The 42102-nt window shown below is 70.6% G+C and carries 41 protein-coding genes and 1 pseudogene; 19 read left to right on the top strand and 23 right to left on the bottom strand.

The annotated features are described in order from the left end of the window. The 3 genes and pseudogenes from JHN63_RS11260 to JHN63_RS11250 form a co-directional block, all read right to left on the bottom strand. Positions 1-183 (bottom strand): annotated as a pseudogene (locus JHN63_RS11260) (D-alanyl-D-alanine carboxypeptidase); the annotation flags it as partial. Positions 184-357: 174 nt separating this feature from the next. Then, positions 358-1497, bottom strand: a complete 1140-nt coding sequence (rho, locus tag JHN63_RS11255; protein WP_200679292.1) for a transcription termination factor Rho — start codon at positions 1495-1497, stop codon at positions 358-360. A gap of 290 nt (positions 1498-1787) precedes the next feature. Continuing rightward, entirely contained in the window at positions 1788-2615 is an 828-nt protein-coding gene (locus JHN63_RS11250) for a bifunctional 2-polyprenyl-6-hydroxyphenol methylase/3-demethylubiquinol 3-O-methyltransferase UbiG (protein WP_200679290.1), read from the bottom strand. Positions 2616-2782: 167 nt separating this feature from the next. On the opposite strand from JHN63_RS11250, the gene JHN63_RS11245 reads away from it, so the two are divergent. The 6 genes from JHN63_RS11245 (at position 2783) to JHN63_RS11220 (ending at position 7898) form a co-directional block, all read left to right on the top strand. Beyond that, the gene (locus JHN63_RS11245) at positions 2783-3553 is read left to right on the top strand and encodes an SDR family NAD(P)-dependent oxidoreductase (RefSeq protein ID WP_200679288.1); all 771 of its coding nucleotides are present in this window, start codon (positions 2783-2785) and stop codon (positions 3551-3553) included. A 3-nt stretch (positions 3554-3556) separates the two neighbouring features. Further along, positions 3557-3970 (top strand): VOC family protein, encoded by a 414-nt coding sequence (locus tag JHN63_RS11240; RefSeq protein WP_200679286.1) that lies wholly within the window; start codon positions 3557-3559, stop codon positions 3968-3970. Positions 3971-3981: 11 nt separating this feature from the next. Next, the gene (locus tag JHN63_RS11235) at positions 3982-5514 is read left to right on the top strand and encodes an MFS transporter (RefSeq protein WP_200679284.1); all 1533 of its coding nucleotides are present in this window, start codon (positions 3982-3984) and stop codon (positions 5512-5514) included. A 154-nt stretch (positions 5515-5668) separates the two neighbouring features. Beyond that, on the top strand, positions 5669-6307 hold the full coding sequence (locus JHN63_RS11230) for a YciI family protein (protein ID WP_200679283.1): 639 nt from the start codon (positions 5669-5671) through the stop codon (positions 6305-6307). 2 nt (positions 6308-6309) lie between these two features. Beyond that, positions 6310-6651, top strand: a complete 342-nt coding sequence (locus JHN63_RS11225; protein WP_200679281.1) for a YciI family protein — start codon at positions 6310-6312, stop codon at positions 6649-6651. Further along, positions 6648-7898: an RNA polymerase sigma factor gene (locus JHN63_RS11220; RefSeq protein ID WP_200679279.1), complete on the top strand. Its 1251-nt coding sequence runs from the start codon at positions 6648-6650 to the stop codon at positions 7896-7898. Before JHN63_RS11225 ends, JHN63_RS11220 begins: the two co-directional genes overlap by 4 nt. Here the strand turns inward: JHN63_RS11220 and JHN63_RS11215 are convergent. Beyond that, complete coding sequence (locus JHN63_RS11215) at positions 7895-8377, bottom strand: MarR family winged helix-turn-helix transcriptional regulator (protein ID WP_200679278.1); 483 nt, start codon at positions 8375-8377, stop codon at positions 7895-7897. The two genes, JHN63_RS11220 and JHN63_RS11215, sit on opposite strands and share 4 nt — an antisense overlap. Before the next feature lie 100 nt (positions 8378-8477). Here JHN63_RS11215 and JHN63_RS11210 point away from each other — a divergent pair, with 100 nt between their 5' ends. Continuing rightward, on the top strand, positions 8478-9443 hold the full coding sequence (locus tag JHN63_RS11210) for a zinc-binding alcohol dehydrogenase family protein (RefSeq protein WP_200679276.1): 966 nt from the start codon (positions 8478-8480) through the stop codon (positions 9441-9443). Positions 9444-9526: 83 nt separating this feature from the next. Then, on the top strand, positions 9527-11326 hold the full coding sequence (locus tag JHN63_RS11205; RefSeq protein WP_200679274.1) for an FAD-dependent oxidoreductase: 1800 nt from the start codon (positions 9527-9529) through the stop codon (positions 11324-11326). Positions 11327-11375: 49 nt separating this feature from the next. Here the strand turns inward: JHN63_RS11205 and JHN63_RS11200 are convergent, their stop codons facing one another. The 8 genes from JHN63_RS11200 to JHN63_RS11165 all read right to left on the bottom strand — a co-directional run bounded on the left by JHN63_RS11200 (position 11376) and on the right by JHN63_RS11165 (position 19115). Continuing rightward, on the bottom strand, positions 11376-12146 hold the full coding sequence (locus tag JHN63_RS11200) for an SDR family NAD(P)-dependent oxidoreductase (protein WP_200679272.1): 771 nt from the start codon (positions 12144-12146) through the stop codon (positions 11376-11378). A 37-nt stretch (positions 12147-12183) separates the two neighbouring features. Then, a complete protein-coding gene (locus tag JHN63_RS11195; RefSeq protein ID WP_200679270.1) occupies positions 12184-13176 on the bottom strand; it encodes a LysR family transcriptional regulator in 993 nt (330 codons plus the stop codon). Between the two features lie 157 nt (positions 13177-13333). Beyond that, positions 13334-14290, bottom strand: a complete 957-nt coding sequence (locus JHN63_RS11190; protein ID WP_200679268.1) for a fumarylacetoacetate hydrolase family protein — start codon at positions 14288-14290, stop codon at positions 13334-13336. A 3-nt stretch (positions 14291-14293) separates the two neighbouring features. After that, on the bottom strand, positions 14294-15664 hold the full coding sequence (locus tag JHN63_RS11185) for an FAD-binding oxidoreductase (RefSeq protein ID WP_200679266.1): 1371 nt from the start codon (positions 15662-15664) through the stop codon (positions 14294-14296). Between the two features lie 8 nt (positions 15665-15672). Next, complete coding sequence (locus JHN63_RS11180) at positions 15673-16650, bottom strand: cyclase family protein (RefSeq protein WP_200679263.1); 978 nt, start codon at positions 16648-16650, stop codon at positions 15673-15675. Beyond that, positions 16647-17654, bottom strand: coding sequence for an amidohydrolase family protein (locus JHN63_RS11175; protein WP_200679261.1), 1008 nt, complete (start codon positions 17652-17654; stop codon positions 16647-16649). The genes JHN63_RS11180 and JHN63_RS11175 overlap by 4 nt, the downstream gene beginning before the upstream one ends. Beyond that, positions 17651-18775, bottom strand: coding sequence for an FAD-dependent monooxygenase (locus JHN63_RS11170; RefSeq protein ID WP_200679259.1), 1125 nt, complete (start codon positions 18773-18775; stop codon positions 17651-17653). The genes JHN63_RS11175 and JHN63_RS11170 overlap by 4 nt, the downstream gene beginning before the upstream one ends. 34 nt (positions 18776-18809) lie before the next feature. Then, a complete protein-coding gene (locus JHN63_RS11165) occupies positions 18810-19115 on the bottom strand; it encodes an antibiotic biosynthesis monooxygenase (RefSeq protein WP_200679258.1) in 306 nt (101 codons plus the stop codon). A gap of 264 nt (positions 19116-19379) precedes the next feature. On the opposite strand from JHN63_RS11165, the gene JHN63_RS11160 reads away from it, so the two are divergent. From JHN63_RS11160 to JHN63_RS11140, 5 genes are all read left to right on the top strand, one after another. Further along, positions 19380-20345 (top strand): fumarylacetoacetate hydrolase family protein, encoded by a 966-nt coding sequence (locus JHN63_RS11160; RefSeq protein WP_200679257.1) that lies wholly within the window; start codon positions 19380-19382, stop codon positions 20343-20345. Continuing rightward, a complete protein-coding gene (locus JHN63_RS11155; protein ID WP_200679256.1) occupies positions 20342-21277 on the top strand; it encodes a VOC family protein in 936 nt (311 codons plus the stop codon). Before JHN63_RS11160 ends, JHN63_RS11155 begins: the two co-directional genes overlap by 4 nt. A 48-nt stretch (positions 21278-21325) precedes the next feature. After that, positions 21326-22627, top strand: coding sequence for a histidinol dehydrogenase (gene hisD / locus JHN63_RS11150; RefSeq protein WP_200679255.1), 1302 nt, complete (start codon positions 21326-21328; stop codon positions 22625-22627). Further along, the gene (locus JHN63_RS11145) at positions 22624-23448 is read left to right on the top strand and encodes an SDR family NAD(P)-dependent oxidoreductase (protein ID WP_200679254.1); all 825 of its coding nucleotides are present in this window, start codon (positions 22624-22626) and stop codon (positions 23446-23448) included. Before hisD ends, JHN63_RS11145 begins: the two co-directional genes overlap by 4 nt. A 296-nt stretch (positions 23449-23744) precedes the next feature. After that, on the top strand, positions 23745-25655 hold the full coding sequence (locus JHN63_RS11140; RefSeq protein WP_200679253.1) for a hypothetical protein: 1911 nt from the start codon (positions 23745-23747) through the stop codon (positions 25653-25655). Positions 25656-25750: 95 nt separating this feature from the next. On the opposite strand, the gene JHN63_RS11135 is transcribed toward JHN63_RS11140, so the two are convergent. Continuing rightward, positions 25751-26149: a nuclear transport factor 2 family protein gene (locus JHN63_RS11135; RefSeq protein ID WP_200679252.1), complete on the bottom strand. Its 399-nt coding sequence runs from the start codon at positions 26147-26149 to the stop codon at positions 25751-25753. A gap of 70 nt (positions 26150-26219) precedes the next feature. On the opposite strand from JHN63_RS11135, the gene JHN63_RS11130 reads away from it, so the two are divergent. Next, a complete protein-coding gene (locus JHN63_RS11130; protein ID WP_200679249.1) occupies positions 26220-26783 on the top strand; it encodes a PadR family transcriptional regulator in 564 nt (187 codons plus the stop codon). A gap of 5 nt (positions 26784-26788) precedes the next feature. Then, a complete protein-coding gene (locus tag JHN63_RS11125; RefSeq protein ID WP_200679247.1) occupies positions 26789-27514 on the top strand; it encodes a class I SAM-dependent methyltransferase in 726 nt (241 codons plus the stop codon). Positions 27515-27529: 15 nt separating this feature from the next. Here the strand turns inward: JHN63_RS11125 and JHN63_RS11120 are convergent, their stop codons facing one another. Continuing rightward, positions 27530-28342: an alpha/beta fold hydrolase gene (locus JHN63_RS11120; protein ID WP_234476439.1), complete on the bottom strand. Its 813-nt coding sequence runs from the start codon at positions 28340-28342 to the stop codon at positions 27530-27532. Between the two features lie 47 nt (positions 28343-28389). After that, positions 28390-29223, bottom strand: coding sequence for an alpha/beta hydrolase (locus JHN63_RS11115; RefSeq protein WP_200679245.1), 834 nt, complete (start codon positions 29221-29223; stop codon positions 28390-28392). A gap of 143 nt (positions 29224-29366) precedes the next feature. On the opposite strand from JHN63_RS11115, the gene cynS reads away from it, so the two are divergent. Then, complete coding sequence (gene cynS, locus JHN63_RS11110; RefSeq protein ID WP_200679243.1) at positions 29367-29813, top strand: cyanase; 447 nt, start codon at positions 29367-29369, stop codon at positions 29811-29813. Here the strand turns inward: cynS and JHN63_RS11105 are convergent. From JHN63_RS11105 to JHN63_RS11090, 4 genes are all read right to left on the bottom strand, one after another. Next, positions 29773-30144, bottom strand: a complete 372-nt coding sequence (locus tag JHN63_RS11105) for a helix-turn-helix domain-containing protein (RefSeq protein ID WP_234476438.1) — start codon at positions 30142-30144, stop codon at positions 29773-29775. The genes cynS and JHN63_RS11105 overlap by 41 nt on opposite strands. A 30-nt stretch (positions 30145-30174) precedes the next feature. Next, positions 30175-31704 carry an MFS transporter gene (locus JHN63_RS11100; RefSeq protein ID WP_200679241.1) on the bottom strand — a complete coding sequence of 510 codons (1530 nt, stop codon included), beginning with the start codon at positions 31702-31704 and terminating at the stop codon, positions 30175-30177. A gap of 288 nt (positions 31705-31992) precedes the next feature. Beyond that, positions 31993-33138 carry an RNA polymerase sigma factor gene (locus tag JHN63_RS11095; RefSeq protein ID WP_200679240.1) on the bottom strand — a complete coding sequence of 382 codons (1146 nt, stop codon included), beginning with the start codon at positions 33136-33138 and terminating at the stop codon, positions 31993-31995. Next, positions 33135-33554 carry a YciI family protein gene (locus tag JHN63_RS11090; RefSeq protein WP_200679237.1) on the bottom strand — a complete coding sequence of 140 codons (420 nt, stop codon included), beginning with the start codon at positions 33552-33554 and terminating at the stop codon, positions 33135-33137. The genes JHN63_RS11095 and JHN63_RS11090 overlap by 4 nt, the downstream gene beginning before the upstream one ends. A 260-nt stretch (positions 33555-33814) precedes the next feature. On the opposite strand from JHN63_RS11090, the gene JHN63_RS11085 reads away from it, so the two are divergent. Both JHN63_RS11085 and helR read left to right on the top strand, forming a co-directional pair. Continuing rightward, the gene (locus JHN63_RS11085; RefSeq protein ID WP_200679235.1) at positions 33815-35050 is read left to right on the top strand and encodes a glycosyltransferase; all 1236 of its coding nucleotides are present in this window, start codon (positions 33815-33817) and stop codon (positions 35048-35050) included. A gap of 95 nt (positions 35051-35145) precedes the next feature. Continuing rightward, entirely contained in the window at positions 35146-37320 is a 2175-nt protein-coding gene (helR, locus tag JHN63_RS11080; RefSeq protein ID WP_200679232.1) for an RNA polymerase recycling motor ATPase HelR, read from the top strand. A gap of 53 nt (positions 37321-37373) precedes the next feature. Here the strand turns inward: helR and JHN63_RS11075 are convergent, their stop codons facing one another. From JHN63_RS11075 to JHN63_RS11060, 4 genes are all read right to left on the bottom strand, one after another. Next, positions 37374-38114, bottom strand: a complete 741-nt coding sequence (locus JHN63_RS11075) for a GntR family transcriptional regulator (protein WP_200679230.1) — start codon at positions 38112-38114, stop codon at positions 37374-37376. A gap of 154 nt (positions 38115-38268) precedes the next feature. Continuing rightward, a complete protein-coding gene (locus tag JHN63_RS11070) occupies positions 38269-39435 on the bottom strand; it encodes a serine hydrolase (RefSeq protein ID WP_200679228.1) in 1167 nt (388 codons plus the stop codon). Between the two features lie 98 nt (positions 39436-39533). Continuing rightward, on the bottom strand, positions 39534-39938 hold the full coding sequence (locus tag JHN63_RS11065) for a nuclear transport factor 2 family protein (protein ID WP_200679294.1): 405 nt from the start codon (positions 39936-39938) through the stop codon (positions 39534-39536). A 17-nt stretch (positions 39939-39955) separates the two neighbouring features. Continuing rightward, on the bottom strand, positions 39956-40924 hold the full coding sequence (locus JHN63_RS11060) for an acetylxylan esterase (protein WP_200679226.1): 969 nt from the start codon (positions 40922-40924) through the stop codon (positions 39956-39958). Between the two features lie 103 nt (positions 40925-41027). Here JHN63_RS11060 and JHN63_RS11055 point away from each other — a divergent pair. Then, positions 41028-42102, top strand: a 1075-nt coding sequence (locus tag JHN63_RS11055; RefSeq protein WP_200679224.1) for an amidohydrolase family protein, incomplete at its 3' end; no start/stop codon positions are given.

Genomic DNA, 42102 nt, shown 5'->3' with positions numbered 1-42102 from the left:
CGCGACGAGCCAGGAGAGGGCGGAGAGGTCCGGGAGTCGGGGGGCGCCGGGGTGGGGGTGGACCTGGGTGCTGGGATCCGACCCGGTGTCGGCTGCCGCCGCGACGGGGGTGAAGGCGAGGACGCCTGTCAGGCAGAGGGCGCAGGCCGACATGGCGATCCGGGGTGAGAATCCGATAGTCATATCGGCAAACGTAGGAACGGAGTCGTTGTCCGGGGCGATGGCGGGGCCGAGCGGGGTGAGTGTGCACCCGGATGCGCTAGTGGTTCGGCCGCGGGCCCGGTGCGGGCTGGTCGCGCCACGCGGCGGAGCTGCATATCGGTACAGCGCCGCGGCCCCTGGGGCAGCAGGCTCCGGTCAGTTCGACGGCAGCGTCGGTTGGATCCGGCGTACGAACGTCGCGTTGTCCGGGGTCTCGCGCATGCGCTCCAGGAGAGTCTCCGTGGCGCTCTGGCCGTCCCTTGACTGGAGGGCCCTGCGCAGGCCTCGTACGGCGGTCAACTCTGCCGGAGTGAGCAGGAGTTCCTCGCGACGGGTGCCGGACGGGGTGATCTCCACGGCCGGGAAGACCCGGCGGGAGGCCAGCTCGCGGCTGAGGCGGAGCTCCATGTTGCCGGTGCTCTTGAGTTCCTCGAAGTAGAAGTCGTCCGCGCGGGAGCCGGTCTCGACCAGCGCGGTGGCGAGGATGGTGAGCGATCCGCCCTCCTCGGCGAGGCGGGCGGCGCCGAAGAACTTCTTCGGGCCGATCAGCGCGGTCGCGTCGACACCGCCGCTGAGGGTGCGGCCACCGGAGGCCGCCGCGTTGTTGTGCGCCCGGCACAGCCGGGTCAGCGAGTCGAGGAGGATCACCACGTCCTCGCCCGCCTCGACGAGCCGCTTGGCCCGCTCGATCACGAGCTCGGCCAGCGCGATGTGCTGCTTGGGGGCCTTGTCGAAGGTGGAGGCGTACACCTCGCCGCGCACGGAGCGCCGCATGTCGGTGACCTCCTCGGGGCGCTCGTCGAGCAGGACGACCATGAGGCGGGCCTCGGGGTGGTTGCCGGCGACGGCCGCCGCGATCTGCTGGAGCAGGACGGTCTTGCCGGTCTTGGGCGGGGCCACGATCAGCCCGCGCTGGCCCTTGCCGACGGGGGCGATCAGGTCGGCGACGCGTCCGGTGAGGCCGGCCGCCGGGTGTTCGAGGTGGAGCCGCTCACGCGGGTGCAGCGGCGTCAGGTCACGGAAGTGGCGTCGGCCGCGCAGTTCGCCGGGCGTGTGCCCGTTGACGAACGCGACCTCGGTCAGGGCGCGTTGGCCGCCGCGGACGCCTTCCACGAGGTCGCCCTTGCGCAGGCCGTGACGGCGGATCAGCGCGGGGGAGACCTGGAGGTCGGTGGGCGTGGGCTGGCAGTCCAGCGCCCGCAGGTACCCCTTCCCGTTGCCGTCGATGTCGAGGACACCGGTGGCGGTCCGGATACGGGGCTGTTCCTGTACGGGGGGTTCGAGTGTGGTGGTCATGATGGGTGGTCCTTTCAAGGACGGGTGCATGTGTCATGCGGAAGGAAGGGGGAGGAGCCGCAGAGGGAGGGCGCATGGGCGCTCCTCGGGGCGGCGGGAAACATCACCTCGGGTGCGGCGACAAGCCGCCGGTCACGAGATGGTGTGGAGAAAGCCGGTGTGCCGGTCGGAGATCGACGGGCTGCGCGGCGGAAGTGAAGTGGATCTGGCACCGGCGCCCAGAACGGGGCGTACACAAGTGCTGACCGCACCGTAGCACACCCGGTGCGGCTCTGGGTGTGAGGTGCGCCTCAGCAGGTCGCCAGGAGGCCGTACAGGAGGGGGATCCGCGGCTCTGGCAGGCGCCACCAGCCGGTCGGGGTCCGGACCATCTGCGGCCAGCGCGGCCACGGCAGTTCGTCGCTCTCGCGAAGGCGCCGGATGTTCAGTCCTGCTGTCGTCAACGCGTTGATGACCTCGTCTATTCCGTGCATCCACTCGTAACTGTCGGTCGCGTCCGCCACGGCCGGACCGTCGGTGTACGTGAACGTCGCGTCCCGGTGCACCGGACCACCGCCGCCCAGGTAGTCGTGGCGCAGCAGCAGTTCGGGTCCCTCACCCGGACTCGGCTTCGGGCCGAGGGAGTTGAGCAGGGGGTGGAACTCGACGATGTACGACAGGCCGCCCGGGCGCAGGAGTTGGGCGACCACATCGGCCCAGCGCGGTAGATCGGGCAGATAGCACAGGGCGCCCTTGCCGGTGTACACGATGTCGAACTGCCGTTGCCCCAGGGCCTCCACGGCGTCGTACACATTCGCCTGTACGTAGTCGACGTCCAGGCTCGCCTTCGCCGCGATGCCGGTCGCGGCCGTCACGGACGCCGCGGAGAAGTCGAGGCCCGTGGCGCGGGCCCCGCGCTGTGCGAACGCGAGGGTTTCGGTGCCCAGATGGCACTGGAGGTGCAGTACGTCCCGGCCGGCCAGGTCGCCGAGGTCGTCCCACTCGAAGGAGGCGAACCAGCGGGCCGGGTCCGGGTCGCCGTCGAGGCCGTAGAACCGGCTGGCGACGTGGACGGGGGTGCGGGCGTCCCAGTTCGCCTGGTTGGCGCGCATCAGCCGGGCCTGGTCGTCGGTGCTCATGGGGACATCCTGCCGTGAAGCCGTGCGGAGTTCCCGGCTTCCCGCCTCATACCAGCCATACGAACCCCCGATGGCCCTTCGCTGACCCATTTCTTGTTCTCGTCAATGGCCGTACCTACGCTGCCACCACCGCACCACGGCGGCACGGGACAAGGGACTTGGCAATCATGGGTCGACTGGCCGGGAAAATCGCTTTCATCAGTGGGACGGGGGCAGGAATAGGGCGGGCCGCGGCGCTGGTATTCGCGGCGGAAGGCGCCGAGGTCTTCGGCTGCGACATCGACGAGGACAGTGCGGCCGAGACCGTGGAACTCGTCGAGAAGGCCGGCGGAATCATGCGGTCACTCGCCCCAGTGGATCTGTCCACCCAGGACGGCGCCCGGGAGTGGATCGAGGCCGGGATCGCGTCCTTCGGCGGGATCGACATCCTGTACAACAACGCCTCCGCGCTGCGGAACGGCCCGTTCGAGACGATGCCCGCCGAGGACTGGTACTTCACCATCAGGAACGAGCTGGACATCCCCTACTTCTGCACCCAGGCCGCCTGGCCGCACCTGATCGCGCGGGGTGGCGGGGCCGTGCTCAACGTCGCCTCCGTGGCCGCCGTGCGCGGGGCGCCGTTCATGCCGATGGTGCCCCACGGGGCCGCCAAGGGCGGGGTGTTGGCGATGAGCCTGCACCTGTGCGCGGCGGGCGCCCCGCACCGCATCCGCGTCAACACCATCGCCCCGGGCATGACCCGCACCTCCGCCACCGCGCCCTTCCTCGACGATCCGGACGGCCCCAAGGCCCAGTTGGAGGCGCGCATCCCGGTCGGGCGGGTGGGGCGGCCCGAGGACATCGCGCGAGCCGCCGCCTTCCTCTGCTCCGACGAGGCGGCCTTCGTCAACGGCGCCAACCTCATGGTCGACGGCGGCGACAGCGCGATGGCGGGCTGAGCCGTGACCGTCCGACTCGACCACGTGGGCGTCAACGTAAGCGATCTGGCGGCCCAAGTCGCTTGGTACCAGGGCGCGTTCGGGCTCAAGACCGTCTTCGAGTTCCACCTCGAAGGGCCCGGTCTGCGAGGTGTCGTACTGGAGCATCCGCGGGGCTGGCGCATCGAGTTGCTCGCCAGGCCCGGTTCCGTCCCCGGCCCGCGCGCGCCGGACCCGATGACCGCCGTACTCACCGAGGGATACGGGCACTTCGCGGTCACCACCCCCGAACTCGACCCCGTCCACGGCGCGTTGGTCTCCCATGGAGCGGGCGAGGTCATGGCACCCGGGCCGTCCCCCGAACCCGGAGTGCGCATGGCCTGGGTCAGTGACCCCGAGGGAAATCTCATCGAACTCATAGAGAAAAACGCAGAGTGAGGGCACGCACGATGACGGATTCGACCTCCTTGAAAAGACTGGACCCCGGAACGCTCATAGCGTGCTGTCTCGCGGTCGCGGCGGCACAGTTGTGCATTACCGTTCCCTCGCCCATCAACGGAGAAATTCAGGCCGCATTCGGAGCATCGGGTTCCCAAGTCGCCTGGGTCACCTCGGCCTTCATTCTCCCCACCGCGATTCTGGAACTGAATTTCGGTGTGGTGGGCGATCTCTTCGGCCGCAAGCGGCTGTTGGTGCTCGGCGGGCTCGTGCTGGCGCTCGGTGAACTCCTCAACGCCGCCTCGCAGAACATCACCATGATGTGGACCGGGCAGGCCCTGGCCGGCATTGGCGCCGCCGCGCTGTTCCCCAGCTCCCTCGCGGTCATCGCGGCGGCCACACCCGACGGCAAGGATCGGGCGAAAGCCGTCTCCACCTGGGCGCTGTCGATCTCCCTCGCCTCCGCGCTCGGCCCGCTGTCCTCCGGGGTCCTCGCCACCGTCGCCGATTTCCGCTGGGCGTTCGTGCCGCCGGTCGTCCTCGGTCTGATCGTCGCGGTCACCTCCTGGAAGCTCGTCACCGACTCCAAAGCGCCCGAGGGCCGTGCGCTGGACTGGCCGGGACAGATCACCATCGCCATCGGCCTGACCGCCCTGCTCTGGGGCGTCATCGAGGGCGGCGACCGCGGCTGGGGCAGCGCGGCGATCGTGGGCTCGCTGACCCTGGCGGCCGTCGCACTCGTCGGGTTCGTCGTCGCGGAGACCCGCGCGGCCTCCCCGATGTTCAACCTCGGCCTGCTGAGGATCCCCTCCTTCGCGGCGGCGGCCGTCGTCGCGCTGGCCGGCATGTTCGGCTTCATCGGCACCGCCTACTGCGTCTCGATCCGCCTCGGCGCCGTGATGCACCTGAGCCCGCTGCGGGCCGGAATGCCCTTCGTGATCCTCCAGTTGATCCCGCTGCTGCTGGCACCGGTGCTCAGCCGGATGCTCACGAGGATCGACGCCCGCTGGCTCCTGATGGGCGGCCTGCTGCCCATGGCCGCCGGACAGTTCTGGATCGCCGCCCTGCCCATCACCACCACCTCCCTCGCGGCTTTCATCGGCCCGGTGCTGCTCCTCGGCGTCGGCTTCATCTGCGTGGTGTCCTCGCTGACCTCCGCCGCCGTGAACGCCGTACCGATCAACATGACCGGCATGGCCAGCGGCGCGACCAGCCTGGTCCGCGAGTTCGGGCAGGGCCTCGGACCGGCCGTCATCAGCACCATCGCGATGAGCGCGGCGTCCTCCGCCCTCGTCGGCAAGCTCAGCGGGGCCGACGCGGGCATGGAGAAGGCGGCCGGACCGCTCGCCGTCGTCAACGCGGGCAGCGCCTCGGCCAAGGCCGCCGCGCAGACCGCCCTCGGCCACGGCATGGCCCTCGGCGTGGTGATCTGCGGCTGCGCCTCGCTGCTGGGCGCGGTGGTCACCCTGCTGCTGGTGCGCAAGAACACCGAGCGCGCCACCGTGGGCGCGGGGGAGCCGTCGGTGCAGGCGGCGACCGCTTAGCGGGTACGTCGTGGAGGAGGCCGGGGCCTGGTGGCCCCGGCCTCTTCGCGTTCTCCCGAAGGAGTCCCGAAGAAGTTTTCCGACGGGGGTGTCGATCCGGCTCGGGTGCGTTCGTCGGTGGGGTGTAGGAAGCTCATGAGGACCAGGAGGATCCATGAAATACATGCTGCTCGTGTGTGGCGACGACACCGCCGACGCCTCCGGGATGGCACCCGTAGAACCCTGGGTGGAGGAACTCGGCGACCGCGACGTACGGCTGCACGGGCACCGGCTCGCGCTGCCCACGGAGGCTGTCACCGTGCGGGTGCGCGGCGGGGAGGTGCTGCGCACCGACGGGCCGTTCGCGGAGACCAAGGAGTACGTCGCCGGATTCGACATCCTGGAGTGCGACACCCTGGAGGAGGCGGTCGAGGCCGCCGCCAAGCACCCTGTGGCCACCATCGGCGCCATGGAGGTGCGCCCCTTCTGGCCGATGGACGGCGAGGAGGACAGCGAGACGGAGATCCGGGCACTCGATGCCGAGCGGCCCGGTACCGCGGACTTCCGCAAGGCCGTGGAGGAGGTCCTCGGGAGTGTGACCGGGCCCCTGACCCGCGAGGTGCTGGAGTCCCGCGTCCACGTCGACGAGTCCATCGCCTTCGGGATCGCCCTCGTCCGGCTGCACGGCACCCGCGCCGACGGCCGACCGCTGGACGACGTCCTGCGCGTGACCACCGGCTACCGCAACACCGGCCTGCGCTGGCAGGTCATCCACGAGCACGTCTCACCCGCCACCGAGAAGGCCGGGGAGTAGCCATGAAGTACGCCCTGCTCATCTGCACCCCCGTGGACGGCGAGGAACTCAGCCCCGCCGAGATCGCCGACGACCCCCGCTTCACCTCCTACATCGACGAGGTCCGCGGCCGCGACCTGATGCGCGGCGGAGCACGCCTACGGCCGTCCACGGACGCCACCACCGTCCGCGTGCAGGGCGATGAAGTCCTGCTCAGCGACGGGCCGTTCGTCGAGTCCAAGGAGTACGTCGCAGGCATCGACATCATCGAGGTCGCGGATCTGGACGAGGCGATCTCGCTCGCCTCCCGGCACCCCGCCGCGCTGGCCGGCGGTTCGGTCGAGGTGCGGCCGGTCTGGGAGTGAGCGTGCCGGACGTCGAGGCGGCGGTCGCCGCCGCCTTCCGCGAGGAGTGGGGCCAGGTCGTCGCCACCCTGATCCGGGTGACCGGCGACTGGGACCTCGCGGAGGAGTGCGCGCAGGACGCCTTCGCCCAGGCACTCGACCGGTGGCGGCGCGACGGAGTCCCGCGCCGCCCCGGCGCCTGGCTGACCACGACCGCCCGCAACCGCGCCCTCGACGTCCTGCGCCGGGAGGCGGTCGGAGCGGCGAAACTGCGGGAGGTCGCGGTGCTGGGGCGGGACGAGGGACCGTACGACCCGGAGTACGACGGTGACGACAGCGGCGTCGAGGACGACCGGCTGCGGCTGCTCTTCACCTGCTGCCATCCCGCGCTGCCCATCGAGGCCCGGGTCGCGCTGACCCTGCGCACGCTCGCGGGACTGACCACTCCCGAGATCGCCCGTGCCTTCCTCGTCCCCGAGGCGACCATGGCGCAACGCCTCGTGCGCGCCAAGAGGAAGATCCGCAACGCCGGTATCCCGTACCGGGTACCGCCCGCGCATCTGCTGCCCGAGCGGACGACGGGCGTGTTCGGGGTGGTGTACCTCCTCTTCAACGAGGGCTACGCGGCCACGTCCGGCGCCGAGTTGGTGCGAACGAACCTGTGCGCGGAGGCGATCCGGCTGGCCCGCGTCCTGGCACATCTCATGCCGGACGAGCCCGAAGTGCTGGGCCTGCTCGCCCTGTTGCTGCTGCACGACGCCCGCCGCCGCACCCGCGTGGACGCGGCGGGCGAGCTGGTGACCCTGGAGGACCAGGACCGTACGGCATGGGACCGGGCCGAGATCGACGAAGGCGCCGCCCTCCTGGAGAACACGCTCCGCCGGGGCCGCCCCGGGCCGTACCAGATCCAGGCCGCCATCGCCGCCTGCCACACCACCGCCCCCACCGCCGAGGACACCGACTGGGCCGATATCGCCGCCCTGTACGGCGAGTTGGAGCGCTTCGTGCCCTCCGCGGTGGTGCGCCTGAACCGGGCGGTCGCCGTGGGCATGGCCCAACACCCGGACGCGGGGCTGGAGTTGGTGGCCGGACTGGAGCGGTCGGGCGAACTGGCCGACTACCACCTGCTGCCCGCGACCCGCGCGGATCTGCTGCGCCGCGGCGGCCGTACGGCGGAGGCGGCCGCCGCGTACGAACGGGCGCTGGAGTTGGTGGAGAACGACGCGGAACGACGCTTCCTGGAACGGCGGTTGAGGTCCCTGTCCTAGTCCCGGTTCGTGCGCAGGTCGACCCCGTGGGCCTGGGCGTCGGTGGTCACGATCCTGGTCGCCAGCCGTGACAGCCGTGTGCGGTCGGCCTCGGGGAGCGGCTCGACACACTTCTCGATCCGCTCGGCGAACCGAGTGGCGACCTGCTGTGCGAGCTGTCGGCCGGCGTCGGTGATCGACACCTGGAACGAGCGGCGGTCGAGCGTGCTGGGCGTGCGGGTGACCAGCCCCCGGCGCTGCGCGCGGTCGACGAGGCCCGTGATCGAGGACTTGTCGAGGCCGAGGTGGTGGCCGAGTTGGTTCATCGTCGGCTCCCGGTCCCGCAGGATCCCGAGCAGCCGCGTCTGGGTGAGCGACAGGTCGTACTCCCCGGCGATCTCGGCCAGCGCGTTCTGCACCAGGAACGACAGCTGGGCGAGGGCGTCGACCAGGCCGAGGTCCTCGGTCGCGGGGGGCGCGGTGTCGCGCGGTGAGGTCATGTTCCGGATTCTACTTGCAAAGGTACGCGGCACCTACTAATTTAATTGGTGTCACGTACTAAAACCTACGCCCCGCGTACCAAATCCGAGGAGAACAGCCATGGACATCCACGCCGCGGTGGTCCACTCGTTCGACGCCCCGCCCCGCTACGCGCCGTTCGACCTGCCCGCCCCCGCCGGCGAGGACCAGGAAGTGGTCGACGTCCTCGCCGTGGGCCTGCACCCCCGCGTCCGCACCGGCGCGTCGGGCAGCCACTACACCAGCACCGGGAAGCTGCCGTTGGTGCCCGGCGTAGACGGTGTCGGCCGTCGCGAGGACGGTCGCCTGGTGTACTTCGTCGCCGACGACGAACTGACCGGCCCGATGGCCACCCGCACCGTCATCGACAGCCGCCGCGCCATCCCGCTGCCCGACGGCGCGGACGTCGTGAGGATCGCCGCCGCGATGAACCCCGCCATGTCGTCCTGGGTGGCACTGCGCCGCCGCGTCCCGATCGAGGCGGGGCAGTCGGTGCTGATCCTCGGCGCCACCGGCAACGCCGGACAGATGGCCGTCCAGGTCGCCAAGCGGCTCGGCGCCGGGCGGGTCGTCGGCGCCGGACGCGACCGGGCCCGCCTCGCGGCCCTGCCCGGAATCGGCGCGGACGCGACCGTCGCGCTCACCGACGACGCCGACGCCACCGGGACCGCGCTGGCCAAGGAGGCCGCCGAAGTCGACCTGGTCATCGACTACTTGTGGGGCAGGCCCGCCGGTGACGCGATCATGGCGGTGCTGCGGGCCCGCGCCGACCGCGGTCGCGCCCTGAACTGGATCCAGATCGGCGCCATGGCGGGCCCCACCATCGAACTCCCGTCAGTGGCACTGCGCTCGGCCAACTTCCGGCTCCAGGGCAACGGACAGGGCGCCGTGTCCACCAGGACGTACCTGGAGGAACTCCCGTCCCTGGTCGAGGAGATCGAGAGCGGCGGCATCGCGGTCACCGCCAAGGCGGTCCCGCTCGCCGACGTCGAGAGCGCCTGGAACGCGCCCGAGGTCCCGGGCGTACGCACCGTCCTGGTGCCCTGACCCCGGCAAGGACCGTCATGCAACGCGTACGGGAATCACAACGCGTCCTGGAATCAGTGGAGTTACCGAAGGAGCCCGGAGCCATGTCCCCCACCACCGACACCGACGTCATCATCTGCGGCACCGGCGCCGCCGGTCTGACCCTCGCCCTCGACCTAGCCCGCAGGAACATCGCCTTCCTGCTGATCGACAAGGCGGCGCAGCCGTTCGCCGGCTCGCGCGGCAAGGGCATCCAGCCCCGCAGCCAGGAGGTCTTCGAGGACCTCGGTGTGATCGACCGGATCGTCGCCTCCGGCGGCGAGTATCCCGTGCAGCGCGTCTACACCGCCGACGGTCCCATCGACCAGGTGGGCGTGGAGATGTCGGAGCCGACTCCGGAGGAGCCGTACCAAATACCCTTGCTCGTCCCGCAGTTCCTCACCGAGCGCCGACTGCGCGAACGCCTCGCCGAGCTGGGCCATGCCTCCCACTACGGCCACGAACTCGTCGGCTTCGAGCAGGACGCCGACGGTGTGACCGCGCGGATCGCCACCCCGGACGGTGAACGGACCGTACGGGCAAGGTACTTGATCGGTGCCGACGGCGGATCGAGCTTCGTCCGCAAGGCACTTGGCATCGGTTTTCCCGGAAAGACCCTCGGCGTACGGGCGATCGTGGCCGACGTGTACGTCGACGGCGTCTCGTCGGACGCCTGGCACCGTTGGGGCGAGGACACCGCCGGGCAGGTGTCGATGTGCCCGCTCCACGGCACCGACATGTTCCAACTCCAGGCCCCCGTCCCCTTCGACGTGGACCTGGACCTCTCGGCCGAGGGGCTCACCGCCTTCCTCCGCGAACGCACCGGCCGCGACGACGTCGTGATCCGCTCGGTGTCCTGGGCGTCCGCGTTCCAAATGAACGCCCGGCTCGCCGACACCTATCGGCGGGGGCGCGTGTTCCTCACCGGGGACGCGGCGCACTGCCACCCGCCGACCGGCGGACAGGGCCTCAACACCAGTGTCCAGGACGCCTACAACCTCGGCTGGAAGCTCGCCGCCGTGCTCGACGGCGCCCCGGAAACCCTGCTGGACACGTACGAGCAGGAACGCCGGCCCATCGCCGAAGCCGTCCTCGGCCTGTCCGAGAGGCTGCTCGAAGCGGCCAAGAACCGCGACATCCACCGGGGCCGTGAGGTCAGTCAGCTGGACCTCGGCTACCTGAACTCGCCCCTGTCGCTGCGCACTTCCGGGCGCGACCGGGGCGTACTGGCCGGCGACCGCGCGCCCGACGAGCCCGTCACCGGCGCGGGCGGCCTCCCCACCCGCCTGTTCAGCCTGTTCCAGGGACCCCACTGGACCCTCCTCGGCCACGACGTCGACGAGGACTCGGCCCCGGCAGCGCGCCCCGGCCTGCACATCCACACCATCGGCGCCCGGGGCGACATCCTCGACAGCGGCGACCGCGTCCAGCGCGCCTACGGACTCTCCTCCGAGCAGTGGGTGCTCGTCCGCCCGGACGGATACGTCGCCGCCGTGCTCGACACCGCCGAACTCGGCGCCGTAGAAGCCTATTTGGAGACCGTCGGCGTCCGCCCCCTCGCGGCGACGCGACCCACCATCACGGAAGCGAGCACCGCCATGCCCACAGAGACCTCGTCCGACAGTACCGGCACTCCCCGCACCCGACGGGAGCACCGACAGGCCCGAACCGCCGCCGAGCGGCGGCTCGCCACCGCCCAGCGCGAACTCCACCAGCTCTCGCGCCAGGTCCAGCGCGACCTGCGCAGCGTCCGACGGCACGGCGAGACGACCGCCGTCGTCGCCCGCTCGAACCTCGCCGAACTCGCGGTCAAGAGCATCAACCGGCTGACCGCGGGCCTCCGCACCGACCGCACCGACCAGTAGCGCCGCACTCCTCACCCACGACGGCCGACACCGCCCGGGGCGACGGCCGTCACGGGGCGTCGAGCGCGTTGGTGATCGCCTTCACCCCGCCGTGCGCCGCGTACCCGCCGTCGACCGTGATCTCCGCGCCGTTGACGTACGACGCCTCGTCCGACAGCAGATAGACGACCAGCGGAGCCACCTCGTCGACCGTGCCCGCCCGGCCCTGCGGGGTGAGCGAAAGATGGGCCTGGACGAACACCGGGTTCGCGGACGACATCAACGGGGTCTCGATATAGCCGGGGTGGATCACGTTCGTACGGATGCCGCGCGGCGCCAGCTCCAGCGCGGCCACCTTCGACAGCCCGCGCAGGGCCCACTTGCTCGCGGTGTACGCGACCGCGTGATGCGCGGTGAGACCCGCGACCGAGCCGACGTTCACGATGGACGAACCGGCCGGCATCAGCGGGAGGAGGGCCTGGATGCCGAGCAGCGCGCCCGTGGTGTTGACCGCGAACGCCCGGTTCCAGTCGGCGAGTTTGACCTCACCGAGCCGCGCCCGCATGGGAATGCCCGCGTTGTTCACGAGACCGTGCACCACGTCCAGTCCGGCCGCGAGATCCGCCCAGTCGTCCTCGGACGACACGTCCAGGTGCCGATAGGTGACGTCCAGGCCGTCGGCGCGCAGGGACGCGGCGAGCTTCTCGCCCGTCTCGTCCAGGACGTCGGTCGCCACCACCGTCGCCCCCTCCCGGGCCGCGGCCGCCACCTCGGCGGCGCCCTGGCCCTGCGCGGCCCCGGTGACTACGACGGTACGACCGGCCAGACGCGTACGGCTCACGGTTCCTCCAGGGGGTGCGGGCTGTCTCCCGTCCACGCTAGGAAGCCGCGGTCAGCTCCGGAAACGCACGATCGGCATGGGTGGCATCCGCGTCGGCGATCTCGTCGGTGATCGCGCGCACCACCGGGTCGTCCAGCGACGCGCCCACCTCGCGGACCGTCTCCCGCAGCCAGCGGTGCGCCGGGTCCGCGTGCCGGTTGTGGTGCCAGTACATCGCCTCCACCAGCGGTACGTCAGGGAAGGGCGTCGGTACGACGGCGCAGCGTGCGAAGCTCTCGTAGCGCCGGGCGAGCCGCTCGGGGACCACGGCGACCAGGTCGGTGCCGCCCACCAGGAACGGCAGCACGTTGAAGCCGGGAGTGCTCACCTGCACCCTGGGCGTGATGCCGAGGGTCTCCAACTGCCGGTCCGCAGGCGTGAGTTTGCCAACCGCGCAGGCCGCGTGCGGCATCTCGGCAAGGTCGCGCAGCGAGAGCCGACCGTCCACCAGACGAGGGTTGTCCGGGTCGACGAGACACACGAACCGGTCGTGCATCACGGCCTCGCTCACCCCCGGCAGCTGATAGCCGAGCGGCACGATCATCAGGTCGTGACAGCGCAGATGCGTCTCCGTCTCCAGCTGCCCCATGACGATCGGGTGGAAGTCGATCCGGATGCCGGGGGCCTCCTGCGCGAGGGCCCGCAGCAGCGGTTCCACGAACACCGTCATGACATAGTCGGACATCACGACCGAGAACCGCTGCCGGCTGCGCGAGGGATCGAAGTGCCTGGTCAGCGACAGCGCCTCCTCCGCCTTGTGCAGGGAGGACCGGACGACCGGCAGCAGCCGCTCCGCGAGCGGGGTCAGCTCGTACTCGCGGCCCACCCGCACCAGCAGCTCGTCGTTGAAGTGCCGCCGCAGCCGGGCCAGGGAGCCGCTCATCGCGGACTGGCTGGTGGACAGCCGCACCCCCGCGTGGGTGACGTTCTTCTCCTCCAGGAGGGCTTCCAGAGCCACCAGAAGATTCAGGTCGATTGCTCCCAGACCCATGCGCCTGTCCTTCCGGCCGCGTCGTTGAAGCTCGGTGAAACCGGAGCGTAACGACCGCCCTCCCGCCGAGGAAGGGGCCGGGAGCGAAGTCACAGGGATCCGATAGCTGCCATCGGATCCCCGGATGTGTGCAGGTAGGAAGGGTGCGCGGTCGGATCTACGGCCTCGGCGTCCGGCCGCGCTTGCGGGCGCGCGGCAGGTACACGTCCGTACGGCCGGGCACCACGCGGTTGGAGAGGGTGCCGAGGCGCTCCACCGCGAGGGTCACCTCGTCGCCGGGCCGGAGCGGCGGCGGGGTGCGCTCGCCGACCCGGCCCCAGAACTCCGCCAGCGCGCCCCAGCCGCAGGTGCCCGAGCCGAGGATGTCCCCGGGGCGCACCCAGGCGTCCCGGGAGGCGTAGGCGATCATCTCCTCGAAGGTCCAGGAGACGTTGGCGAGGGTGTCCCGGCCGATCAGCTCCCCGTTGAGGGTGACCGTCATCTCCAGGTCCAGGAAGCCGTCCGGGTCGCGTCGGTCCTCGACCTCGTCGGCGGTGACCAGACAGGGACCCAGCGTGTTCGCGAAGTCCTTGCCCTTGGAGAAGCCGAGGCCGAGGTTCTTCTCCGGCTTCTGGAGATCCCGCGCCGACCAGTCGTTGAAGACCAGATAGCCGACGATGTGCTCACGTGCCTGCTCCGGAGTGAGATCACGCCCGCTGCGTCCGATGACGACCCCGACCTCCAACTCGAAGTCGAGCACCGAACAGCCCGCCGGAACCGGCACCTCGTCGTGCGCGCCGTACGCCGCATGGGGGTTGGTGAAGTAGAAGTTGGGCGCCCGGTACCACTCCTCGGGTACGTGCTCCAGGCCGTCCAGGGACTTCGACACCCCCTCGATGTGCGCCTCGAAACCGACGAAGTCCCGGATGGACGGCGGCTCCAGCGGCGGCAGCAGCCGGACCTGATCCACTGTCAAGTCGCTTGGCTGCCTTAGGGCTTCGGTACCGGCCGCGTGCAGCACCTCCTGCTCCAGCAGGGTCAGTACCGTGACGCCCTCGGGCAGTGGATGGACGGTTCCGTCCCGGACGACCCCGGCGCGCTCCACGCCCTCGTACTCGTATGTCGCGAAACGCATCGCTCACTGCTCCCAGTGGTTGGTGTTGGTGACGGCCCCCGTGCTCAGATGGCCGGCGAAGAGCCCCTTGGGGTCGCGTGCGGCCCGGATCTCCCGCAGCCGCCGCCACTGCTCGTCGCCCATGAACCTCAACTGCCGCACGGTGAAGTCGGAGTCGCCGAGGTACTGGCCCGCGGTCACCGGCCGCATGTCCGCCATTGCCCCGTCCAGCCAGGTACGCAACTCCGCGTCCCGCGCGGGGTCGTCATGGATGACGTACGTGGCGCAGTAGATCTCCGACTGCAACGAGAAGGCCATGTCGGGGAGTTGGCGGAGCGGGGCCATGGAGAACCAGATGGTGAAGGTCTGCCGGGTGGGCTGCTCGGTGAACGCCTTGCGGATCGCCGGCACCACCTCGTCGGCCGGGCCGGTCAGCCATGCGTTGTCGACCAGGTAGCGATGGCCCTCGGGGTTGGCGGTGCGCTGGCCCGCCAACTGCTCGGCGAGCGTGGTCTGTTGAGCCTCCACGCGGAACAGGGCCTGGTCCGCGTACGGGTTGGCGTGCAGCGGCGCCAGCGCCTCGGCGGCCTCCTCGGCCGTGTTCGTCATCGACACGCCCGTGACCAGCAGCACCGGTTCGTCCAGGTCGGGCGGTGTCTGCGTGAGCGCGACGATCTCCACCAGGTCCGAGACCGTGTGGTGTATGCCGTGCAGCCAGATCATGACCTCGTCGAACAGGTCGAGCGGGTACGCGTGCACGGTGTGGCCGAAGTACGTCGGCAGGGGGCGGGTGCGGAGGTGGAAGCGGGTCACGACGCCGAAGAAGCCCGGGCCCGCGCCACGCGCCGCCCAGAACAGGTCGCTGTGCCGGGTCTCGTCGGCGCGCACCAACTCGCCCTCGGCGGTGACGACATCGATCGCCACGATGTTCTCCGCCGCCCAGCCCCAGCCCCGAGCGTTCCAGCCCTGGCCGCCCTGGAGCAGGAATCCGCCGATGCCGACGGAGGGGCAGTGCCCGCCGTTGAAGAAGCGGCCGAACTCCCCGAGATACGGGTTGAGTTCGTCGCCGCCCTTGACGCTGGGGGTCGCCGTCACGATCCCGGTCCCCTGGTCGTACGCCATCTCGCGGAAGCCCCCGAGGTCGATCAGCAGCGCGTCCTGGCGCACCGACCAGGCGGCCCAACTGTGCCCGCCGGAACGGACGGCGACCTGCCAGCCGCGCTCCAGGGCGAGGCGTACCCCTTCGACGACGTCCTGCTCCGACTCGGCCATGAGGACGGCGGCCGGTGAACGGTTGGTCGGGCGGCGGGCGTTGAAGACCCGGCCGAAGCACGCCGTCTCGAAGTCCTCGTCGTCGGGGAGGTGAAGGGTGCCGGAGAAACGGTTCAGATTCACGCGCGTACTCACTTGATCGCGATCGGGTTGACAGGGGCGCCCACCGCACCGGTGACCGGCAGTGGCGCGGCGACCAGCAGGAACTCGTAGACACCGTCGGCCGCGCAGTCCTCGGCCAGGGCTTCCAGGTCCCACATCTCGCCCAACGGGAGGCCCATGTTGGGGATCGCTATCTGGTGCAGCGGGGACATCGCGGGCTGCGGGAACTCGTACGGCCGCACCTCAAGTCCCCAGGTGTCGGAGGCGATCGCCGCGATCTCGGTGCGGTGCAGCCAGCCGAGGGTGGTGAAGGAGAGACCGGGCGCGTCACCGGCGGCGTAACCGCCCCACGCGCCGAGCCGTCGTACGCGGCCGAGTTGCCCGGTGCGGATCAGGACGAGGTCGCCGCGCCGGACCGAACTCGTCGCGCCCTGCGCCTCGATGGTGGCCCGCAAGTGCTCCTCCAAGATGGGGAAACCGTCCGGGAGTTCACCGTGTTCGTCACCGACCGCGCGTCCTACGTCGAGAAGGACCCCACGGCTGGTGAAGGCCTCCTTCATGTGCTCGATGCCGGTGACCGAGTCGCCGTCGCCGTTGACGATGGTGCACGGACGGCCGTTCCACGCCTGCTTGTTGTCGTAGATGTGGCCCAGGCCGTCCCACTGGGTGGAGGCCTGCAAGGGCATCACGACGTGGTCGTCGGCGCCGCCGAAACCGTGCGGGAAACCCTGGGTGCCGGCCGCCGCGTCGGAACCGGTGTCCTTCATGTAGTGGACGGGGTTGATACGGCCGCGGAAACCGCGCTGCGGGCCGGACTCGTTGAACTCCTGGGCGAGCGAGAAGGACCGCCCGCGCCGCACCAGGCCCACCGCGTGGGCGCGGATCGCGTCGTCGATGAAGTTCAGCGTGCCGAGCACGTCGTCCTCACCCCAGCGGCCCCAATTGCGGTAGGCGGAACGGGCCTTGGCGAGTTCCTCCTCGATCGGCCCGAGGGCACCGGCGGTCATCGCGTACGTCCTTTCAGCAGCAGGTCGAGGGCGTTGCCCCCGGCGACGGCGGCCCGGTCGGCCGGGGCCAGCCCGGCCGCGTCGAGGCGGGCCACCGGGTCGTCGACCCCCATGTCGAAGGGGTGGTCCGTGCCGAGGACGACCCGGTCCGCGCCCACCTCCTCGACGAGATGGCGCAGTGCGCCCGGGGTGTACACCAGCGCGTCGAACCACATCCGCCGCAGATAGCTGCTGGGCAACTCGGCGCAGCCGCGCGCGTCTTCGCGTACCTGCCAGGCGTGGTCCGAACGGCCGATGTACGTCGGCAGATAGCCGCCGCCGTGCGCCGCCACCAGCTTCAGACGAGGGAAGCGGTCGAGGACGCCGGTGAAGATGAGATGCGAGAGGGCGACGGTCGTCTCGACGGGCTGACCGACCGTGTTTCCCAGGTAGCCGGTGGCCAGCCGCTCACCGAGGGAGCAGCCCCAGGGGTGGATGAACACCACCACGCCCAGCTCCTCGGCCCGCTGCCACACCACGTCGTGCGCGGGGTCGGCCAGTTCGCGGCCGTCGACCGTCGTGGAGACACTGATGCCGTACAGGCCATGGTCGTTGACCGCCTGGTCGAGCAACGCGACCGCGAGGTCCGGGTGTTGGAGCGGGACGGTGCCGAGGCCGTACAGCCGGTCGGGTGCGGTGGCGCAGTGCGCGGCGACGGAAGCGTTGACCGTGCGGGCGAGCCCGATCGCGAGGTCCGGGTCCGCCCAGTAGTGGTGCATCGGCATCGGGCCGACCACCTGGATGTCCACACCCATCGCGTCCAGGTCCGCGAGGCGGGTGGTGACGTCCGTCAACCGGGGTGCCAGGCGCTGGAGTTGGGCGCGGTTGACGGCCAGGGACACGGGGGAGTGGGCGCGCTGCTCGGCCGCGAGTTCGGCGGCGAGACCCGGGGTGCCCGCGACCAGGGCGTCGGCGGCGGGGACGGCGAGATGGCCGTGGAAGTCGACCACGGGCGAGCCGGTCATGCGGCGGCCGTCAGGTTGTCGAGCGTCTCGGACATGATGCGGGCCGGGTCGGCGCCCGGTGTGCCGGGGTGGATCTCCCAGTCGGCGAGCTGGAGCGAGTTCTCCAGAACCATCCGAACCCGGGGCAGTCGCCGGTTCATGAAGCGGTCCAGGGCCTTCTCCGTCGGCTCCTCCGCCGTCACCACCTCCGCGAGCAGCACCGCGTCCTCCATGCACATCGCCGCACCCTGCGCGATCAGCGGCGGACAGGCGTGCGCCGCGTCGCCGATGACCATCGCGCGGCCCCGGTGCCAGGGCTCGTCGACGAGGATCGCCTCGATCCAGCGGTAGTCGACCGCCGTGTCCTCGGGCAGCGAGGCGAGGATCCTGCCCCAGGTGCCGCCGTACCCGGCGCCGCGCTCACGCAGCAGGGCGAGCGGGGCGCGGGGGCCGACCAGGGCGGTGTCGAGGTTCTCGTCCAGGAGGTAGGCGTAGCACTGGTCGGGGGAGATCGGGCTGTAGCCGGCCTTGAAGCGGGGGCCGCCGTAGTACACCTCGGCGCAGTCCATCTCGGGCGGGCGCTCCGCGACGACCCGGAAGATCGACATACCGACGGGACGGGGCTTCGCGTCGATGCCGATCAGGGCGCGCATCGCCGAGTTGATGCCGTCGGCGCCCACGACGAGGTCGTAGCGGCCGGTCGAACCGTCCGTGAAGGCCACGTCCACGTGCTCGGGCGACTGGTCGAGCCGGTCCGCGCTCAGCCCGAGGCGCACCCGCACCCCGTGCGCACGCACCGCGTCGCACAGCGCGTCCTGCAGATCCGAGCGCAACGCGCCCGCCGTGGACGGCAGTTCGGGCCCACCGGTGTGCGGGGTGTTCAACTCGGTGATCAGCCCGCCGTCGGCGCGGCGCAGCCGCATGAGGTCGAAGGGCACCGCCCGGGCCAGCACCCGATCCAGCACACCCACCGAGCGCAGCGCCTTCAGCGCGTTGCCCTGAAGGGTGATGCCATGGCCCACACCGAACCACTGCGGAGAGATCTCGGCGAGCTCCACCTCGACGCCCCGCTGGGCGAGCGCGAGACACAGCACGCTTCCGGTGATGCCGCCGCCGACGACGAGCACCTTTTGTACGGGCATGGGCGATCCTTGCGAACGTAGACAGAAGTGGGGGTCAGCCCGAGAAACGGGCGCCGAGCTCGTGGAAGTGCTCGACGGCCGGCGGCTCGGCGAAGAACGGTCCGACCAGGGCCCGCCAGCGCCCGAAGGCCTCGGACTCCCGGAAACCGGCCGTGTGCGCCTCGACGGACTCCCAGCCGACCAGCAGCAGAAAGGTCGCCGGCCGCTCCGCACCGCGCAGCAGCTCGGCCCAGCGGAACCCGGCGGCCTCGGCCAGCACCTCACGGGCCTTGCCGAACACCTCCGCGAACTCCCGCTCACGCCCCGCCTCGACGGTCAGCTCGGCATGCTCGACTATCACGTTCTTCTCCTCGGGAAAGTGGGTGCTCCGAGCCTGCGTGGGCGGCCGACACAGGGTCAACGGATCGAGGCATCGCCAAGGGGGACGTCATGCATCCCGTACGGCGATGGAGCCGCGGCCGATCGACCGACGGGCCCGCCGCGCGGGGAGCCGCGCCACGACACGGCGGGCCGGTGATGGCAGGCATCGCGGATCGCCATTTCCGCCGGGTCCCCGGGCTGCCTAGCGTCGAGGGCGAGCCCCCACCCGTACGAGGAGAGCGCCGTGCCCGATCCACTGCCCACCCACGCCGGACCCTTCGCGCTCGGCACGTTCGCCTCCGGTGAGGCACGCTTCCCGGGTCTCGTCACCGGTTCCCGTGTTCGCGACCTCTCCGACCTCGTGCCGTCCGTCCGCGCGCTCGTCGAGGACTGGGGGACCTGGCTGCCCCGCCTCGGGGACCTCGCCACCTCGACGGAGGGCACCTGGCACGACCTGGCCGCACTGCGCGTCCTGACCCCGATCGAGCCCGGCCAGATCCTCCAGAGCGGCGCCAACTACCGCAAGCACGTGGTCGATCTGGTAGCCGCCGAGAAGGAGAGCGTGCACGGCGCCACCCCCGAAGAGGCCCGCGCCGACGCGGAGTCGATGATGGACGAGCGTGCCCGCAACGGAGTGCCGTACGTCTTCCTCGGCTCCCCGCGTGCGATCAGCGGCCCCTACGACGACATCGTGCTCCCCGCGCTCGGCGAACAGCACGACTGGGAACTCGAACTCGCCCTGGTCATAGGGAAGTCGGGCAGGAACATCCCGGCCGAGGAGGCGATGGACCACGTCGCCGGGTACACGATCTCGAACGACCTCACCACCCGGGACCGCCTCTACCGGCCCGACCTCAAGGCCATCGGCACCGACTGGTTCACCGCCAAGAACGCCGACACCTTCCTGCCGACCGGACCCTTCATCGTCCCGGCGGCCTTCGTCGGAGACCCCGGCGACCTGCGCATCACCTTGCGCCACAACGGAGTTGTCCGTCAGGACGAGTCGACGAAGGACATGATCTTCGACATCCCCCGGCTCATCGCCTACGTCTCCACGACCACCACCCTGCGCCCCGGCGACCTGCTGCTCACCGGTTCCCCGGCCGGCAACGGCGCGCACTGGGGCGTCTTCCTGAAGCCCGGCGACGTCGTCGAGTCCGAGATCACCGGCCTGGGCCACCAGCGCAACACCGTCAGGAGCGGACAGTGACCTTCCAGCCCATCACCCATCTGCGCCATGTCGACCTGGCCGTACCGGACTTCGCCCGCCAGCGCGCCTTCTACGGCACCACCTGGGGCCTGACCGAGGTCGCGAGCGACAGCGGAGTCGCCTTCTTCGCCGCCGAGGGCAGCCCCGAGCAGTACATCGTCCGCATCCGCGAGGACGAACGGAAGCGGATGGACCTGGTCGCCTTCGGGGCCGTGTCACCGGCCGCGGTGGACGAGCTGCACGGGCGGCTGGGGCGTACGAGTGTCCAACTCCTCGGTGAGCCCGGTGCGTTGGACACGCCCGGCGGGGGGTACGGCTTCCGGTTCTTCGACCCGGACGGGCGGGTCGTCGAGGTCTCCGCCGATGTCGCCACCCGCACCCACCGCAAGATCGAGGAGCGCGAGGCCATCCCGGTCCGGCTCTCGCACTGCGTGGTCAACTCCCAGAACCCGGAAGGGCTAAGGGACTTCTACGTCCAGCACCTCGGGTTCCGGCTCACCGACACCCTGTACTCGACGCACATGGGCGACCTCATGTACTTCCTGCGGTGCAGCCCGCTCCACCACTCCTTCGCGATCGCCCGGGGACCCCATGTCTCCCTGCACCACGCCTCGTTCGAGATGCGCGGGGTCGAGGAGTACATGCGCGGCACCGGCCGGGCACTGCGCGCCGGGACCCGGCTCACCTGGGGGCCCGGCCGGCATCTCGCCGGCGACAACACCTTCTCCTACTTCCACGACCCGCACGGCAACACCGTCGAGTACACGACCGAACTCGCCGTCCTCGAAGAGGACTTGTGGCACCCGGGCCGTCATGACGTCGACGACCCGATCACCCAGGACCAGTGGGGCACCGCCGACCCGATGAGCGAGTCGGTCGCCAAGGAGCAGTTCAACGACCCCGACGTGCTCTTCGAGGCGCCCCCCGTCTGATCTCCCTCTCCGTCTCTGTCGCGAACCACCCGCAGAAAGGCCGCAGTTGTGGCAACGATCCTGAAGCACGCCGTGCCCACGTCGGAGGTGACCGCCTCCCTCGACCAGGTGCGCGAGACCGTGACCGGCGTCATCGCGGACATCCGCGCGCGCGGCGACGAGGCGGTGCGCGCCTACTCCGAGAAGTTCGACAAGTGGAGCCCCGACTCCTTCCGGCTGACGGACGAGGAGGTCGAGAAGATCGTCGCGTCGGTGCCGCAGCAGGTCATCGACGACATCCGCTTCGTCCAGGAGCAGGTGCGTACCTTCGCCCGCCATCAGCTGGACTCCTTGCGGGAGTTCGAGGTGGAGACCCTGCCCGGAGTGCGGCTCGGACAGAGGCACATCCCGGTCCGGGCGGCCGGCGCCTACATCCCCGGCGGCCGCTACCCGCTCACCGCGTCCGCCCACATGACCATCGTGACCGCCAAGGTCGCGGGCGTGCCCCGGGTCGTGGCCTGTACGCCGCCGATCCACGGGGAGATACCGGCCGCCACCGTCGCCGCCATGCATCTCGCGGGCGCCGACGAGATCTGGCTGCTCGGGGGAGTGCAGGCGGTGGCCGCCATGTCCGTCGGGACGGACACGATGCGGCCGGTGAATCTCATCGCCGGGCCCGGCAACGCCTATGTCGCCGAGGCCAAGCGGCAGCTCTTCGGGGAGGTCGGCATCGACCTGTTCGCCGGGCCGACCGAGATCCTCGTCCTCGCCGACGAGCAGGCCGACCCTTTCGTGTGCGCCGTCGATCTGCTCTCCCAGGCCGAGCACGGCCCGGACTCCCCGGCCGTCCTCATCACCACCTCCAGCGAGGTCGCCGAGAAGACGATCGCCGAGGTGGAACGCCTCCTGCCCGGCATGCCCACCCGCGACTTCGCCGAGCCCGCCTGGCGCGACCACGGGCAGGTGCACGTCGTCGACACCCTCGACGAGCTGTACACGCTCGCCGACGCGTTCGCCTTCGAGCACGTCGAGGTGCTGACCGCCGAACCGCGCCTCGCACTGGAACGGATGACCCAGTACGGCGCCCTGTTCCTCGGCGAGGGCACCTGTGTGTCGTTCGGCGACAAGGTCATCGGCACGAACCATGTGCTGCCCACACGTGGTGCCGCGCGCTACACCGGCGGCCTGTGGGTGGGGAAGTACCTCAAGACGGTCACCTACCAGGAGGTCACCGACACCGACTCCCAGACGCTGCTCGGCCGGCTGTGTGGACGGGCCGCTCGCGTCGAGCTGTTCGAGGGACACGCGCGCTCCGGTGACGTACGCGCCGCGAAGGCCGCGGGCGACGAACTGCCCTGGAACTCCGCGTGACTTCGGACCCCGGGGTGATCTTGGACTCCGGCGGCACCTCGGATCGCCGTACCCCTCTCGACGGTCGTACGGCCCTGATCACCGGCGGCGGGGGACCGCTGGGACGCGCCTTCGCGCTCGCCCTCGCGGACTCCGGCGCCCGGGTGATCCTCGTCGGCCGCAACGAGGCGGCGCTCGCGGAGGCGGCGGCTCAGGTGGAGAAGGACGGCGGACAGGCCCGTACGGGAGTGTGTGACGTCTCCGACCCGGCGGCCGTGGACGCGCTTGCCGCCCAACTCGCCGACGAGGACGTCTTGTTGCTCGTCAACAACGCCGGAGTCACGGGCCCGGTCCGCCCGCTCGTCGACATCGACCCGGACGAGTGGGACGACGTGTTCGCCGCCAACGTCCGGGGCGTCTATCTGATGTGCCGGGCCTTCCTGCCGCCGATGCTCGCGGCCGGACGCGGCGACATCGTCAACGTCGCCTCGGTCAGCGGCAAACGCCCGCTGCTCAACCGCACCCCGTACACCGCCTCCAAGATGGCGCTGCTCGGCCTGACCCGGACCCTCGCCGGGGAGGTCGGACCGCAGGGGATCGCGGTCAACTCCCTTTCCCCGGGCCCGGTTCGGGGGCCGCGCATGGACCGCAACTTCCGGCTCACCGCCGAACTGACCGGCTGCACGGTCGCCGAGGCCGAACGCGACTTCGCGTCCCGGGCCGCCCTCGGTCGGCTCGTCGAGGAGCACGAGGTCGCGCAGGCGTTGGTGGCGATGCTCGCGATGCCCGGCCTGTGCGGGGCGGACATCGACCTGTCGGCGGGGATGATCGCCCCGGCGTAGCGGAACAGCGTGCGGGAAACGGTGAGGTGGACGGCGTACGAGCCGCCCGCCTCACCGTCGTGCGTACGGGCGTCGACCCCCTATGACGACTCTGTGTGACCGCCATGAAATGGTCGCCGTGATCCGAGGCATCGGACTCCCATATATGTGTGCCGCCTGCCTGTTCCCCAATTCTCGTGGCTGCTTCACTCCCTCGTGCGCACCTTCGGTGCCTCCGCCGGGCCGTCCGCATCCCGCGTTCGACGGCCGGCCGGTCACACTGCGCAACGGCGCATCGATCCCTGGGAAGGCAAGCAATGACGCTGATCACCCGACGCTCGGTCCTGATCGCCGGTACCGCCACGGCCGGCGCCGTACTGGTGCCGGCGGTCTCCGCCACCGCCGCGCCGACGGCCAAGAAGGCTTCGGGCACACGGATCTCGGTCGGATCCGGTGAGACGTACACGGTCACCGCGACCACCCGCGTGAGCGAGTTGACCATCGCGACCGGCGGGAAGATCGTCGCCCCGGACGGCTCCAGCCTCTCGCTGACGGTCGACGGAGTGGAGACCGGTCAACTGCTCACCGGCACCGGCGCGACGGCCACCCTGATCCAGGCCGGCACCTACCGGGGTGACGTCGTCCTGACCGTCGCCGCGGCCAACGAGGTGACGTACCAGACGCTCACCTTCCCGTTCCGGCAGGCGGTGTACGTGGACGGCGACGGCGTGGTCAAGGACAAGTCCGTCCTCGCGGCCGTCCTCGGCGGCAAGCTGACGGACGCCTACGCCAGGAACGTGTCGATCACCTCGACCGGCGAGTGCTTCGACGGCGTGTACGTCCAGGACGCCACCTACACGCTCGACCGGCCCTCCATCTCCCTCACCGGCAACGGCCGTTCGGACTTCGCGGGCTACGGCGCCGCCGTCGTCGGCGACGGTTCCTCGACCACGCTGGTCGTGGACGGCGCCCGGATCGACACCAGGGGAGTCGTCCGCACCGCCGTCATCGCCGACGACGGCGCCAACGTCATCGTCAAGGACTCCGTCCTGCGCACCCGCAACGGCGTCCTGCCCGCCGACTACCGAGCGACCGTGGAAACGCCGTACATGGAGTCCGTGCCCTGGATGCTCGGCCTCGACGGCAACGTCCGCGCCACCAACCTCATCGGCGCCAACAGCAAGGCCACCTACCTCAACTCCACGATCTTCTCGGAGACTTGGGGCGCCCTGTCGGTCGAGGGCGGCAGCGGACTCAAACTGACCGCGATCAACAGCCACTTCGGCAACACGGGGGAGTACGGCTACGGCACCTACGCCATCGGCGACGCGACCGTGCGCGTGCTCGGGTCACGGCTCGACGTGGGCAGCTACGCGACCATCATCGCGGGCCCCGCCGCGGTCGTGCACTACGGCGACAGCACCAAGGCGGCCGTCTCCGCGCTCAACACCGAGCTGGAACTCGGGCTGTCCAAGGCCGAGTTGGCGTCGATCCCGGTGCGCAACACCGTCGTGAACTCGGGGCACTTCGGCTACATGTTCTTCGGTACCGGCCAACTGACCCTCGACGGCGGCACGGTGATCAACTCCGACCGGGCCACCTTCCTCAACAAGGGCCAGCAGACCACGATCAGCGTCGACGGCTCCCAGGGCGCCCGGCTCAACCCGCGCGACGGGATCATCCTCCAGATGATCGAGCTGGACGACCCGGGCCCGGTCCCGGTCGACGGCAAGATGATGAACACCGGCGTCTACACCGAGCCCACCGGCGACCCGACCAAGGACGCGAGCTTCGACCCGACCGCCGTCCACGCCACCGACGGCGCCGCCACCTTCAACTCCATAGCTCTGAAGGGCGACTTCTACAACGGCATGCGCAAGGGCAAGAACATGGTCCTCACCTTCGAGGGGTCCCGAGTCGAGGGCGTCATCTCCGCGACGACCGCCAAGCACCGCGTCTCCAGCATCGACGCGTCGACCTTCTACGAGCTGGGCATCGTCACCAACACCGTGGGGGCCGCGGTCAACAACGGCGCGATCGTGCAGCTCAACAGCGGCTCGACGTGGACGGTCACCGGCACCTCGTACCTGACCCGGCTCGCCCTCGCCGCCGACGCGACCGTCAGGGCGCCCCGGGGTAAGAAGGTCACGCTGACGGTCGACGGGACGGTCACGGCCATCACGGCGGGCCAGACCTACACGGGCGCGCTCACGCTGACGGTGGCGTGACCCATGGAGGAGACGCGAGGCTCAACCGGCCGGCGGCTCAGCCTTGTTGGCGATCCGCACAGCTGATCCGCGCGTCCGCCTCCTGGGGGTTCTGCTCAACCGATCCGCGCCTGCGCCTCCTTGGCGATGGTCTCGAACTGCGCGGCCATCGCCTCCTGGAGCGCCTGCGCCCCCGACAGTGGGCGGACCATGACCATCAGGTCGTCGATCAGGCCCTCCTCGTTGACGTGGATGAAGTCGCAGCCGGTCAGCTGACGGTCGCCGATCCGCGCGCTGAACACCAGCGCGTGGTCGGTGCCGTCCGGGTCGCCGATCTCCCGCTCGTACCGGAAGTCCTCGAAGACCCGCGCCACCGCGTGCAGGATCGCCGCGGTGATCGCCTTCCCGGGATACGGCTTGAACACGACGGGGCTGGTGAAGACCACGTCCTCGGCCAGCAGTGCCTCGACGGCGTCCATGTCCTGCGCCTCGACCGCCTCACGGAACGCACGCATCGGCTCACCTCATAGTCAATTTGTTGAGTAGGTGTGGATGAGACTAATCAACGGCTGTTAGCGTGTCCACATGTCCCTCAAGTACGCGGTCCTCGCGGCCCTCCTGGAAGGGGAGGCCTCGGGCTACGAGCTGGCGAAGGTGTTCGACGTGTCGCTGGCGAACTTCTGGCCCGCGACACCGCAGCAGCTCTACCGCGAACTGGAGCGCCTCGCCCAGGACGGGCTGATCGCGGCACGGGTCGTACAGCAGGAACGCAGGCCCAACAAAAGGATGTTCACGCTCACCGAGGCCGGCCGGCGTGACCTCGACACCTTCGCCGCCGAGCCGCCCCGACGCCCGACCGCCATCCGCGACGAACTCCTCATCAAGATCCAGGCCATGGACGGCACCGACACCGCCGTGACCCGCGAGCTGATCGAGGAGCGCAGGTCGTGGGCGCGCGGCAAGCTCGACCGCTACGAGCGCGTACGGGACCGGCTCCTCGGCGGCCGGACCGAGGACGAGTACCTCCGGGACGCCGAGCGCGTCGGGCCGTATCTCACGCTCATGGCCGGGATCGCCTTCGAGGAGGAGAACCTGCGCTGGTGCGAGCGCGTTCTCGCGATCCTGAAGCAGCGGGTTGCCCTAGGCTGATCCGGATGTTCAGCCCCGAAGGCCCCAGTCTGCGCGAACTCGCCGTCCAGGCACTGTCGTCCGTCGAGCACGGCTACGACCTCCTCGCGCCCAAGTTCGACCACACCCCGTTCCGGACACCGGCCCCGCTGCTCGACGCGGTCGCCGCGATGCTGGAGCGCGTCGGCCCCTTCGACGACGGACTCGACCTCTGCTGCGGCACGGGTGCGGGCGCCGACGTGCTGACGAAGGTGTGCCGGGAGAGCGTCACCGGCGTCGACTTCAGCGCGGGCATGCTCGCGGTCGCGCAGGGGCGTCCCCGGGCCGCCGGGCCACGTGTGTCGTGGGTGCGGGGTGATGCCCGGGCCCTGCCGTTCGCGCCCGCATTCGATCTGGTGGTGAGCTTCGGGGCGTTCGGCCACTTCCTGCCCCGCGAACTGCCGGGGCTGTTCGCCCAGGTCCACTCCGTGCTGCGACCCGGCGGCCGCTTCGCCTTCCCCGTCGTCGCGCCGCCGCGCCCCACGACCCCCGCGTACTGGATGCTGTCCGGCTTCGACGCGGTGATGAAGGTGCGCAACGCCGTCTGGCGCCCGCCCTTCGTCATGTACTACCGGGACTTCCAACTCGGTTTCGTGCGCCGGGAGTTGGAGCGGATCGGCTTCGCCGTCGACCAGTACGCCCTGCCCGAGTTCGGGCGCCGGGGTGACGGCAGCCCCCGCGTCCGCATGGTCGCGGCGCGAAGGCTGCCGTAGCGGCTGGGGTGGGTGTCAACTCGTCGCGGACGCCGCCGACTTGATGACCTTCGTGACCAGGTCGGGGTGGGAGATCATCACCACGTGCGAGGCGTCCACCACGACCGTGTGCGAACCGGCCCGCTTGGCCTCGAAGCGCTCCAGGTCGGGTGCGATCGCCCGGTCCTGCGCCGCCACGACCGCCCACGAGGGGATGTCGTGCCAGGCCGCCGCCGTGGTGACGTCCGTGAACGCGGCCGAGCTGATGGGGCGTTGGGAGGCGCCCAGCAGTGCGGAGGTGGACACCGGGAGGTCGGCGGTGAACACCGCGTGGAACTTCGCGGTCTGGATGGCCAGATCGGTACCGCCCGAGCCGTCGGGCAGCGGCTGCAGGGCGTCGTTCAGCTGCGACCCGGGGAACCGCGCGGCGAGTTCGCCCAGTTGCTCGCCCTTGTCGGGCACGAAGGCCGCGACGTACACGAGTGCCTTCACACTCGGGTCGCCCGCGGTTGCCTGGGTGATCACCGCGCCGCCGTAGGAGTGTCCTACGACGACTTTCGGGCCGTCGATCGTCGTGAGGAGCGCGGAGAGATAGCCGGCGTCCGCGGTCAGTCCGCGCAGCGGATTGGCGGGCGCCACGACGGTGTAGCCCGCCTTCTGGAGCCGGGAGGTGACGGCCGACCAACTGGACGCGTCGGCGAACGCGCCGTGCACCAGGACCACGGTCGGCTTCGGTGCGGGGTGCTTGCCTCCGGTGGCGGGTGCCGCCGAGGCGGGGAGAGCGGTGGCCGCGAGGGCGCCGGCCGCGGCGGCCGCCCCGAGAAGTAAGGGTCTACGGGAAATCGACATGGGTCAGCTCCGGGTGAAGGGTGAGGTCGAGGAAGGCGGTGCGGAGTTCAGGCGTAGCGGCGCACGAACGACAGGGCGGTGTCCGCCACTTCCTGCCAGCCGTTGTCGATGGTCAGCGCGTGGCCACGGCCCTTGATCTCGGTGATCTCGGTGACGCCCTTGTTGTGCTGCTGCTTCTTGTAGGAGGCGTTGGCGATCGACCAGGGCACGGTGTGGTCCTTCTCGCCCGAGATGATCAGGAGCGGCCCGCGCTCGGGGTTCTCCGTGTCGACCTTCGCCTCGGTCCACGGGTTGAGGTTCGCCGTGGCCGCCTGGAACAGCGGGGCACCGGGCGCGGGTACGGCGTACGTCTCGTACAGCTCCCGTGCCTCCTCCTCGCTGACGGCGTTGGCGAATCCGTAGCGGAACTGGTCGTAGGTCAGGGGGACCGCGCGATTGCGGTTGGCGGGGTTGCTGAGGACCGGTGCGGAGGAGCGCAGCGCGGACACCGGCAGCGGCAGCACGCCCCGGAACGGCGCCGGGTCGATCGCCACGGACACGGCGGACAGTCCGCGCCCGGCGAGGATCTGGGTGAGCAGTCCACCGAAGGAGTGGCCGACGATCGCCGGTTTGCGCGTCAGTGTCCCGATCAACTGGGCAAGGTGGTCGGCGACTTGGCCGACCGTCTTGCCCGCCATGACCTCGGGGTGTTCGTTGGCCTCTTTGACCGTCTCCGGATCGTCGGGCCAGGACAGGGAGACCGGCGCGTACCCGGCCTCCTCGAAGTGGGCTGCCCAGCGGTCCCAACTGCTGGGCAGGAGCCACAGGCCGTGGACGAAGACGACCGGCGTACGGTCGACGGCGTTCGCCTTTTCGATCTGTTGTACGTCGATGTGGGTCATGTTCGGAAGTATGCGTCCGCGGGGGTCCTGGAGTCCGGCATATGACCGCACTTGGCGGAGGGGGACGCCATTGTCGCGGCCTGGGTGATCTCCTACGCTGAACGGCGTGTGGCCAAGAGTGCCGTCCGGGAACGGAGTTGCGCATGCTCAGCAAGGGTGAAGCCGGCGAGGCGGTCCGCTTGGCCAAGGTCAAGACCGGTGTCACATGGGCCCAGTTGGCCGAGGCCGTGGGCCGGCCGCTCGCGTGGACCACGGCGGCGCTGCTCGGTCAGCACCCCATGACCAAGGACGAGGCGGCGACCGCCGCCGCCCTCCTCGAACTCGGCGAGGACGCCGCCCTCGCCTTCCAACTCCAGCCGACCCGGGGCGCGTTGGACGCGGCGGTGCCCGTGGACCCGACGATCTACCGGCTCTACGAGGTCATCCAGGTCTACGGCCCCACCATCAAGGAACTGATCCACGAGCAGTGCGGCGACGGCATCATGAGCGCCATCAACTTCCGCCTCGACGTCAGTCGTGTGCCCGACCCGGCCGGTGACCGGGTCGTCATCACCCTCGACGGGAAGTACCTCCAGTACCAGTGGGAGTGACCACGAGGTGCTCCTCGGCCCAGACGGCCAGCGCGGCGAGCGGGATCAGGAAGGCGTCGCCGTGCGGGGTGAGGGCGTAGCAGGAGCGTTGCGAGGTGCGGGTGAGGAGACCGGCGGCGGCCAGTTCGTGCAGGCGGTCGGCGAGCATGCGGTCGCTGATGCCGGGCACCCGCTCGCGCACCTCGCCCAACCCTGCGGGCCCCTGGGCCAACGCGGCGAGGACCAGACCGCTCCAGCGTCTGCCCAGCAGGGCGAAGGCGTGGGTCAACGCCTTGACCTGCGGAGGGAGTTCGGGGTGATCCGGGTTCGCTGAGGAGGGCTGGTTCGTCATACGAGGGCTCCAGGGGTGATGTGGGGGGACTCAGCCCAGGTGGACCGGGGCGGCGCCCTCCGTGTGCTGTTGCCTGCCCGCGTCGACGGCGAACATGGTCACGGCGGCACCGGCCACGAACACGACCCCGGCGGCGACGAAGGCCATCGTGTAGCCGTGGGTCAGGGCGTCACCGGCCTTCGAGACCAGGCTCAAGTCCCTTGTGGCCAGGCCCCGGTAGAGCGCGGAGGCCGCATGGGGGAGTTTGTCGTCGGCCGCCGAGTTCGAGATCGTCGACAGGACGGCGAGGCCCAGGGCGCCGCCGATCTGCTGTGCCGTGTTGAGCAGGGCCGAGGCGATGCCGGTGTCCTGGTGGGCGACACCGCTGACCGCGCCGAGCGTCATCGGGACGAAGCTCATGCCCAGACCGAGCGCGGTGACGAACATGGCGGGCATGAGATGCCCGGCGTAGGACGAGTCCGGCTCCAGGGTGGCGAACCAGAACATGCCGACTGCCGCCACCAGGAGGCCCGGTGCGGCGATGAGCCGGGGCGCGATGTGGGCGACGAGCTTCGAGCTGATGCCCGCCGCGGCCGCCATGCCGAAACTGAATGGCAGATAGGCGAAGCCTGTCCTGATGGGGCTGTAGCCGAGGATCAGCTGCATATAGAGGGTCAGGAAGTAGAAGAACGCGAACATGCCCGAGCCGATGAACAGCATGGTGGCGTAACTGCCCCACCGATTACGGTCCTTGAACAGCCGCAGCGGCATCATCGGGTCCGGCGTACGGGCCTGGAGGAACAGGAACGCCGCCAACAGGACGGCGGCGACCGCGAAGCAGCCCAGCGTGAGGCCGTCGGTCCAGCCGTGCTCGCCGCCGCGCGTGATGCCGTAGACCAGGGAGATCAGACCGCCGGTCCCGGTGACGGCTCCGGGGACGTCGAGGCGGCCGGGGTGGCGTTCGGCCTCGACGAGGCTGCGGGTGCCGGCGAGGACGGCGAGGCCGATGGGGATGTTGACGAAGAACACCCAGCGCCAGTCCAGGACATCGGTGAGCAGACCCCCGAGCAGCAGGCCGACCGTGGCGCCGAGGCCGCCCATCGCGGCGTACACGCCCATCGCCCGGTTGCGGGGCCTGCCCGCCGGGAAGGTGGTCGTGATCAGCGCCAGAGCGCTGGGTGCGGCGAGGGCCGCGCCGACGCCCTGGAGGATGCGCGCGCCGATCAACAGGCCCTCGTTCGGGGCGAGTCCACCGAGCAGGGACGCGAGGGTGAAGACGGCGATGCCCACCTGGAACATCCTGCGGCGGCCGAACAGGTCCCCGGCCTTGCCGCCGAGCAGCAGCAGACCGCCGAAGGCCAGCGCGTACGAGTTGACGATCCACGCCAGATTCGCGTCGGAGACACCGAGGTCGGTCTGGATGGCGGGCAGGGCGATATTCGTGATGGTGGCATCGAGGATGACCATCAACTGGGCCGCCGCGATGACGAAAAGGGCGAGACCGAGATGCCGGTTTCTGGGTGCGGTACCGGAATGCTCCGGTGTCGTGGACGTGACGGTGGCCATGCTCTCAGCGGACATGGTTCAAGAACTCCAAGGAGTGTCGCGAACAGGGAAAGGTGAGAGTGAACGGAATCCGATGAGAAGCGGAACACTCGCTGTGCAATCCGAGGTCGGGGCGCCGACACGGCACATCGCTCGACCTCGGGACGAGTGCTCACCGTAGCAGCGAATCGCCGTCGGTCGTGACCCGACAACTCCCTTTCCGGTGTTGCCAATATCGCCCTTGACGAACTCTCCCATGGTGTGGGCAACGGGAATTCGAGACGCCTGGCAATTGCCCACACTTTCCCGGAAAAAGCAAACGGATCACACGGACCGGAGGGAATTCAGCCGGGCCGCCTGGCGGGTCAGATGGTCGCGCTCGGCGAGATTGGGAGCCTTGTGCGCCGCCTCGGCGTAGAGCCGTGCCGCGGTCGTCGGATCGCCGCCACGCTCGTGCAGGTACGCCGCCACGGCCGTATGGCGGGGGAGCGAGTCGTCCACGGCCGCGAGCGCGGCCAGACCGGCGCGCGGGCCGTCGGCCTCGCCGACCGCCACCGCGCGGTTGAGACGGACCACCGGACTGTCGGTCAGGCCGGCGAGTTCGTCGTACCACTCGACGATCTGCACCCAGTCCGTCTCCTCGGCGGTGGGCGCGTCGGCGTGCAGCGCCGCGATCGCGGCCTGCGCCTGGAACTCCCCCAACTGGTCGCGGGCCAGGGCGAGTTGGAGGACGGTGACGCCCTCGGCGATCAATGTGGTGTCCCAGCGGCCCCGGTCCTGCTCGGCGAGCGGCACCAGGGTGCCGTCCGGCGTGGTCCGGGCGGCGCGGCGGGCGTGGTGGAGCAGCATGAGGGCGAGCAGGCCCGACACCTCGGGGTGGTCGATCACGCCCGCGACCTGCCGGGTGAGCCGGACGGCCTCGGCGGCGAGGTCGACGTCACCGGAGTAGCCCTCGTTGAAGACCAGGTAGAGGACGCGCAGCACGGTGGCCACATCGCCGGGCTGGTCGAAGCGCACTCCGGACACCGTGCGCTTGGCCCGGCTGATGCGCTGCGCCATCGTCGCCTCGGGCACCAGATAGGCCTGCGCGATCTGCCGGGTGGTGAGCCCGCCGACGGCCCGCAGCGTGAGCGCGACCGCCGACGACGGCGTCAACGACGGGTGGGCGCACAGGAAGTAGAGCTGGAGCGTGTCGTCCGCCGCGGGCGCGGGACCGGGCGCCGGCTCCTCGTCCACGAGATCCTCGCGCCTGCGGCGGGCCGTGTCCGCCCGCGTCGCGTCGAGAAAGCGCCGCCAGGCCACCGTGACGAGCCACCCCTTCGGGTCGCGCGGCGGATCGTCCGGCCAGACCCGGACCGCCTCGACGAGCGCGTCCTGTACGGCGTCCTCGGCCGCCGCGAAGTCTGCTCCGCGGCGGCCGAGGATGCCGAGCACGCTCGGCGTGAGGCTCCTCAGCAGGACCTCGTTCACTTGAAGGTGCAGTCCGTGGTCGTCGAGTGCGTGCCGAGGAACGGGCGCAGCTCCAGCCACTCGTGGATCGGCTTCCCACCGGCCCCGGGGGCGGCCGACAGCTCACCGGCCAGCTCCACGGCCCGCTCGTAGCTGTCGACGTCGATGATCATCCAGCCGGCGATGACGTCCTTGGTCTCGGCGAACGGGCCGTCGGTGACCGGCGGGCGCCCCTCGCCGTCGTAGCGGACGAACGTCCCCTCGGGGGAGAGGGCCTGGCTGTCGACGTACTCGCCGGTCTTCTCCAGTCGCGCCGCGAAGTCGTTCATGTACTGCACGTGCGCCGTGATCTCCTCGGGCGCCCACTGGTCCATGGGGACGTCGTTCACGGCGGCTGGGGCGCCGCGGTAGTGCTTCAGCAGCAGGTACTTGGCCATGGTCGTTCTCCTCGGTGCTGGTGCGACCCATTGTGGACGCGTTCACCTCGGGGACGGAGCCGGGCGCGGGTTCTCGACATCGGCGAGCGAATTTTTTCGCGCGAGTCTCGCGGGCTCTGCGGGGGAGGGCGGAAAGGGAGGCGTACTCACTCCTCTTCCCTTCTTAACGTATAGCGCACCGGGGGGCTTGCGGCAAGGCCCCCGTCGTACCGCAGAATGTCCGGCCTGAGGGCATGACCTGCGGAAATGGGAGTCGCGGAATGCGTGTGTTGTTGTCGACGTGGGGATCGCGCGGGGATGTCGAACCGCTGGCGGGACTCGCGGCGCGGTTGCTGGAACTCGGCGCGGAGGTCCGGGTGTGCGCGCCGGCGGACGAGGAGTTCGTGGAGCTGCTGGCCCGGATCGGCGTGCCGCTGGTGCCGCTCGGGCCGACGGTGCACTCGGTGGTCACGGGGGCGAGGCCGCCGTCGCCCGGGGCCGCGTTCCGGCTCGCGCCCGAGCTGGTCGCCGCCCGGTACGAGACGCTGACGGCGGCGGCCGAGGGGTGTGACGTCCTGCTGGCGACCGGCCTGATGCCGGCGGGTGCCCGCTCGGTGGCTGAGAAACTGGGCATCCGCTATGTGTTCGCGTGCTTCCACACGGTCGGCCTGCCGTCGCGGCACCGCCGTCCGCCGTCGCGGCCGGGCACACCGTCCCCGGAGGAAGAGACCGACAACAAGGTGCTGTGGGAGCAGGACGCCCAGCGCGTGAACGCCCTGTACGGCGAGGCCGAGAACAGGCACCGGGCGGAGATCGGGCTGCCACCGGTGGAGAACGTCCGCGACTACGTCTTCACCGAGCGGCCGTGGCTGGCGGCGGACCCGGCCCTCGTCCCGTGGCAGAACCTTACGGATCTCGACGTCGTCACCACCGGACCGTGGATCCTGCCGGACGAACGCCCGCTCCCGGACGAGCTGGAGACGTTCCTGAAGGCCGGAGAACCGCCGGTGTATGTCGGCTTCGGCAGCATCGCCCTGCCCGCCATACCGGACCTGGCCCGGATCGCCATCGACGCCATCCGCGCGCGAGGTCGCCGTGTCGTTCTCGCCCGGGGCTGGGCGGAGCTGGCTCCGGTCGACGACCGGGACGACTGCTTCGTCGTAGGAGAGGTCAACCACCAGGCACTCTTCGGTCGGGTGGCCGCCGTCGTGCACCACGGCGGCGCGGGCACCACGACGACCGCCGCACTGGCCGGCGTGCCTCAGCTGGTGGTGCCGCAGATCGTGGACCAGCCATACTGGGCCGCAGGGGTGGCCGAGCTGGGCATCGGCGCGGCACACGACGGTCCGACGCCGACCTACGACTCCCTGTCGGCCGCGCTCACCATCGTCCTGGCTCCGGAGACCCGGGCACGGGCGCGGGCCGTGGCCGGCACGATCCGCACCGACGGGACGACAGTGGCCGCGAAGATGCTCCTCGACCCGGCCGGCGGGGAAAGGCCGCCCACGCGCGCGTGAACCGGCCCGCCCCCGCAATCGAGAACCCGTACGCACCGGTCCACACGGCCTGCCGCCCGCACGGCCGTGAGCGACCGCAGATCGGAATTGATGCCGTGAACCCCCTGACCACCAGCGCCTTCGACCTTCCCGACCGGCTCTCCGCCAAGGCCGACCCGGCGCTGATCGCCGGTGACGAGCGGCACTTCGTGGCGATCGCGGAGTGCCTCGACCAGTCGATCGCGGAACTGACCGAGCAGCTCGACGCCGAACGCAGGGCGCCCGGCGGCATCGGCCGGGCGGCGATGGACCGGGACACGGAGATCCACCGGCTCACCACACGGCTGCGCACCCTGCGCCGCTTCGGCCTGGACCTGTGTCTGGGCCACATGGTCGACGCCGACACCTCCGAGCCCGTCTACATCGGGCGGCTCGGCCTCACCGACAGCACGGGCCGACGCCTGCTGCTCGACTGGCGCTCGCCCGCCGCCGAGCCGTTCTTCGGCGCGACCCACGCCAACCCGATGGGTCTGGCGAGCCGCCGCAGGTACCGCTGGACGCGCGGTCGGATCAGCGACTACTGGGACGAGGTGTTCACGGCGGACGGCTTCGTCGGGCACGCCGCGCTCGACGACCAGTCCGCGTTCATCGCCAGCCTCGGCGGCAACCGGTCCGGCCGGATGCGCGATGTGCTCGGCACCATCCAGTCCGACCAGGACGCCATCATCCGCGCGGGATCACGCGGCGCGCTCGTCGTCGACGGCGGCCCCGGCACCGGCAAGACCGTCGTCGCCCTGCACCGCTCCGCCTACCTCCTCTACTCCGACCCGCGCCTCGGCCACCGCAGGGGCGGTGTCCTGTTCGTCGGTCCGCACCGGCCCTATCTGGACTACGTCGCCGACGTCCTCCCCAGCCTCGGCGAGGAGGGCGTACAGACCTGCATCCTGCGGGACCTCGTCACCGAGGGCGCCGCGGCGAGCGTCGAGGCCGACCCGGAGGTGGCCCGCCTGAAATCGTCCGTGGAGCTGGTGCGGGCGATCGAGCCCGCCGTCCGCTTCTACGAGGAGCCGCCCACCCAGGGCATGAACGTCACCACGCACTGGTCCGACATCCGGCTGAGCGCCGAGGACTGGGCCGTCGCCTTCGAGGCGGCCGAACCCGGCACCCCGCACAACGAGGGACGCGAGCAGGTCTGGCAGGAACTGCTCATGATCCTGGTCGAGAAGCACGAGGACACCACCCCCACCCAGGACGGCGCCGTCACCCCGGCCCTGCTCCGCAAGTCGCTGCGGCAGAACCGCGACCTGCTCACCGCCTTCAACCGCGCGTGGCCGCTGCTCGAAGCGGCCGACCTCGTCGGGGACCTGTGGACGGTACCGGCCTATCTGCGCAAGTGCGCCCCCTCGCTCAGCCGTGAGGACGTCCAGCGCCTGCAGCGCGCGGACGCCCAGGCCTGGACGGTGTCCGACCTCCCGCTGCTGGACGCGGCACGGCAACGCCTCGGCGACCCGGAGTCGGCGCGCCGCAAACGCCGGCAGGAAGCCGCCGTGGCCGCGGAACACGCGCGCAGGACCGACGTCATCGACAGCCTGTTGCAGAACGTCGAGATCGACGAGAGCGAAGGCGCGATGGGCATGCTGTACGGACAGGACCTGCGTGACGCCCTCATCGACGAGGCCGCCCAGCCCGGCGTCGAACCCGACCAGCTCGCCGGGCCGTTCGCGCACATCGTCGTGGACGAGGCCCAGGAACTCACCGACGCGGAATGGCAGATGCTGCTCCTGCGCTGCCCGTCCCGCAGCTTCACCATCGTCGGTGACCGCGCCCAGGCCCGGCACGGGTTCACGGAGTCCTGGCAGGAGCGGCTGAAGCGGATCGGGCTGGACCGGATCAACCTGGCGTCCCTGACGGTCAATTACCGCACCCCGGAGGAGATCATGACGGAGGCCGAGCCGGTCATCCGTGCCGTGCTCCCGGACGCCAACGTGCCGACCTCGATCCGCAGCAGTGGCGTTCCCGTCGTCCACGGACCCGCCTCCGACCTGGAGTCGGTCCTCGACACCTGGCTCGCCGCGCACACCGAGGGGATCGCCTGCGTCATCGGTGCCCCGGACTTCCGGGCCACGCCCCGGGTCCGGTCGCTGACTCCCGAGCTGTCCAAGGGACTCGAGTTCGACCTGGTCGTCCTCCTCGACCCGGAGAGGTTCGGCGAGGGCATCGAAGGAGCCGTCGACCACTATGTGGCGATGACCCGGGCGACTCAGCGGCTCGTCGTGCTGACGAGCGCGTAACACCGTACGGCGCGCGGCGAGCTCGGCATCGGGCCCGCCGCGCGCCACCCGGTTCAGCCTGCCGAAGGAACCGTGAACTCGTAGATCAGGGCGTCCTGTTGGGCCTCCACCACCAGATCGGTGATCTCCAGCGGGCGCGCGTACTGGTCGTGCACGCGGCGGGTCACCCGCACCGAGGGCACGTTCGCGACCTGGGTGATGGCGTCCCGGTGGTGCAGGGTCAGACCGGCCCGGCGCATCCAGTCGTAGGCGCGCCGGAGTTGGGCCGAGGCGGAGCCGTCGGCGCGGTCGCGGTAGCGGGCCAACTCCTCCACCTCGGCCAGCGCCACCGCCGAGAAGGACGTGAGGGCCGTACGGAGTCCGCTGCCGTCGGCCGCCGCGGACGCGTAGCGGTGCACCAGGGTCGGGCGGTTCGGGGCAATCCGCAGTGCCTCGGCGTGCTCGGGCGGGGGCGTCTCCCAGGCCACCGAGGTCCGGTCGAAGCCGGTCGGGTCGGTGCTCCGGGCGCCGACCGGGAAGGTGAGGGAGGACGGGGTCTCGACCGGCAGACCGGACAGGGTGGCGTGGCTGCCGCGCCGGTCGGTGGCGACCAGGCCGTCCCTGCGCAGCACCTCCAGCGCCTGTCGTACGGTCTCCCGGCTGACCTGGAAGTGTTCGGCCAACTGCCGCTCGCCGGGCAGGCGTTCACCCGGCGGGATGGTGCCGTCGTGGAGTTCGCCGAGCAGTTGGGTGGCGACCTTGCCGTAGAGGGGCTGGTCGTCGGCGGTCGGGTGGTGGGGGGTGGTGCGGGCCATGCCGCGCCTCCTGTTGGTGACAAGACTGAGGGCAGAACTGGTGACGAAACGTAGTCGTGCGGGCTCGTTGCGCGACCAGATCTAGCATTGGTCTAAACCACTAGGGAAGAGCGGCAGGGCAGTTAGGCCGAAACCGACCCGCGCCGATCACCCCTCACAGGGCGCTGTACAGGGCGTCGATCAGCGCCATCTTCCGCGGGTCGTCGGCGATATGAGGCCCCATCCGGTTCATCACATAGCCGAGCGACACCCCCCGGTCCGGGTCGGCCAGGCCGCAGGAGCCGCCGAAGCCGTCGTGTCCGAAAGCCCTAGGGTCGGGACCGTACGATCCGTTCGGGCCGCTGAGCCACAGGCCGAGCGCGACCTCCGTCTCGTGCGCGAAGCCCGCGCCCAGCACCAGGTCACGGCAACTGCCCTGCCCCTCGCGCACCCGTTCGGCCGCCTCGGGGGAGAGGACACGGTGGCCGTCGTAGGTGCCGCGGCCGGCGAACACGCCGTAGAGCGCGGCGATCGCCCGTGCCGTGCCGTGGCCGTTCGCGGCGGGAATCTCCGCCGCGCGCCACTCGGGGGTGTTGGCCTCGGCCGCGCCCGCGATCGGGTTGGTCAGCGCGGCGATGGCGGCGGGTGCCAACTGGCTGAAGATCGCGGCCTGTTCACTGCTCGACGCGGCGGGCGGGTGCACCAGCTCGGCAGCCCTGCCTGCCTCCTTCTCCGGCAACCCGATCGTGAAGTCGATCCCGAGCGGGCCGGTGACCTCCCGCTCCAGGAAGGCGCTCGGGAGCAACCCCGAGACGCGGCGCACGACTTCGCCGACGAGGAAGCCGTAGGTCAGGGCGTGGTACCCGGACCGTGTTCCCGGCTCCCACCAGGGCTCCATGGCCGCTAGGCGCTCGGTGGTCAACTCCCAGTCGTAGAGCTGCGCGAGGGAGTGCGGCTCGCGCAGGCCGGCCAGTCCGGCGCGGTGGGAGAGCAGGTGTCGTACGAGGACGTTCTCCTTGCCGGCGGCGGCGAACTCCGGCCAGTACGTGGCCACTTGGGCGTCGAGGTCGAGCAGGCCCCGGTCGGCGAGGATGTGGGCGCACAGGGCCGTCGGGCCCTTGGTCGTGGACCAGACGTTGACCAGTGTGTCCCGCTCCCAGGTGCGGGTCCGCGCCGCGTCGGCCCAGCCGCCCCAGAGGTCGACCACGGTCTCGCCGTCCACGGTGACGGTCACCGCGGCGCCCAGTTCGTCGCGGTCCCGGAAGTTCTCCTCGAACGCCGTGCGCACCGCCGTGAAGCGGGGGTCGCAGTGGCCGTCGATGGCTGGCTGGTGCTCGGACATGGTGCCTCCGTGGTCCGCCGTGGGTCCGGGCCGCGACGCTGCGACCCGGACACCCTGAACATACCGACTGGTCGGACTGGGTGGAAGGTGTCGTACGTTCAGTTGAGGAACAGGGTGCCCGAAGGCTCCCGGTGGCCCGGTTCCGTGTGCCAGTAGTCGCGGGTCTCCACGGCCAGTCCGGACTCGTCGAAGCGCGCGAAGACACAGCCGGCGAGTGTGGACGGCTCACCGTCCTCCTCGGCCAGCACCCTGAACTCGGCCACGGCGACGCCGTGTTGGCCGACGACCGGTGCCGAGAACCGCACGTCGCCCACCCGCTCCGCCGCGAACGACCAGCGCAGATACGCGGCCAACTCGGCCCGCCCGCGGTGCGGTTCGCGGAACGGCATCGAGCGGTGGACGCAGTCCTCGGCGTACAGCTCCAGCAGCGCGTCCACGTCGTGCTCCGCCCAGGCGCGGGCCCAGACGCGCACGAACCGCTCGGCGGCCTCACCGGTCTCCATGTCCATAGGGGCGCCTCTCAGACGTACGACCGCAGCCAGTCCAGCTTGGCCGCCTCCTGGTAAGGGCCGCCGCCCTCATGGTCGTTGAAGTCGTAGACCTCGATCTTCTTGTCCTCGTGAGCCCAGGCGTTGAACGCGGCGAACACCGTGGAGGGCGGGCAGGTCTGGTCCTCCAGACCGGTCGAGAAGAGGGCGGGGGCGCGGCCGCGGGAGGCGAAGTGGACGCCGTCGAAGTACGAGAGAGTGCGCAGGGCGTCCTCGGTGCGGCCGCGGTGGGTCTTGAGGTAGCTGCCGATCTCGCGGTACGGATGGCGGTCCGTGAGGGTCGCGGCGCGCGGGAAGTCGCACAGGAACGGCACGTCCGGCGCGATCCCGGCCAGGTCGCCGACCAGCCCGCCCACCGCGATGGTGATGCCGCCGCCCTGGCTCGCGCCCAGCGCCACCGTGCGCGCGGGATCGACCAGTGGGTGCGAACGGGCCGCCTCGACGGCGCGCACGCCGTCCGTGAACACCCGGCGGTAGTAGTAGTTCTCGGGGGCGTCGATGCCCCGGGTCATGAAGCCGGGGTACGCGGGCGCGCCGCCCACCGGGTCCGGGGTGCCGCCGCCACCGCCCCACGCGCTGCCCTGCCCGCGCGTGTCCATGATGAAGTGGGCGCGGCCCGTCGAGGCCCACAGCAGGTGCTCGTGCGGGAGACCGCGCCCGCCGCCGTAACCGACGAACTCCACGACCAGCGGCAGGGGTTGGGTAGCGTCGGCGGGCAACCGGAGCCAGCCCTTCACCGGGTGACCGCCGAACCCGGCGAACGTCACGTCGTACACCTGCACCGTGGACAGTCCCGTGTCGACCGGTTCGAAGCGGGCGGCCAGATCGTGCTCGCGGGTCTCCTGGAGGGTCCTGGACCAGAAGGCGTCGAAGTCCTCCGGCTCGGCGGAATCACTGCGGTACTCGCGGAGTTCGTCGAGCGGAAGGTCGAACAGGGCCATCGAGGACCGCCTTTGCGAGGAGTGAGTGCGGATGATCACACCGTACGTGTGACATCGGAGGACTCGCCAGGCCTGTGCGGCGCCCCGCGCCTACCATGTCGGCATGTCGTCAGCCGTGGATCTGCTGGTCAAGGACGCCGAACTGCTCGTCGTGGACGGTGAGCGGGAGATCCCGGGCGGCTGGGTCGCCGTCACGGGTGGTCGGGTCACCGCCGTCGGTGCGGCGGGCGCCGAGCCCGAAGCCGCCACGACCGTCTCCGCCGCCGGGCGGCTCGTCACCCCAGGCCTGATCAACACGCACCACCACATCTACCAGAACCTCACCCGCTCCTACGCCCCCGCCGTCAACGGCACCCTCTTCGACTGGCTGACCACGCTCTACCCGCTGTGGGCGCGCCTGGACGAGGAGGCCGCGTACGTGTCGGCGTACGTCGGTATGGCGGAACTCCTCATGGGCGGCTGCACCACCTCCTCCGACCACCTCTATGTGCATCCACGCCCCTATCTGGTCGACGCCGAGATCCGCGCCGCCCGCGACATCGGCTTCCGCTTCCACGCGACGCGCGGTTCGATGACCCGGTCCGTGGAGGACGGGGGACTGCCGCCGAGGAGCGTCACCCAGAGCACCGACGAGGTGCTCGCCGACAGCGAGCGGCTGATCAAGGCCCACCACGACCCGGAACCCGGCGCGCTGATCCGGGTCGCGCTCGCACCCTGCTCGCCGTTCTCGGTCACCAAGGACGTGATGACGGCGACCGCGGAACTCGCCGAGCGCTACGACGTACGGCTGCACACGCATCTCGCCGAGGACCGGGACGAGGACACGTACTGTCTGGAGACCTACGGTTGCCGGCCCGTCGAGTACTTCGAGGACACCGGGTGGATGAGCGACCGGACCTGGGTCGCGCACTGCATCTATCCGAACGACGAGGAGTTGCGCCGGCTCGCGGCGGCGGGCGTCGGGGTGGCGCACTGCCCCAGCTCCAACATGCTGATCGGCGGCGGTACGGCCAGGGTGAAGGAGATGCGCGAACTCGGCCTGCCTGTCGGCATCGGCTGCGACGGCTCGGCTTCGACCGATCACGCCTCGTTGTGGATGGAGGCGCGGGGTGCGCTGTTGCTGGGGCGGTATCGGGGAGGGCCGGGTGCGATGACCGCGCGGGACGCCCTCGACATCG

This window comes from Streptomyces sp. MBT65, assembly GCF_016612545.1.
GTDB lineage: Bacteria > Actinomycetota > Actinomycetes > Streptomycetales > Streptomycetaceae > Streptomyces.
Note: the sequence above shows the minus strand (reverse complement) of the source record. Positions and strands in the feature narration are given on the sequence as shown.

What these genes read in the sequence shown, in the direction of transcription:
- rho (WP_200679292.1), bottom strand. Translation starts at nt 1,497, where the DNA reads ATGACCACCACACTCGAACCCCCCGTACAGGAACAGCCCCGTATCCGG.
- JHN63_RS11250 (WP_200679290.1), bottom strand. Translation starts at nt 2,615, where the DNA reads ATGAGCACCGACGACCAGGCCCGGCTGATGCGCGCCAACCAGGCGAAC.
- JHN63_RS11245 (WP_200679288.1), top strand. Translation starts at nt 2,783, where the DNA reads ATGGGTCGACTGGCCGGGAAAATCGCTTTCATCAGTGGGACGGGGGCA.
- JHN63_RS11235 (WP_200679284.1), top strand. Translation starts at nt 3,982, where the DNA reads ATGACGGATTCGACCTCCTTGAAAAGACTGGACCCCGGAACGCTCATA.
- JHN63_RS11230 (WP_200679283.1), top strand. Translation starts at nt 5,669, where the DNA reads ATGAAATACATGCTGCTCGTGTGTGGCGACGACACCGCCGACGCCTCC.
- JHN63_RS11225 (WP_200679281.1), top strand. Translation starts at nt 6,310, where the DNA reads ATGAAGTACGCCCTGCTCATCTGCACCCCCGTGGACGGCGAGGAACTC.
- JHN63_RS11215 (WP_200679278.1), bottom strand. Translation starts at nt 8,377, where the DNA reads ATGACCTCACCGCGCGACACCGCGCCCCCCGCGACCGAGGACCTCGGC.
- JHN63_RS11210 (WP_200679276.1), top strand. Translation starts at nt 8,478, where the DNA reads ATGGACATCCACGCCGCGGTGGTCCACTCGTTCGACGCCCCGCCCCGC.
- JHN63_RS11205 (WP_200679274.1), top strand. Translation starts at nt 9,527, where the DNA reads ATGTCCCCCACCACCGACACCGACGTCATCATCTGCGGCACCGGCGCC.
- JHN63_RS11195 (WP_200679270.1), bottom strand. Translation starts at nt 13,176, where the DNA reads ATGGGTCTGGGAGCAATCGACCTGAATCTTCTGGTGGCTCTGGAAGCC.
- JHN63_RS11190 (WP_200679268.1), bottom strand. Translation starts at nt 14,290, where the DNA reads ATGCGTTTCGCGACATACGAGTACGAGGGCGTGGAGCGCGCCGGGGTC.
- JHN63_RS11180 (WP_200679263.1), bottom strand. Translation starts at nt 16,650, where the DNA reads ATGACCGCCGGTGCCCTCGGGCCGATCGAGGAGGAACTCGCCAAGGCC.
- JHN63_RS11175 (WP_200679261.1), bottom strand. Translation starts at nt 17,654, where the DNA reads ATGACCGGCTCGCCCGTGGTCGACTTCCACGGCCATCTCGCCGTCCCC.
- JHN63_RS11170 (WP_200679259.1), bottom strand. Translation starts at nt 18,775, where the DNA reads ATGCCCGTACAAAAGGTGCTCGTCGTCGGCGGCGGCATCACCGGAAGC.
- JHN63_RS11140 (WP_200679253.1), top strand. Translation starts at nt 23,745, where the DNA reads ATGACGCTGATCACCCGACGCTCGGTCCTGATCGCCGGTACCGCCACG.
- JHN63_RS11135 (WP_200679252.1), bottom strand. Translation starts at nt 26,149, where the DNA reads ATGCGTGCGTTCCGTGAGGCGGTCGAGGCGCAGGACATGGACGCCGTC.
- JHN63_RS11130 (WP_200679249.1), top strand. Translation starts at nt 26,220, where the DNA reads ATGTCCCTCAAGTACGCGGTCCTCGCGGCCCTCCTGGAAGGGGAGGCC.
- JHN63_RS11125 (WP_200679247.1), top strand. Translation starts at nt 26,789, where the DNA reads ATGTTCAGCCCCGAAGGCCCCAGTCTGCGCGAACTCGCCGTCCAGGCA.
- JHN63_RS11120 (WP_234476439.1), bottom strand. Translation starts at nt 28,342, where the DNA reads ATGTCGATTTCCCGTAGACCCTTACTTCTCGGGGCGGCCGCCGCGGCC.
- JHN63_RS11115 (WP_200679245.1), bottom strand. Translation starts at nt 29,223, where the DNA reads ATGACCCACATCGACGTACAACAGATCGAAAAGGCGAACGCCGTCGAC.
- cynS (WP_200679243.1), top strand. Translation starts at nt 29,367, where the DNA reads ATGCTCAGCAAGGGTGAAGCCGGCGAGGCGGTCCGCTTGGCCAAGGTC.
- JHN63_RS11105 (WP_234476438.1), bottom strand. Translation starts at nt 30,144, where the DNA reads ATGACGAACCAGCCCTCCTCAGCGAACCCGGATCACCCCGAACTCCCT.
- JHN63_RS11100 (WP_200679241.1), bottom strand. Translation starts at nt 31,704, where the DNA reads ATGTCCGCTGAGAGCATGGCCACCGTCACGTCCACGACACCGGAGCAT.
- JHN63_RS11090 (WP_200679237.1), bottom strand. Translation starts at nt 33,554, where the DNA reads ATGGCCAAGTACCTGCTGCTGAAGCACTACCGCGGCGCCCCAGCCGCC.
- JHN63_RS11085 (WP_200679235.1), top strand. Translation starts at nt 33,815, where the DNA reads ATGCGTGTGTTGTTGTCGACGTGGGGATCGCGCGGGGATGTCGAACCG.
- JHN63_RS11075 (WP_200679230.1), bottom strand. Translation starts at nt 38,114, where the DNA reads ATGGCCCGCACCACCCCCCACCACCCGACCGCCGACGACCAGCCCCTC.
- JHN63_RS11070 (WP_200679228.1), bottom strand. Translation starts at nt 39,435, where the DNA reads ATGTCCGAGCACCAGCCAGCCATCGACGGCCACTGCGACCCCCGCTTC.
- JHN63_RS11065 (WP_200679294.1), bottom strand. Translation starts at nt 39,938, where the DNA reads ATGGAGACCGGTGAGGCCGCCGAGCGGTTCGTGCGCGTCTGGGCCCGC.
- JHN63_RS11060 (WP_200679226.1), bottom strand. Translation starts at nt 40,924, where the DNA reads ATGGCCCTGTTCGACCTTCCGCTCGACGAACTCCGCGAGTACCGCAGT.